The 57,671-nt window shown below is 49.7% G+C and carries 51 protein-coding genes (2 of these 51 cut by a window edge); 28 read left to right on the top strand and 23 right to left on the bottom strand.

The features are described from left to right. Window positions 1–915, bottom strand: the start of a protein-coding gene (gene ppk1 / locus A6301_RS15505) for a polyphosphate kinase 1 (RefSeq protein ID WP_107170866.1). It extends 1,158 nt beyond the left edge of the window; 915 of the gene's 2,073 nt are visible here — the first part of the coding sequence; it begins with the start codon at window positions 913–915; the stop codon falls past the left edge of the window. 340 nt (window positions 916–1,255) lie between these two features. On the opposite strand from ppk1, the gene A6301_RS15500 reads away from it, so the two are divergent. The 4 genes from A6301_RS15500 (at window position 1,256) to A6301_RS15485 (ending at window position 6,686) form a co-directional block, all read left to right on the top strand. Continuing rightward, window positions 1,256–3,424: an ABC transporter permease subunit gene (locus A6301_RS15500; protein ID WP_234258183.1), complete on the top strand. Its 2,169-nt coding sequence runs from the start codon at window positions 1,256–1,258 to the stop codon at window positions 3,422–3,424. Beyond that, window positions 3,421–5,067 (top strand): phosphate ABC transporter permease PstA, encoded by a 1,647-nt coding sequence (gene pstA / locus A6301_RS15495; protein ID WP_234258182.1) that lies wholly within the window; start codon window positions 3,421–3,423, stop codon window positions 5,065–5,067. The genes A6301_RS15500 and pstA overlap by 4 nt, the downstream gene beginning before the upstream one ends. Before the next feature lie 15 nt (window positions 5,068–5,082). After that, window positions 5,083–5,898: a phosphate ABC transporter ATP-binding protein PstB gene (gene pstB / locus A6301_RS15490; protein WP_107170863.1), complete on the top strand. Its 816-nt coding sequence runs from the start codon at window positions 5,083–5,085 to the stop codon at window positions 5,896–5,898. A gap of 224 nt (window positions 5,899–6,122) precedes the next feature. Beyond that, window positions 6,123–6,686, top strand: a complete 564-nt coding sequence (locus A6301_RS15485; RefSeq protein ID WP_234258181.1) for a YolA family protein — start codon at window positions 6,123–6,125, stop codon at window positions 6,684–6,686. 46 nt (window positions 6,687–6,732) lie between these two features. On the opposite strand, the gene A6301_RS15480 is transcribed toward A6301_RS15485, so the two are convergent. Beyond that, window positions 6,733–7,194 carry a hypothetical protein gene (locus A6301_RS15480; RefSeq protein WP_234258180.1) on the bottom strand — a complete coding sequence of 154 codons (462 nt, stop codon included), beginning with the start codon at window positions 7,192–7,194 and terminating at the stop codon, window positions 6,733–6,735. Between the two features lie 343 nt (window positions 7,195–7,537). Between A6301_RS15480 and A6301_RS15475 the strand changes: the two genes are divergently transcribed. Then, the gene (locus A6301_RS15475) at window positions 7,538–7,975 is read left to right on the top strand and encodes a helix-turn-helix domain-containing protein (RefSeq protein ID WP_234258179.1); all 438 of its coding nucleotides are present in this window, start codon (window positions 7,538–7,540) and stop codon (window positions 7,973–7,975) included. 88 nt (window positions 7,976–8,063) lie between these two features. Here the strand turns inward: A6301_RS15475 and A6301_RS15470 are convergent, their stop codons facing one another. The 6 genes from A6301_RS15470 to ppiB form a co-directional block, all read right to left on the bottom strand. Continuing rightward, complete coding sequence (locus A6301_RS15470; RefSeq protein ID WP_205543103.1) at window positions 8,064–9,431, bottom strand: L-serine ammonia-lyase; 1,368 nt, start codon at window positions 9,429–9,431, stop codon at window positions 8,064–8,066. 408 nt (window positions 9,432–9,839) lie between these two features. Further along, window positions 9,840–11,129, bottom strand: coding sequence for an HAAAP family serine/threonine permease (locus A6301_RS15465; protein ID WP_107170858.1), 1,290 nt, complete (start codon window positions 11,127–11,129; stop codon window positions 9,840–9,842). 529 nt (window positions 11,130–11,658) lie between these two features. Beyond that, window positions 11,659–12,729, bottom strand: coding sequence for a 5-(carboxyamino)imidazole ribonucleotide synthase (gene purK, locus A6301_RS15460; RefSeq protein ID WP_107170857.1), 1,071 nt, complete (start codon window positions 12,727–12,729; stop codon window positions 11,659–11,661). Then, window positions 12,726–13,235 (bottom strand): 5-(carboxyamino)imidazole ribonucleotide mutase, encoded by a 510-nt coding sequence (gene purE, locus A6301_RS15455; protein ID WP_234258178.1) that lies wholly within the window; start codon window positions 13,233–13,235, stop codon window positions 12,726–12,728. The genes purK and purE overlap by 4 nt, the downstream gene beginning before the upstream one ends. A gap of 441 nt (window positions 13,236–13,676) precedes the next feature. Next, window positions 13,677–14,399 carry a UDP-2,3-diacylglucosamine diphosphatase gene (gene lpxH, locus A6301_RS15450; protein WP_234258177.1) on the bottom strand — a complete coding sequence of 241 codons (723 nt, stop codon included), beginning with the start codon at window positions 14,397–14,399 and terminating at the stop codon, window positions 13,677–13,679. Between the two features lie 10 nt (window positions 14,400–14,409). Then, a complete protein-coding gene (gene ppiB, locus A6301_RS15445) occupies window positions 14,410–14,904 on the bottom strand; it encodes a peptidylprolyl isomerase B (RefSeq protein ID WP_005970048.1) in 495 nt (164 codons plus the stop codon). Window positions 14,905–15,325: 421 nt separating this feature from the next. Here ppiB and A6301_RS15440 point away from each other — a divergent pair, with 421 nt between their 5' ends. Together A6301_RS15440 and cysS are read left to right on the top strand one after the other, a co-directional pair. Then, on the top strand, window positions 15,326–15,757 hold the full coding sequence (locus tag A6301_RS15440) for a DoxX family protein (RefSeq protein ID WP_107170854.1): 432 nt from the start codon (window positions 15,326–15,328) through the stop codon (window positions 15,755–15,757). Between the two features lie 273 nt (window positions 15,758–16,030). Beyond that, window positions 16,031–17,416 carry a cysteine--tRNA ligase gene (cysS, locus tag A6301_RS15435; RefSeq protein ID WP_107170853.1) on the top strand — a complete coding sequence of 462 codons (1,386 nt, stop codon included), beginning with the start codon at window positions 16,031–16,033 and terminating at the stop codon, window positions 17,414–17,416. Window positions 17,417–17,509: 93 nt separating this feature from the next. On the opposite strand, the gene ybcJ is transcribed toward cysS, so the two are convergent. The 5 genes from ybcJ to murQ all read right to left on the bottom strand — a co-directional run bounded on the left by ybcJ (window position 17,510) and on the right by murQ (window position 22,862). Next, entirely contained in the window at window positions 17,510–17,722 is a 213-nt protein-coding gene (gene ybcJ / locus A6301_RS15430; protein ID WP_137740310.1) for a ribosome-associated protein YbcJ, read from the bottom strand. A 32-nt stretch (window positions 17,723–17,754) separates the two neighbouring features. Then, window positions 17,755–18,618, bottom strand: coding sequence for a bifunctional methylenetetrahydrofolate dehydrogenase/methenyltetrahydrofolate cyclohydrolase FolD (gene folD / locus A6301_RS15425; RefSeq protein ID WP_107170852.1), 864 nt, complete (start codon window positions 18,616–18,618; stop codon window positions 17,755–17,757). A gap of 106 nt (window positions 18,619–18,724) precedes the next feature. Continuing rightward, window positions 18,725–20,272 (bottom strand): sensor domain-containing diguanylate cyclase, encoded by a 1,548-nt coding sequence (locus A6301_RS15420; RefSeq protein ID WP_107170851.1) that lies wholly within the window; start codon window positions 20,270–20,272, stop codon window positions 18,725–18,727. A 227-nt stretch (window positions 20,273–20,499) separates the two neighbouring features. Beyond that, window positions 20,500–21,951 carry a PTS N-acetylmuramic acid transporter subunit IIBC gene (murP, locus tag A6301_RS15415; protein WP_107170850.1) on the bottom strand — a complete coding sequence of 484 codons (1,452 nt, stop codon included), beginning with the start codon at window positions 21,949–21,951 and terminating at the stop codon, window positions 20,500–20,502. Window positions 21,952–21,953: 2 nt separating this feature from the next. Further along, window positions 21,954–22,862, bottom strand: coding sequence for an N-acetylmuramic acid 6-phosphate etherase (gene murQ / locus A6301_RS15410; RefSeq protein WP_107170849.1), 909 nt, complete (start codon window positions 22,860–22,862; stop codon window positions 21,954–21,956). A 306-nt stretch (window positions 22,863–23,168) separates the two neighbouring features. Here murQ and A6301_RS15405 point away from each other — a divergent pair, with 306 nt between their 5' ends. The 9 genes from A6301_RS15405 (at window position 23,169) to arnF (ending at window position 33,296) form a co-directional block, all read left to right on the top strand. Beyond that, complete coding sequence (locus A6301_RS15405) at window positions 23,169–24,044, top strand: SIS domain-containing protein (protein WP_107170194.1); 876 nt, start codon at window positions 23,169–23,171, stop codon at window positions 24,042–24,044. A gap of 397 nt (window positions 24,045–24,441) precedes the next feature. Next, window positions 24,442–25,608 carry a nucleotide sugar dehydrogenase gene (locus tag A6301_RS15400; protein ID WP_107170195.1) on the top strand — a complete coding sequence of 389 codons (1,167 nt, stop codon included), beginning with the start codon at window positions 24,442–24,444 and terminating at the stop codon, window positions 25,606–25,608. 237 nt (window positions 25,609–25,845) lie between these two features. After that, entirely contained in the window at window positions 25,846–26,994 is a 1,149-nt protein-coding gene (gene arnB, locus A6301_RS15395) for a UDP-4-amino-4-deoxy-L-arabinose aminotransferase (protein WP_234258176.1), read from the top strand. Beyond that, a complete protein-coding gene (gene arnC / locus A6301_RS15390) occupies window positions 26,987–27,970 on the top strand; it encodes an undecaprenyl-phosphate 4-deoxy-4-formamido-L-arabinose transferase (RefSeq protein ID WP_107170197.1) in 984 nt (327 codons plus the stop codon). Before arnB ends, arnC begins: the two co-directional genes overlap by 8 nt. Further along, entirely contained in the window at window positions 27,967–29,988 is a 2,022-nt protein-coding gene (arnA, locus tag A6301_RS15385; RefSeq protein WP_234258175.1) for a bifunctional UDP-4-amino-4-deoxy-L-arabinose formyltransferase/UDP-glucuronic acid oxidase ArnA, read from the top strand. The genes arnC and arnA overlap by 4 nt, the downstream gene beginning before the upstream one ends. Beyond that, on the top strand, window positions 29,985–30,878 hold the full coding sequence (arnD, locus tag A6301_RS15380) for a 4-deoxy-4-formamido-L-arabinose-phosphoundecaprenol deformylase (RefSeq protein WP_215484544.1): 894 nt from the start codon (window positions 29,985–29,987) through the stop codon (window positions 30,876–30,878). The genes arnA and arnD overlap by 4 nt, the downstream gene beginning before the upstream one ends. A 17-nt stretch (window positions 30,879–30,895) precedes the next feature. Further along, window positions 30,896–32,566, top strand: a complete 1,671-nt coding sequence (arnT, locus tag A6301_RS15375) for a lipid IV(A) 4-amino-4-deoxy-L-arabinosyltransferase (RefSeq protein ID WP_215484545.1) — start codon at window positions 30,896–30,898, stop codon at window positions 32,564–32,566. Further along, window positions 32,563–32,904 carry a 4-amino-4-deoxy-L-arabinose-phosphoundecaprenol flippase subunit ArnE gene (arnE, locus tag A6301_RS15370; protein ID WP_234258174.1) on the top strand — a complete coding sequence of 114 codons (342 nt, stop codon included), beginning with the start codon at window positions 32,563–32,565 and terminating at the stop codon, window positions 32,902–32,904. The genes arnT and arnE overlap by 4 nt, the downstream gene beginning before the upstream one ends. Continuing rightward, on the top strand, window positions 32,904–33,296 hold the full coding sequence (gene arnF, locus A6301_RS15365) for a 4-amino-4-deoxy-L-arabinose-phosphoundecaprenol flippase subunit ArnF (protein ID WP_234258251.1): 393 nt from the start codon (window positions 32,904–32,906) through the stop codon (window positions 33,294–33,296). The genes arnE and arnF overlap by 1 nt, the downstream gene beginning before the upstream one ends. Window positions 33,297–33,324: 28 nt before the next feature. Here arnF and A6301_RS15360 read toward each other — a convergent pair whose 3' ends face one another. The 3 genes from A6301_RS15360 to A6301_RS15350 all read right to left on the bottom strand — a co-directional run bounded on the left by A6301_RS15360 (window position 33,325) and on the right by A6301_RS15350 (window position 37,088). Continuing rightward, window positions 33,325–34,365, bottom strand: a complete 1,041-nt coding sequence (locus tag A6301_RS15360; protein WP_107170203.1) for an ABC transporter ATP-binding protein — start codon at window positions 34,363–34,365, stop codon at window positions 33,325–33,327. Window positions 34,366–34,367: 2 nt separating this feature from the next. Continuing rightward, window positions 34,368–35,945 carry an iron ABC transporter permease gene (locus tag A6301_RS15355; RefSeq protein ID WP_234258173.1) on the bottom strand — a complete coding sequence of 526 codons (1,578 nt, stop codon included), beginning with the start codon at window positions 35,943–35,945 and terminating at the stop codon, window positions 34,368–34,370. 126 nt (window positions 35,946–36,071) lie between these two features. Further along, a complete protein-coding gene (locus A6301_RS15350; RefSeq protein ID WP_234258172.1) occupies window positions 36,072–37,088 on the bottom strand; it encodes an iron ABC transporter substrate-binding protein in 1,017 nt (338 codons plus the stop codon). Between the two features lie 485 nt (window positions 37,089–37,573). On the opposite strand from A6301_RS15350, the gene A6301_RS15345 reads away from it, so the two are divergent. Beyond that, window positions 37,574–37,897, top strand: a complete 324-nt coding sequence (locus A6301_RS15345; protein ID WP_107170205.1) for a PTS lactose/cellobiose transporter subunit IIA — start codon at window positions 37,574–37,576, stop codon at window positions 37,895–37,897. Between the two features lie 133 nt (window positions 37,898–38,030). Beyond that, the gene (locus A6301_RS15340) at window positions 38,031–38,924 is read left to right on the top strand and encodes a LysR family transcriptional regulator (protein ID WP_234258171.1); all 894 of its coding nucleotides are present in this window, start codon (window positions 38,031–38,033) and stop codon (window positions 38,922–38,924) included. A gap of 266 nt (window positions 38,925–39,190) precedes the next feature. Here the strand turns inward: A6301_RS15340 and A6301_RS15335 are convergent, their stop codons facing one another. Next, entirely contained in the window at window positions 39,191–39,391 is a 201-nt protein-coding gene (locus tag A6301_RS15335; protein ID WP_107170207.1) for a hypothetical protein, read from the bottom strand. A 344-nt stretch (window positions 39,392–39,735) separates the two neighbouring features. On the opposite strand from A6301_RS15335, the gene A6301_RS15330 reads away from it, so the two are divergent. The 4 genes from A6301_RS15330 to A6301_RS15315 all read left to right on the top strand — a co-directional run bounded on the left by A6301_RS15330 (window position 39,736) and on the right by A6301_RS15315 (window position 43,789). Then, window positions 39,736–40,872 (top strand): D-alanyl-lipoteichoic acid biosynthesis protein DltD, encoded by a 1,137-nt coding sequence (locus A6301_RS15330; RefSeq protein ID WP_234258170.1) that lies wholly within the window; start codon window positions 39,736–39,738, stop codon window positions 40,870–40,872. Between the two features lie 129 nt (window positions 40,873–41,001). Next, window positions 41,002–42,120: a membrane-bound O-acyltransferase gene (locus A6301_RS15325; RefSeq protein ID WP_234258250.1), complete on the top strand. Its 1,119-nt coding sequence runs from the start codon at window positions 41,002–41,004 to the stop codon at window positions 42,118–42,120. Further along, a complete protein-coding gene (locus A6301_RS15320) occupies window positions 42,117–43,550 on the top strand; it encodes an AMP-binding protein (protein ID WP_234258169.1) in 1,434 nt (477 codons plus the stop codon). Before A6301_RS15325 ends, A6301_RS15320 begins: the two co-directional genes overlap by 4 nt. A gap of 17 nt (window positions 43,551–43,567) precedes the next feature. Beyond that, the gene (locus A6301_RS15315) at window positions 43,568–43,789 is read left to right on the top strand and encodes an acyl carrier protein (RefSeq protein WP_005970017.1); all 222 of its coding nucleotides are present in this window, start codon (window positions 43,568–43,570) and stop codon (window positions 43,787–43,789) included. 159 nt (window positions 43,790–43,948) lie between these two features. Here the strand turns inward: A6301_RS15315 and A6301_RS15310 are convergent, their stop codons facing one another. Beyond that, window positions 43,949–45,511 (bottom strand): M20 family metallo-hydrolase, encoded by a 1,563-nt coding sequence (locus A6301_RS15310; protein WP_234258168.1) that lies wholly within the window; start codon window positions 45,509–45,511, stop codon window positions 43,949–43,951. A gap of 449 nt (window positions 45,512–45,960) precedes the next feature. Between A6301_RS15310 and A6301_RS15305 the strand changes: the two genes are divergently transcribed. Both A6301_RS15305 and A6301_RS15300 read left to right on the top strand, forming a co-directional pair. Beyond that, window positions 45,961–46,908, top strand: coding sequence for an omptin family outer membrane protease (locus A6301_RS15305; RefSeq protein ID WP_215484356.1), 948 nt, complete (start codon window positions 45,961–45,963; stop codon window positions 46,906–46,908). Window positions 46,909–47,025: 117 nt separating this feature from the next. Beyond that, entirely contained in the window at window positions 47,026–47,391 is a 366-nt protein-coding gene (locus A6301_RS15300; RefSeq protein ID WP_205543084.1) for a DUF4751 family protein, read from the top strand. A 99-nt stretch (window positions 47,392–47,490) separates the two neighbouring features. Here the strand turns inward: A6301_RS15300 and A6301_RS15295 are convergent, their stop codons facing one another. The 5 genes from A6301_RS15295 to A6301_RS15275 form a co-directional block, all read right to left on the bottom strand. Then, the gene (locus tag A6301_RS15295) at window positions 47,491–48,522 is read right to left on the bottom strand and encodes a methionine synthase (RefSeq protein WP_205543083.1); all 1,032 of its coding nucleotides are present in this window, start codon (window positions 48,520–48,522) and stop codon (window positions 47,491–47,493) included. Window positions 48,523–48,549: 27 nt separating this feature from the next. Continuing rightward, window positions 48,550–49,527, bottom strand: coding sequence for a DUF1852 domain-containing protein (locus tag A6301_RS15290; RefSeq protein WP_234258167.1), 978 nt, complete (start codon window positions 49,525–49,527; stop codon window positions 48,550–48,552). Between the two features lie 400 nt (window positions 49,528–49,927). Next, window positions 49,928–50,317 (bottom strand): helix-turn-helix domain-containing protein, encoded by a 390-nt coding sequence (locus A6301_RS15285; protein WP_205543080.1) that lies wholly within the window; start codon window positions 50,315–50,317, stop codon window positions 49,928–49,930. A 50-nt stretch (window positions 50,318–50,367) separates the two neighbouring features. Continuing rightward, window positions 50,368–53,469 (bottom strand): efflux RND transporter permease subunit, encoded by a 3,102-nt coding sequence (locus tag A6301_RS15280; RefSeq protein ID WP_234258166.1) that lies wholly within the window; start codon window positions 53,467–53,469, stop codon window positions 50,368–50,370. A gap of 29 nt (window positions 53,470–53,498) precedes the next feature. Next, window positions 53,499–54,626 (bottom strand): efflux RND transporter periplasmic adaptor subunit, encoded by a 1,128-nt coding sequence (locus tag A6301_RS15275; RefSeq protein WP_234258165.1) that lies wholly within the window; start codon window positions 54,624–54,626, stop codon window positions 53,499–53,501. A gap of 134 nt (window positions 54,627–54,760) precedes the next feature. On the opposite strand from A6301_RS15275, the gene A6301_RS15270 reads away from it, so the two are divergent. From A6301_RS15270 to A6301_RS15255, 4 genes are all read left to right on the top strand, one after another. Continuing rightward, window positions 54,761–55,456, top strand: a complete 696-nt coding sequence (locus tag A6301_RS15270) for a response regulator (RefSeq protein WP_205543394.1) — start codon at window positions 54,761–54,763, stop codon at window positions 55,454–55,456. A 4-nt stretch (window positions 55,457–55,460) separates the two neighbouring features. Beyond that, a complete protein-coding gene (locus A6301_RS15265) occupies window positions 55,461–56,510 on the top strand; it encodes an ATP-binding protein (RefSeq protein ID WP_234258164.1) in 1,050 nt (349 codons plus the stop codon). 258 nt (window positions 56,511–56,768) lie between these two features. Further along, window positions 56,769–57,167 (top strand): NUDIX domain-containing protein, encoded by a 399-nt coding sequence (locus A6301_RS15260; protein WP_234258249.1) that lies wholly within the window; start codon window positions 56,769–56,771, stop codon window positions 57,165–57,167. Window positions 57,168–57,592: 425 nt separating this feature from the next. Beyond that, a protein-coding gene (locus A6301_RS15255; RefSeq protein WP_107170215.1) for a hypothetical protein crosses the window boundary here: on the top strand, window positions 57,593–57,671 show its 5' end (the start). 224 nt of this gene lie beyond the right edge of the window; the window shows 79 of its 303 coding nt (coding positions 1–79); the start codon lies at window positions 57,593–57,595; the stop codon falls past the right edge of the window.

Raw genomic sequence — 57,671 nt, 5'->3', positions numbered from 1 at the left:
GTTCGGGAAAGAAATAAAGTCTTTGAAATTATGATAACGCCCGCCGGGGATCACTGAGTCATAGGAAGAGATACCCAGTTTCTCAAGTAACATGGCGACCATCGCGTCCGGCATGTCGCGCTGATAGACGAATCTCACCGGTTCAGCGGTCAGGCGCTGCTTCAGGCTGGAAGACATCAGCTCCAGCAGACTGGATTCCATTTCCGTCACCAAATCGTATTCCGCATCGCGCGTCATCTTCATGGAATACGCGTTCAGCGCATCATAATCAAAGAAGCCTTTGAAGATATCATCCAGACAGTAACGCAGGATGTTATCGATGAGGATCATGGTCTTACGGCGGCGTGGCGCTTCCGCTGGCAGATTGACGAAACGCGGTATTTTATCCGAAGGAATTTCCAGCAGGGCATAACTAATCTCATCGCCACGAATAATTTCGACGGCAAGATAGGTGTAGTTATCTTTCAGGAACTCCACCAGGTTGGTTTCGTCAAAGATAAGTATTGGCGTGATGTGTGGGCGTAGATATTGCCGGAAGTAGTCCCTCAGCCACTCCTGCTGATTAGGGGAAACCTGACGCTCGTTGACCAGAAAAATCTGGTTCCGCGCCATCTCCAACAGCAGTTCGTTATACAAGCTGTCAAAGAGTTGATCGGTTTTGAGTACACGCGCCTGAATTTTGCCTAAAAGATGCCGTAGATTGCCGTCCAGACCCTGTTCTTCGTTAATCAGAATGCGTCTTTTCAAATCGGCAAAACGGACTTTATAAAATTCATCAAGGTTGCTGGAGTAAATGCCAAGAAAGCGCATGCGTTCGATTAACGGATTGCTTTTATCTGCTGCTTCCTGAAGCACTCGCTCATTAAAGGATAACCAACTTAATTCTTTCTCTATATAGAGTTTGTCCTGACCCATTGTCACTCCGCTCAACTCATGTACTGAAGGTTCATCCAATATTCATACCCTTCCGCTGTGGAGATAGGGTACAACAACATTATGGCGTGTTGATGACGATACCCGTCATATTTCGAGCCGTTTGTGCGTTGGCTGCTCTCACTCACCCCAGTCACTTACTTGAGTAAGCTCCTGGGGACTCCCTCGGTTGCCGCCTTCATACAACTCGAACTATTTAGGGTATAAAATCTAATTCATAGACAGACTTACCATTGTCATATTATGGGCGTAAAGGCAACATATGCTACCCGCAATACGTTAGCAACACGACTCTGGCGGCTTCATTTTAACGGCGAGAATAATGGTCAAAACAGGCAGCACATTACAGTATCGGGATCGTCGACGAGCGTGGGTCGATCGTTTGGTACACCGCATTGTTGCGGGCAGCGGGCTGCTGGTGCTAGCGATGCTGTTGTTAATCTTCTTCTATCTACTGTATGTGGTGACGCCACTATTCCTGTCTCCTTCGGTCAACGGACAAAAAACGGTTCAACGCCACAGCGCGGAACCTTCGCTGGCATTGGGACTCAGCGATAATGGGCAAATTGGGTTTCGTATCGACGCTCAGGGATATGGTGAGTTTATTCCGTTTGCGGAAAATCAGCCTATGTCGCGTATTCAACTGGTTCCTGCCCTGAGTTTGCTGGCGCAAAGTCAGGGCGAGCGGCAGATTTATGCCTTGAGCCAACCTGATGGCCGCTTGCTTTTTGTTCAACCTGCATTGTCGCGGACGGAAAACCGTTCTCCTACCTGGATGTATCCGTTGGGTGAACAGGCGTATTCACTGGGGCTGCCCGCGCAGCCACTGCGTCATCTGGCGATAGCGGCTGTGGGCGAAAAACACGTTGTTACTGCGGCGATTGGTCAGGAAAATGCACTGATTATTGCCGATATTGATGAGAGCGGCGTGCGGCAACGGGCACAGATTACGCTGCCGGCTGGCGCGGTTAGCCAACTCCTGCTGACGCCAGACGGACAGCAAGTGTATTTGCTGCACGGGAATACATTAACGTTGTGGCAAGTGGGCGAAAATGCGCTGACGCTGCGTGAAGAACGGCAATTGCAACTGGCGGACCCCCTGCATCTGGCGCTGTTGTCCGGTGGACGTTCGTTGCTGGTGCAGGCTGCTGACGGGCGGATTAGCCAGTGGTTTGACGTCCCGAGTGAAAAGGGGGCCAGGCTGACGGAAACGCGTCAGTTTCCGCACGTTGCTGGGGAATTGGTATTGCTGGCGACAGAGGCGCAGCGACGCGTATTTGCCACATTAAATACACAGGGTGAGCTGTCACTGTTTGCCAGTAAACAGTCACATGCGCTGCTGACGCAGACATTGCCAGCACAGGCGCAGGGGATGGCATTTTCGCCGCGTGGTTCTGCCATGCTGATTGAAACGGCACAGGGGTGGCATCGCTACCAGGTTGATAATCCGTATCCCGATATTGGCTGGCGCGGGTTGTGGCAAAAGCTGTGGTATGAGAACTACCCGGAACCGGCGTATATCTGGCAATCCACGTCTGCGGATGACAGCTATCAGGCCAAATTCAGCATGATGCCGCTGATGCTGGGCACCATGAAAGCGGCGATTTACGCCATGCTGTTTGCTACGCCGCTGGCACTGTCTGCCGCGATTTACACCGCCTGCTTTATGTCGCCGACGCTGCGCCGCTGGATTAAACCCACGCTGGAGATCATGGGCGCGCTGCCGACAGTCGTCGTCGGCCTGATTGCGGCCATCTGGCTGGCACCGCATTTTGCGACGTATTTGTCCGCTATTCTGGTCATGCCGGTGTTGTGGATGCTGGCTGTGCTCGGCTGTGGTTGGTTGGTTGAGTGTCTGCCGAGACGCTGGCGTACCCGTTTCCCTGTGGGTTGGGACGCGCTATTTCTCATTCCCGCCATTTTGTTGACGTTCGTGGTTGGCTGTTGGGCCGCGCCGCATATCGAAATAGCGCTGTTGGGGCAACCGCTATACCAATGGTTGGGTGACGATTTTGCCCAACGTAATACGCTGGTGGCGGGGGTTGCTCTCGGCTTCGCCCTGATCCCGCTAATTTTTTCACTGGCGGAAGACGCTTTGTTTAGCGTACCCGCTCGCTTAAGCCAGGGTTCGTTGGCGTTGGGTGCAACGGCGTGGCAAACCTTGTGGCGTGTTGTGTTGCCGTCTGCCAGCGCGGGCATTTTTGCCGCGCTGATGCTGAGTTTTGGTCGCGCCGTGGGGGAAACCATGATTGTACTCATGGCGACGGGCAACACGCCGATTATGGATGAAGGTCTGCTTCAGGGCTTGCGCTCGCTGGCTGCGAATATTGCTATTGAAATGCCAGAAGCGGTAACGAATAGCGGTCACTATCGGGTGCTGTTTTTAACGGCACTCACGCTGTTTGTTTTCACGTTCATTGTGAATACGCTGGCTGAAACTATCCGGCAGCGTTTGCGCCAACGTTACCGTGATGAAGGAGAAAATGCGTGAAGCGCTGGTTCCGTTCGGGAAGGCCTTGGGTGTGGCTGACCGCATCGTCAATTTCCATTAGCCTGCTGGCGATGCTGGCAATTATCGTACTGTTGGCGGGGCAGGGAATGCGTTATTTGTGGCCGCAGCCCGTCTGGCTACTGACGTTACAGCCTGAACAGAGTGTGCAACGCGCGTTGATGGGGGAAATTTATGCCGAACAGACGCTTTCGCCTTCGCAGTTGCAACAGGCCAATTTAGCGTCTTCGTCTGGTAAGGAAGAAAACCGCTATTTGATCAAAATCGGCCAACGTGAAATTCATGGGCAAAGCTTTCGCACGCTGCTGTCCCGCGACATTGCTCACTTTGATAAACCTGCCGACATTCTGGTATTGAAACGAACCAATAATGGCACCGCCTACGGTTATCTGGCTGGGATGCTGGAGGGAGAACAACCGCTAGTGGCGACGGATCTCTCCGCAACCCTACGGCATCGCGTCGAGCAGGTTCAGGGATTGCTCGCGAAGACGCAGACAATCCGCATGGGCGAGATGGCAAAGATTAACCAGCAGTTTGAGACGCTACGGCTGGAAGAGAAAAAGCGACAGCAGGCAAAGACACTGGACAATCAGGCGCTAGCCCGTCTTCAGGCTGAACGTATCGAACTGCAACGCCGTTTTGATGAGCTATCGCGCCAGTTAACTGCACTTAATCTGGATATTAATCGCGATACGGTGCAGTTACGGGATGCGAACGGTAGCGTCCATCTTATCCCGCTAAAAGACATTGAGCAGGTCTGGTATCCTAATGCAATGAGCTTGTGGGAAAAAGCCCGCCATTGGGGCTATCAGGCGAAATACATGCTGATGCACTACTCGCCGGACAGTAATAGCGCGGGTCAACTTTTCCCTGCCATTTTTGGTACGGTATTAATGGTAGTGCTGATGTCCATTGTCGTGATGCCGCTGGGGGTGATCGCTGCGGTTTACCTACATGAATATGCAGGAAAAAATAGTTTAACGCGCTGGGTGCGGATTGCGGTGGTTAATCTGGCCGGTGTGCCATCAATTGTTTACGGTGTATTCGGATTAGGTTTTTTTGTTTATCTCATCGGCGGCACGTTGGATCAACTGTTCTACTCTGAAGCATTGCCGAACCCGACATTTGGTACGCCGGGGCTGCTGTGGGCGTCGCTGACGCTGGCATTGCTAACGCTGCCAGTGGTGATTGTGGCGACAGAGGAAGGGTTGTCTCGGATTCCGATGTCTGTGCGCCACGGTTCGCTGGCGCTGGGGGCAACCAAAGCCGAAACGCTGTGGCACGTTGTCTTGCCGATGGCGGTTCCCGCAATGATGACGGGGTTGATCCTCGCGGTGGCGCGTGCCGCAGGAGAAACCGCGCCGCTGATGTTGGTCGGCGTGGTGAAGTCGGTACCCGTCTTACCGGTTGATGATATTTTCCCTTATCTGCATCTTGAGCGAAAATTTATGCATCTGGGCTTTCAAATCTACGATTTGGCGTTCCAAAGCCCGGATGTGGAAGCGGCAAGGCCGCTGGTGTATATCACCGCGCTGCTGCTGGTATTGATTGTTGTCGGGTTGAATCTTGCTGCGATTGGGATTCGCCATGTTTTGCGTGAGAAATACCGTTCGTTATCACTCTGAAAGTAGGATGAAGTTATGGGATTTATGACACAAAAGGAGATGGCACCGCTGCCTGATGTTCATCAACTGAGTGATGAACAGACGACGTTAACCGTGGAACATCTGAATCTGTACTATGGCAATAAACAGGCATTGAACGATATTTCTATTCGCATCCCGAAGCATCAGGTCACGGCGCTGATTGGGCCGTCTGGCTGTGGTAAATCTACGCTTTTACGCTGCTTTAATCGCATGAACGATCTGGTGGATGACTGCCGTACCGAAGGTGATATCAGGCTGAATGGTATGCCAATTAACGACCCTCAGTTGGATGTTGCGGTGTTACGTCGCCGCATCGGTATGGTTTTTCAGCGTCCTAATCCGTTTCCCAAGTCGATCTATGAAAATGTGATTTATGGCCTGAGATTACAGGGGCTGCGCGATCGTCGCTTACTGGATGATGCCGTTGAGCGTGCGCTGCGGGCCGCGGCACTATGGCACGAGGTAAAGGATCGGCTAAGTGACAATGCGCTCACGCTATCTAGCGGACAGCAGCAGCGTTTAGTGATCGCTCGGGCGATCGCTATTGAACCAGAAGTGCTGCTGTTGGATGAGCCGACTTCTGCGCTCGATCCGATTTCGACGCTGATTGTCGAGGAGCTGATGGGAACGCTAAAACAGCACTTTACGCTGGTATTAGTGACACACAATATGCAGCAGGCGGCTCGTGTGTCGGATTACACCGCGTTTATCAATCAGGGTAAATTAATTGAGTACAACCGTACTGATGATTTATTTACCTCTCCGATACAGCGTCGCACAGAAGATTATATTACTGGGCGATTTGGTTAGATATTTATTTAAATGATATCATTGCTATGCATGTTATTTTATTATGAGTGGTGATGATATTATTAGGTTATTTAAGGTTTTTATTAAAATAAATAAATGGTTAATTATTTGTTCTTTAATATGAATATTTTTTATTTTATGGTGATTTAATTGCTGAAAAAAATAACATTTTGATTCATAGTTTACCTGCAGCAATTGGCTGCATTTAAATGGAATTACTCAGGATGAGAAAGAAAATATATATTGGATTTGCATTCAGTATGTTGGTTAGTGCTGTATTTCCGGCTTATTCTCAGGATATAGAAGAACCGGTGGCGGAAGCAATTACAGCATTTGATTCTCCGCTTCTGGAGAACCCAACATCTGCAAATGAATCCTCTTCTCAGGACTATAAACCTCTTCGTGCGCCAGCGCCTGCATTGAGTTCTGTCTATGTCTACGCCGTGGCATCAACACAGAATGGTGGAGCCTGGGAATATATTGGTCCAAATAAATCGATAACGGCTCAGGACCATGGTGGGGCACAACTGCGCATTGCGGTGCTGGAAGTCGGTTATGGGAACCATCGTTTTGCTTCGGTTGGTGGTCTAGACAAGAAATCCTATCAGATTAATGGCGTTTGTATTGTTCGTGGTAATTACAGCGAATCATGCCCCGTTGGGGCGACTTATGTAGGATGGATGGTTTATTTCAATGGCGATGGCATGCAGTCTGGCAATTTCCGCTATCAATCCACTTCTACTAATCCTCCTTTTAGAACGCTTAGCACTTCACTGAATATTCGATAACGCCATATTTTCAGCAGGCTCTCCCAAAAAGAGAGCCTATTTTTCATTATGCCGTTACGCTAATCGGCGTGTAACTGAGTTGGACTAATTTGTCTAATACCGTCTTTTGCTGCTCTGCATGTAAGTGTTCGCTGCGTGACAGTGAACCACTTATCCCGTTTTTGAGCATTTGGATAAAATTGATTTTCTGGTTGGGGTCGGCGGGAGCGACATCGTCAAGCGGAGGATGCAAAATGAGCAGTGCCGCCATACCGATTTCCAGACTTTCTTCAAATGACATATCGCCGGAGGCCGTAAGTTCTTTTGTCGCGTCAATCGCTTCCTGTGGTGTCATATTGGAAAAGTCATAACGTTTGCTTGACTGAATCGTTGAGGGAGGATTAGCAGAAACGGAATGGGGGGACTTAGACGTATTGCCAGCAAGTGAAAATGCGTTTTCCGCAGGTTCTTTACGGTTTACAGAGGGGACTGAGTAGTTAGTGATACCATTAAGGTTCGTGATGCTCATGATGAAGATTCCTTTCCTGCGAGAGTGAAATTCAATAGTAGAGCGTTGTTATGCAGCGCAATCGCGTGAATATAGAACAAAGTTTATCCTACTTAATGTATTTGTCTTCTTTTTTATTCTGTTAATTATCGACTGTTTTTTAGTTTATTGTTTGTTAGTGGTTTTGATAATTATATTATTTAATTGTTTCCATTAAATATAACCCGTATTGACGGTCAGCCTGGTGCATAGTCCCATCAAGCCATAAAAAAATTATGGCTACCGTTCATCAATTGTCCGTGCCATTTGAAAAATTGATGATAAAATGCGCGCAATTTTATGACTCTGGTAAGCGGCAGGTAAGATGAAATTCAGCACCATGAACGAAGGCGAAATTATTACCGAACTGTGCCGGAGAATAAAAGATGCCAGAATCCAGCAGCGCTTATCACAGGTTGATCTCGCTGAGCGTGCGGGGCTGGGGATTGCAACGATTAAACGGGCTGAAATGGGCGAATCCATTACGCTCAGCAGCCTGCTCTCTATTCTACGTGGGTTGAACCGTCTGCATCAGATTGACGGTGTGCTCTTCGATGCGGAAGTCGAATCTTTTCATGCGCAGATCAGCGGTGAGAAAAAACAGACGCCGCTGCGTATCAGGAAGAAAGCCGCGACGTTTCCTGCCAAAGCGCTCGCCAAACATGAAAACATCAAGAAGCCAGCTAACAGCACTGTGGACTGGTACATCGCGGCTGCTGAAAACAATATTGTCTGGTCGCAGCCGGAAAGTGATAAAAAATAAAGGGCTAATGCCAAATCATTCGCATTAACCCCCGAGTGTTGCGTTAATCTGCCAGGTATTTAACGCAACAGGAGCAGTGTTTCGCCGACTATTCGCACAGCACGACTTTAATCGCCAACCCACCGCGAGATGTTTCACGGTACTTGGCGTTCATGTCTTTGCCTGTTTCATACATGGTTTCAATCACCTTATCGAGTGATACGCGTGGCTCACTGGTACGGCGCATTGCCATTCTTGCGGCATTGATCGCCTTCACGGAGGCGATAGCGTTACGCTCAATACACGGTACCTGAACCTGACCCGCTACCGGGTCGCATGTCAGCCCCAGATTATGCTCCATGCCGATTTCTGCGGCGATGCACACCTGTTCCGGGTTGGCGCCAAGTAGCTCAGCCAGACCCGCTGCGGCCATCGAACAGGCAACGCCAACTTCTCCCTGACAGCCAACTTCAGCCCCAGAAATAGACGCGTTCATTTTGTAGAGCATGCCGATAGCCCCGGATGCCAGAAAGTAACGCAGGTAAGATTCTGGGGTGACGGGTTGAACGTAGCGATCGTAATAGGCCAGTACGGCGGGGATAATACCGCATGCGCCGTTCGTCGGTGCCGTAACGACGCGTCCGCCAGCCGCATTCTCTTCCGACACGGCCATCGCGAACATGTTAACCCAGTCCATCGCATCCATTGGATCGTTAGAGAAACGATCGTTGATGAACAATAGGCGATGCAGCGCTGATGCACGGCGGGGTACGCGCAATGGCCCAGGCAATACACCTTCGGTATTCATTCCGCGATGCATGCAGTCCTGCATGGTTTTCCACACGTCGGCAAAATAGTGCTCAAGCGCCTCCCGCCCATGCATCGCAATCTCGTTTTTCAGGACGATGGCGGATAAGGACAGGCAGTGATCGTGGCAATGTTGTAGCAGCTTCTGGGCAGAAAAGAATGGATAGGGCGCACTTTCCTCTGCCAGATTGGGTTTGCCGAAATTTTCCTGATCGACGACGAATCCGCCCCCGACTGAGTAATACGTTTTGCTATACACCAGCTCTTGCTGGTTATAGGCGCGAATGGTCATGCCGTTTTCATGCAGTGGCAGGTTTTCCGGCTGGAAGCGCAGAGAAGACTCCAGCGGGAAGCTGACCTCATACTGACCGTTGAGTATCGGTAGTCGCTGAGAGTCTTTCACCTGTTGAATAAAGGCCGGAATGCTATCGATGTTTACGCTATCTGGCAGGTTACCCGCAAGCCCCATAATGATGGCGATATCGGTGTGGTGTCCTTTTCCCGTTAGAGAGAGCGATCCGTAAATATCAACGACAATGCGTGTCACCGATGGGATAAGCGCACGATTCACCAGATCGTCGGTAAACATTTTGCCCGCTTTCATTGGGCCGACAGTATGAGAACTGGACGGGCCGATACCGATTTTGAAGATATCAAATACGCTGACCATAGCGATTTCCTTGAAAAAAAACGCCGCATACCCGTCATACTTCAAGCCACATGTGCGTTGTCAATACTCGGCTCACTTTGAGCCTCGCCCTAAAGGGTCGCCGCAAGCGGCGTTCAAATCGGCTAAGCCGATTTGTCCTTACTCACCCCAGTCACTTACTTGAGTAAGCTCCTGGGGATTGATGAACCTCATGAATGAGGTTCACCCTTCGGGTCAGTGCTTGCACTGTTCAAATCGGTCTGGGACCGATTTGTCATGCGGTCGCCGCGTTACGAGGTCCATAAATGAACCTCGCCCTAGCGGGCCAACGCTTTGTGTTGTTCAAAACGATAACGTTTTGTCCTGCAGCTCGAATTATTTAGGGTATGACTAAAAAATACCGTACTGGCGTTAAATTAGGGGGGAGGCTTACAGCAGATCGCGCAGGCTGTAAACAATGGCGGAAATAGCGATCAGTCCCATCAGGGTAACAAAGACGTTACTGATGTGGCCGCTGTACTTCTTCATCGCTGGAACTTTCTGGATGGCGTACATCGGCATCAGGAACAGCAAGCAGGCGATAATCGGACCACCCAATGTTTCGATCATACCCAAAATGCTTGGGTTCTTGGTCGCGACAATCCAGGTGGTAACCAGCATGAACAGCGCCGTGATGCGGTTCAGTTTGGTATGGGAAATGGTTTTGCCTCTGCTACGTAGGGTTTTCACGATCATGCCGTTAAAACCTTCGCCAGCGCCCAGATAGTGACCCAGAAAGGATTTAGAGATCGCGATAGTGGCAATAACCGGAGCCAGATAGCCGATGACCGGATTGTTAAAGTGGTTCGCCAGATAGGACAAAATAGAAATGTTCTGTGCTTTCGCTTCCATCAGCTCCGCCGGAGAAAGGCTCAGTACGCAGCTGAAGACAAAGAACATCACGGTCATCACCATCATGATGTGGCTATAAGACAGGATGCGTGAGCATTTTTTCTCTGCGTCATCGCCATATTCTTTACGCTTGGCAACGGCGAAAGAGGAGATGATTGGCGAGTGGTTGAAGGAGAAAACCATCACCGGAATAGCCAACCACAATGTCGCTAACAGACCGTTGCCCGTTACGCTGGAACTCAAAGAAATGTTTTCAAAAACAGAGGTATTCCAGTTCGGAATTAAATAAAGCGCCAGTAACATCAGCACGGCAACGAAAGGATAAACCAGAATACTCATTGCCTTAACGATCATCGCTTCACCGAAACGGACAATAAACATCAACCCAAGGATCAATATTAATGACAGCACGGCACGCGGTGGAGAAGGTAAGTGCAATTGGTGAGTAATAAAGCTATCTACTGTATTGGTGATGGCAACGCTATAAACTAATAAGATCGGATAAATAGCGAAAAAATAAAGTAAAGTGATTAATTTACCTGCACCAACGCCGAAATGTTCTTCAACGACTTCGGTAATATCTTCGCCACCTTTCTTGCCGGATAATACAAAGCGGCATAAGGCACGGTGAGAATAATATGTCATCGGGAAGGCAATCAGTGCCATGATAATTAACGGAATTAACCCACCAATACCAGCATTGATAGGTAAGAATAACACGCCAGCGCCGATGGCTGTGCCATAGAGGCCCAGCATCCAGACAGTGTCGCTTTTACGCCATCCTGAAGCCTGTTCTAATACCTGGCTGCTATCTTGAATGGTGCTCATATACTGATCTCTCCTCGGTGAACATATTAATACTCTGTTACAAGAGTATTGCCACATGATGTGGATTATAAAAATTACAGTATCGGCAAGTTGCCGTTACGGAGTTTAAAAAACGAACGAGACATGTTGCTAATTATGTCAGTAGGTCAATACTGTTTTGTGGCGGCATTCTATATCGTGGTGGTCAGCGAATAATATTGAGGCGATCACAGAAATGAATTGACGGGAAATATTTTAATAAATTTCCGCGTAAATTAAAATATCAATCTTGATACTTTATTTTAAATATTTTTAACGGCTCGTTATTGATACTTTATTTAATTATCGAGTGATAAAAAATGAACAATAAATAAAATAAAAAGCAGATGAAATAATAAACGCAAATTTTCTGATGTCACGCGTAATGATGGTTTTTCTCTTTTAGAGGGATGTACTGTCGATGTTGTTCCTGTTTTTGTATCCCATTGCGCGGTAGTCTACTGCGCGTTACCCGGCAGATCGCAATCCGCCGGATAACAGCCGCCGATCGTCAGGCAGTCAGTTTTTCTTCTGCCCACGCCAGCCCGCTGTGGTATTCCTCTGGTAATAGAGAAGCCAACGATTGCAGTGTGTGCTGCAATTGTGCGGTGTCTGACGACGGTAGATTGAGGTGTCCTACTTTGCGGCCAGGACGAACCTCTTTCTCATACCAGTGCAGATGCACCAGCGGCAACGCCAACCAGTCGATATTTACATCGGTTCCGATCAGATTGACCATCACCGAAGGGGTTTCGACGACCGGTACTGGCAGCGGCAGATCCAGAATGGCACGCAGGTGGAGCTCAAACTGGCTGATCGACGCACCATTTTGCGTCCAGTGTCCGCTATTGTGTACGCGTGGCGCCAGTTCGTTAATGAGCAGGCGATCGCCGACAATAAAGCATTCCATCGCCATCACGCCAACATAGCCCAGCGCATTCATAATCGCGGACAGCATCTGCTCAGCCTGCTGTTGCAGCTGCGGATCGGGCTGAGGGAAAGCCACGCTAGTGCGGAGAATGCCATCCTGATGCAGGTTATGAGTGAGCGGATAGAACACGCATTTGCCATGTGCATTACGAGCGCCAACCAGTGAGACTTCGCCAGAAAAATTAATCCCTTGCTCAACGATGCACTCGCCATAGCAATCAGCAGGCAGAGTCTGCTGTTCGCCGTCACGCAAGCGCCATTGTCCACGGCCGTCGTAACCGCCGACGCGGCGTTTAACGATAGCGAGCTCACCGAGTGAGGAGAAGACGTGTGACCATTCATCGGCGCTGGCCAGCAGCTGCCAGGGGGCGGTTGCCAGATTCAGCGAGTCCAGCAGCTGTTTTTGCGTCAGGCGATCGGCCAGGCGTGGGAAAATGTCGCGGTTCGCAAACGCCGTGTGTTCGGCCAGCTCGCGGGTGAGGGCGGTTTCCGGCCAGCGTTCGATCTCGGCAGTAATCACACTGTTATGAAACGGCACCGACTCCGGCTCTGCATCCAGCCCAACGGGATAAACGGCGATCCCTAACGGTTCGCCTGCCTGGCGGAGCATTCTGCCTAACTGACCATTGCCTAATACGCAGACCGGTTTCATGCCTCCTCCCGCGGATCGGGATGAGACAGCACATCATCAGTTTGCGCCTGACGCCAGTTGGCCAGCCGGGTGGCGATGTCGTTATCATGCAGGGCAAGAATTTGTGCGGCCAGCAGAGCGGCATTCGCTGCACCAGCCTTGCCAATTGCCAACGTGCCGACTGGGATGCCGCGCGGCATTTGGACGATGGAGTACAGGCTGTCTACACCGCTCAGCGTTGAACTTTGTACGGGTACGCCGAGCACGGGAACCAGCGTTTTCGCTGCCAGCATACCCGGCAGGTGTGCTGCGCCGCCTGCGCCAGCGATAATCACATCAAAACCATTTTTTGCCGCCTGCTCAGCGAAGCTAAACAGCTTATCTGGTGTCCGGTGTGCAGAAACGACTTCGGTATGAAAAGGAATGTTCAGCGTGGTGAGGATTTCCGCAGCAAACTGCATAGTGGCCCAGTCACTCTTTGAACCCATGACGATGGCAATTTTAGCCGGGGCAACGTTGGATGACATGCCTGTGACGCTCCTATGATTGTACGTGTTCGTGACGCGGTATACCCGTCATACTTCAAGCCGCATGTGCGTTGTCAATACTCGGCTCACTTTGAGCCTCGCCCTAAAGGGTCGCCGCAAGCGGCGTTCAAATCGGCTAAGCCGATTTGTCCTTACTCACCCCAGTTACTTACTCGTGTAAGCTCCTGCGGTTGCCTCGTTACGAGGTCCATAAATGAACCTCGCCCTAGCGGGCCAACACTTTGCGTTGTTCAAAACGATAACGTTTTGTCCTGCAACTCGAATTATTTAGGGTAACCAATATTGCGTCGGCCAGACAGAGAGGGTCTGGCGTTGAGGGCGTAGAGCATACCACGCCATTATGGCGAGGAAAACGGTTGCGTATGCGGAAATACAGGGGGAACTAGGTGAGAGGCCGTTAAGTCAATGGCAGAAAACGTATTAAAAGGGGAAGGAAATCAGTTCGATATTTTGTGGCGTGACCTTAATCATCGACCCTTCTTCATGCCAGGCGCCGAGAACAGCACGACGGCCATGAGAATCACCGAGAGAGACTTGGTGGATGGCTGGCCGGTGAGTATGCCCGTGGATCATCGTCTTCACCTGATAGTGCCGTAAGCGGCCAATCACCTGCTCAGGATTCACATCCATAATCTGCTGCGATTTCTTCTGATTCTTCTGCTGGCTGGTTGCCCGCATCTTCGCAGCGATTTTCACACGTAATGATAAAGGTAAAAGCAGGAACAGCCGCTGAATGAACGGGTTATGTACCCGGCGGCGAAATTTTTGATAGGCCAAATCGTCAGTGCACAAGGTATCGCCATGCAGAATGAGGATTTTCTGCCCGTAGAGGTCAACGATATTTTCTGTTGATAGCAGTGTCAGCCCGCTTTGTTGGGCGAAACGCTTGCCGATCAAAAAATCACGGTTACCGTGCACGAAATAACAGGGAATGCCGCGCTGATGTAATGCATACAGCTCAGCGGCGATGGTCGCATGCAGAGGTTGCGGATCATCGTCACCAATCCAGGCGTCGAACAGGTCACCGAGGATGTACAGCGCATCGGCATGAATGGCGTCCTGGCGTAAAAAACGCAGAAAACCGGCGGTAATCGCCGGTTCATGAACGCTTAAATGCAGATCGGCAATGAACAGCGTTGCCATGCAGGTCGGATTATTCGCTGACCGTTACGTGGGTAATCACCACGTCTTCCTTCGGTACGTCCTGATGCATGCCGCTGCGGCCTGTTGCCACGCCTTTGATTTTATCAACGACGTCCATACCGTCGGTCACTTCAGCGAAAACGCAGTAGCCCCAGCCATCGGCACGTTCTGAACGGAAGTTCAGGAAATCGTTATCAACGAGGTTGATAAAGAACTGGGCTGTTGCAGAGTGCGGATCGTTAGTGCGAGCCATCGCCAGCGTGCCACGCGTATTTTTCAGGCCATTGTTGGCTTCATTTTTGATTGTCGCGTTGGTTTCTTTTTGATCCATACCGGGAGCGAAACCACCGCCTTGAATCATAAAACCATTAATGACACGGTGAAAAATCGTGTTGTCATAAAAACCGCTGCGGCAGTAGTTCAGGAAGTTTTCTACGGTAACTGGCGCTTTGTCTGCAAACGTATTAATAACGATATCGCCGTGATTGGTATGAAGCGTAATCATAATAATGAACCCTAGATAGCCTTAGTGATTAAGAGTGCTGTCCACAAAAGACGGTGAACAACAAGAGCGCTGTTATAGCATAACTGGTCGATTGAGTCAGTATTTCGCTCTTGCTGCTGTTTGGCGACGATGGGTGTGATTGAAAAATCGTATAAAAATGTGTACTACTCTGATTTAGGTAATCGCTGGGAAAGGAGAACGGTGGCTAGGTGTGCATTGATGAACACATTAATCATGTAATGTGGACTTTTAAAAGCAAATAAATTGATTGAGTGGTCAACTTATGGTTAATTTATTTGAATGATATTTTTATTGCCCCAGATCAATGTTTTGCGTAATCAACGTATTCTTTTTTTTCAGCTCAGATTAATCTGAGAGTAACTCTTATTTTCCCAAATAACTCTAAAGAGATAGGTGAACTATGCTGGGTATTCTGGATGGTATCAATCGTTTATTAGACAAACCGGATTTTGGCAAGCTGTTTCTGCGCGTATCTTTCAGCGTTTTGATGCTGTTCCACGGGTGGCATAAAGTGCACGGCGGAATTGGTGCGATTGAAGGTATGCTGACCAATGCTGGGCTGCCTGCTTTCATTGGTTACGGTGTCTATGCTGGCGAAGTCATCATACCGATCCTGATGATTTTAGGGATTTTTACGCGTCCTTCCGCACTGATTTTTTCCTTCACCATGCTCGTCGCGACGTTGCTGGTTCACCCTGATGGTTTCTTCACGCTGGCAAAAACCGGTGCCTGGGGTGTTGAAGGCACGGCTGTGTTCTTCTTTGCGGGTATCGCTATTGCCTTGCTTGGTAGTGGTAAATACTCTGTGATGTCGAACCCACGCTGGCGCTGATTGTTTTTTCATCAATAACGCCAGTTGCGTGAAATGGCCCGGATCTTCCGGGCCATTTCATTTTTATCCTTTCTCTCTTATTCCCTCTTCTTATTAACCTTGCAATACAGTAGGGTTCAGGTTTCAATACGCCGTTAGGGTGTAAACCCTGAATGTATTGATGTTACTAGCGCTAACCGCGACGGTAATTGACCTATCGAGTGAACACGATTTTTCTTGTGAAGACCATTTTTTGTGAAAACCATTTTTTTATAAAAACACTGGAACGCCCTGATGCTAAAGATTTTTAATACGCTGAGTCGCCAAAAAGAGGAATTTAAACCTATCCACGCCGGGCAGGTGGGAATGTATGTGTGTGGCATCACCGTTTATGACCTGTGTCATATCGGTCACGGGCGTACTTTCGTGGCGTTTGATGTGGTGGCGCGCTATTTGCGGTATCTGGGATATTCACTGAAGTATGTGCGTAATGTCACCGATATTGACGACAAAATTATTAAGCGTGCGATCGAAAATGGGGAAACCAGCGACCAATTGACGACTCGTATGATCGCAGAAATGCATGCTGATTTTGATGCCTTGAATATTCTGCGCCCGGATGCTGAGCCGCGTGCGACGCACCATATTGCCGACATTATCGAAATGGTGGAAACGCTGATTGCCCGCCGCCATGCCTATGTCGCGAGTAATGGTGATGTGATGTTCTCTGTTGATACTGCTCCGGGCTATGGCGTGCTGTCTCGTCAGGATCTGGATCAGTTGCAGGCTGGCGCGCGCGTTGAAATTACCGAAGTGAAGCGTAACCCGATGGACTTCGTACTATGGAAAATGTCCAAGCCGGGTGAGCCTCATTGGTCTTCTCCGTGGGGAGAAGGGCGTCCTGGTTGGCATATCGAATGTTCTGCCATGAACTGCAAGCAGCTCGGCGAGCACTTTGATATTCACGGCGGCGGTTCAGATTTGATGTTTCCGCACCACGAAAACGAGATTGCACAATCCAGCTGTGCGCACGATGGTCCGTATGTGAACTACTGGATGCACTCCGGTATGGTGATGGTTGACCGCGAGAAGATGTCAAAATCACTCAACAATTTCTTCACCGTGCGCGATGTGTTGGCGTACTACGACCCGGAAACCGTGCGCTACTTCCTGATGTCAGGCCACTACCGTAGCCAACTGAACTACAGTGAAGATAACCTGAAACAGGCACGTGCGGCGTTAGAACGCCTGTATACCGCATTGCGCGGCACGGATCTCAGCGTTGAGGCGCACGGCGGTGACGAGTTTGAAGCACGCTTCCGCGAAGCGATGGACGATGATTTCAACACGCCGGAAGCTTACTCGGTGTTGTTTGATATGGCGCGCGAAGTCAATCGCCTGAAAGCGGAAGATGTGCTGGCGGCAAACCAACTGGCATCGGCGCTGCGTAAACTGTCTGGCGTGCTGGGTCTGCTGGAACAAGATCCTGAGCAGTTCCTGCAAAACGGTGCGCAGGTGGATAACGATGAAGTGAAAGAAATCGAAGCGTTAATCCAACAACGTAAAGATGCACGCGCGGCGAAAGACTGGGCGCTGGCCGATCAGGCACGCGATCGGTTAAACGAAATGGGAATTGTGCTGGAAGATGGCCCGCAGGGAACGATCTGGCGCCGTAAGTAATCCTTTCTCTCAGCCAACACACTTTCAGTCAATAAAAAGCCCGCAAGTATAAATCGCGGGCTTTTTATTTCGGCATCATCGACGGGATAAGGGTTACTCGGCGATGGTTACCTTCTCGCCATTGAACTGAACGGTTTGCCCGGCGAAGATTTTGCAGCGCTTGCGTGTTTCCGTCTGGCCGTCAACGGTCACGTCACCTGCGGCGATAGCCAGCTTGGCTGTTGCGCCACTTTCACTCCAGCCCAGCAATTTTAAGAGATCGCACAGTTCAACGTGCGGATGTTTTTCAAGATTAAAGGTTGCCATAAATTCCTGCTTATCGGTGTTTGACTCGCCCATCATTCGGCGTGGTCATGGTACTCTTCACACGCCTGTAGCGTATTTTGAATCAGTGTGGCAACGGTCATAGGGCCGACGCCGCCCGGCACAGGGCTAATGTAAGACGCTCGTTCCTGCGCCGTTTCAAATTCCACATCGCCAACCACTTTACCGCTTTCCAGACGGTTGATACCCACGTCCAGCACGATTGCGCCCGGTTTGATCCATTCGCCAGGGATGAAGCCCGGTTTGCCCACGGCGACAACCAATAGATCGGCATTCTCAACATGGTGCCGCAGATTTTTGGTAAAACGGTGCGTAACGGTGGTGGTACAGCCTGCCAGCAACAGTTCCAGACTCATCGGGCGGCCAACAATGTTGGATGCGCCAACCACAACGGCATTCAGTCCGAAGGTGTCGATATTATAACGCTCTAGCAGCGTGATGATGCCGCGTGGCGTACAAGCGCGCAGCAGTGGCGCGCGCTGGCACAGACGACCCACGTTGTAAGGATGGAAGCCATCCACATCTTTACTTGGTGCGATACGCTCAATTACTTTGGTGTTATCGATGCCTTCCGGCAGCGGGAGTTGAACCAGAATACCGTCAATCGCCTGGTCAGCGTTGAGCCGATCGATAAGCGCCAGCAGCTCTGATTCCGTGGTGGTGATGGGTAAATCATAAGAGCGGGAGATAAAGCCGACTTCTTCACATACCTTACGCTTGCTGGCGACATAGATCTGTGACGCTGGATTCTCGCCGACCAGTACAACCGCCAGACCTGGTGCGCGTTTTCCTTCAGCTAAACGCTGCGTGACTCGTGCGGCAACTTCGTCTTTGACCTGCTGCGCAATCGTTTTACCATCAATAATCTTTGCTGCCATCTGAGATGATACCCATCAATTTGAAATAGGGGGAGATGGCCGCTATTTTGTCAGAACCTGCGCGTGCTGTCAGGCATTGCGTCAACATTAATTCCAATTGCCCGCGCTATTCACTGACCTCAAACCGGTTTTTACCCCCATTTTTGGCGCGATACAGTGCGGCATCGGCAATATCGACAACGGATGCTGCGGTTGGCGGTGGGTTATCGACGCAGAATACATAGGCTCCGGCGCTAATGGTGACGATTTTTTCTGGAAATAGCGTCATGTCGTGAGGGATCTTTTCCTTTCGCACTGCATCCAGTACGCGCTGAGCGAACGTGGCGGCACCTTGCTTATCGGTGTCGGTGATAATAATAGCGAATTCTTCTCCGCCGTAGCGGGCGACTAAATCTTCTTTACGCTTAGGCATGTTGCTCAGGACGTTACCAATCTTACGCAGACACTCATCGCCAGCCACGTGCCCATAGTGGTCATTATATTTCTTGAAGGCATCGACATCGATCATGATCAGCGCCATACACTGCTGCGTGCCTGCAATCCGCAAGAGCGTTTGTTGCAGGAAAATATCAAACTGACGGCGGTTAGCTAATCCCGTCAGGCCATCGAACAGCGCCAGCGTTTGCAGGGTGTGGTTAACCGACGTGAGCTCATCACGCACGATGGTTAAATCGATCTGATTTTTTAAATTCATGCGAATCTGCCGCAGGACGATCAGGCCGAGCAGAGTGATAGTGAACAGCAGAATGAGCGTAATGACACCGTAGACCAGACGGTCGGCTTTCCACTTGTTGAGCACTAACCCAAGATCGAAGCCCGCTGCGATGACGATGGGGTAACGCTTTAATTTTGTGTAACCGTAAATTCGCTCGATGTGGTCGAGCGTCGAGACAAACGTCGCCGTTCCGCTTTCGGACTGTTTTAGATGTTCTGAAAAGAGCGGACCGTTGGACACATTGCGGTTGACGTATGAATCGTCGTAAGGCCGGCCATAGAGAATCCGACCATCGGAAAGCAGGATGGCGAGCACGTCCATATTCCCCATGGAGTAGTAGCCATAATACTGTTTGAAATAGTTCAGCGAGAGGGTGGCGAGCAGCACGCCGTTAAAGCTACCGTCTGGTTTACTGATGCGCATGGAAACGGGAATGATCAAATCCCCTGTGGAGCGGCTTTGAATCACGCTGCCGATGTGCATGTCTTTGCTGACGTTGCTTTGGTGATATTTAAAATATTCTCTGTCGGCGTTATTGGCGTTGGCGGGTTTGGTTCCCCCCGAATTCACCAGCCATTCGCCTTTCTCATCGTAGATGAAGATGCCATGCAGCTGTGGCAGAGTGGATTTTCTGCTTTTTAAAATATCGCCGAGCCTGGCTATTTGTGCAGGTGATAAGCCATCTTTGTCGATACGTTCTTGTAAATCTTGTAACAGGATATCGACTTGTAAAAACGTATCTTCAGCATGGCGCGCCAGCGACAGAGACAGATTTTTGGCGTTTCGCTCTGTGGAATCAATAAGCTGTTGGTGAGAGTTGAATACAGCCCACCCGTTTAGCGCCACTACGGTGGTGACGATGAATAGCATAAAGACAATCATCAGTTTTTGCAGCGGCATTTGGTAGTAGTTGGCTTTGCTGTGCGTGCTGACCCTCATTGTTCTTCCCATCCTTAGCCAGAAAGATGACTGATGATAAGTGTAGACGTTTCTGCCGCTTGCGCTGGGATTGATGAAATTAGCTTATGTTTTTGCAGGACATCATTTTCGTACTGCGGTTGGATAGTCTTTTTTGGGCTCTGTGCTCCGCAGCGGGCTGCGTAATAGCAACCCGTCTTTTCGATGGCAACACTGTCCCGCAAGAAGCAATAGAAAAGCTTTGGTAATCAGCTTAAATCAACATTCTTACTGCCAAACAGCCAGGTCAGGATGAAACCGGCAATATAAGAGATAATAATGCCGGCGATATAAACTAGCATGCCTGCAAATATGCCTTTTGCTGACGTCATCAGAGGAATCGCGACCAATCCAGAAGGGCCGAAGACGGTATTCAGTCCTACTGGCAAGCCCATCCAAGCCACCAGACCGACAAAGAATCCCCCTACAGCACCGCCCAGGCAGGCGGTCACAAACGGCTTCAGGCGCGGCAACGTCACGCCATAAATGAGTGGCTCCCCAATCCCCAGCAGGCCAGGGAGAATGGCTCCTTTAATCTGAGTGCGCAACAGCGAACCTTTTGGCGAACGAACAAACAACGCTAACGATGCCCCGACTTGCCCAGCACCCGCCATCGCTAGAATTGGGAATAGCGAATTAAACCCTTGTGCATCCATTAACGCGAAATACACTGGCACAAACCCCTGATGAATGCCGAAAACCACGCTAATCAGAAATAGCCCAGCCAGTATGGCGGTGCCGAACGGGTTGCCGTTAAGATGCATAAACAGCCATGACATCCCCTTAAACAACTCGCCCCCCACGGGCATAATCACCACAAAAGTAATCGCGCCCGTGATCAACAAGGTAATCGATGACGTCAGGATCATATCCAGGTTATCCGGTATCACCCGACGCACTTGCCGTTCAATCCATGCCCCTAACATGCAGGCCAGCAACACACCAATAATGTTACCGCGCGGATCGATAACCATGCCAAAGAAGTCACCCATCCCAGCGTAATAGCCAACAGTGCCTTCTGGAACGTAGCGTAAAATAAACAGCGACGCGATAATCGCGCCATTCACGCCAGTCCCCCCAAAGGCTTTCTGAGTGTTATGACCAATCAGAATGCTCAGGAAGGTAAACAAACCGATGCTGAATACTTTCATGTAAGCGATCAGGCTTTTCAGCCAAGCGGCTTGAGTCACGCCATCAACGACCAGCGTTTGTTGCAGTAGCGTTGCAATCCCTAGCAATAGCCCTGCTGCAATAAAACCAGGGATCAATGGGGTAAAAATAGTGGCGAACTTGGTCAAGAAATTATGTATCGCACTATTTTGTTTGGCTTTCATCTGTTGCTTGTTCTGGCTAGTCAAGGACTGCAAATCTGCTTGCTCGTTGCTGCCCGGCTGTTGCCGAGGTTGCTCACTCAACAGCGCATTCATCATTTCGCTGGCTGTCTGGGCTTTACCTGGGCCGAGGATGATCTGCAATTGATCGTCACCGTTAACTACCCCTAACACACCCGGTATTTTCTTCAGGCTATCGAGCTGTATTTGCTCGCGGTCACGCAACGTCAGGCGCAGACGGGTCATACAGTTACCGCAGATAATGATATTTTCACTACCGCCGGTGAGCTGTAAAATCTGCTCTATCATAGAAACGGTTATTTTCGCCATGGTTATACCTGTATCCCCTGTAAGGCTTTACGAATAAAGCCGTTGTTCTTGCTTAACGCTGCGGTAGCCTGCTGCGCTGTGAGGCCGCCTAGGATCATGACAATCGCGGTTTTACAGTGGCGCTGGCATTCATTGAGTACGCTTTCAGCTTCTTCTGGGCTGCATTCTGTGGCTTCTACCACAATGTTGACTTGGCGTTGCACCAGCTTGGCGTTGGTGGCTTCAACATCCACCATCAGATTGCTATAGACCTTGCCGCTGCGGATCATTGCACTCGTGGTGATCATGTTAAGGATCAGTTTTTGCGCCGTTCCTGCTTTCATGCGTGATGAACCCGTGACGACTTCAGGGCCAACTACGGGCTCAATGGCAATATCTGCGGCCTTGCTCATTTCACTGTTCTGATTACACGAGATAGCGGCAACCGTTGCCCCGACATGGCGTGCGTAAGCCATTGCGCCTAATACATAAGGTGTGCGGCCACTTGCGGCGATCCCCACCAAGACGTCACGCGAGTTGAACTCGATATTACGCAGATCCTGTTTCCCCATTTCAGGGTTGTCTTCTGCGTTCTCAACCGCCTGTAGAATCGCCGTATGTCCACCAGCAATCAGGCCGATAACCTGTTCTCGCGGTGTCCCGTAGGTGGGGGGGCACTCGCTTGCATCCAGAATTCCCAGACGTCCAGAAGTGCCAGCACCGCAATAAATCAACCTGCCCCCGTTGGCAAAAGCCTCAGTGACCAAATCCACTACTTTGGCAACGTCTGGCAGCGTGGCTTCCACCGCTAAGGAGACTTTTTTATCCTCCGCGTTGATCACCGCAAGCATTTCCAGTGTTGACAGCGTATCAATCTGAGAGCTGGCCGGATTGCGGCTTTCGGTCATCATCTGGCTTAAATTAATCTTCATTCGGGCTTCCAGGTCATTGGGTTTTCGGCAATGTTAAGGAATTATTTATTCATGGAGTGTGATTTTTATCACGGCAAATCTATTCTTGTTTTTGGTTTGATGAGGAATAAATACCGAATAAAAAAAGTGAATTGAAAAATATTTTCAATATTTTCATATAAATAAGTTGATGGAATGAAAGGTGTTACTACTGGAATAATCTATACCCGAAATAATTCGAGTTTCAGGACAAAGCGTTAGCGTTTTGAACAACGCACATGCCACTTGAAGTATGACGGTGTGTTACAAGTAACGGAGATATTTTTCATGTCAGTGTTAAATGAGATCGCTTGGCTGCTACCTGAGTTAGCTGAAAGACAGCAAAAAATTGCGCAATACATTCTGGATAATCCAGAGGCTATTCTGAGCATGTCCTCTTCCCGCTTTGCCGAAAACGCTGGGGTGAGTCAATCTGCTGTCATCAAGTTTAGCCAGAAGATCGGTATGAAGGGCTTTCCTGCGCTTAAGATTGTCATCAGTGAAGAACTGGGCAGAAACAACCAATTTAAAACTTACCCGCATAAGGCGTTGCATAACGCGATCTCGTCTGAAGATTCGCTGATGGTGATGGCGCAAAAACTGGCACATGAAAAAACGGCCGCGATCATTGATACCACCAAAAAAATAAATTTCCCAATATTTCAGAAAGTTGTCGATATTATTAATAACGCCCAACGGGTGCAGATTGTCGGCATTTGGGGGTCTGGATTAACAGCAAAAGACCTGAGCTACAAACTGCAAAAGATAGGTATTCTTTGCTTAGCAGAAGCAGACCTTCATGTTCAACTCACCACCGCGCAGGCTCTGACGCCGAAGGATGTACAGATCGTGTTGTCGTTCAGCGGCAAGCGCAAAGAAATGCGCATAGCCAGTACCATGGCAAAAGCGCAGGGGGCGACGGTCATCGCCATTACAGGTAACAAGGAAACCCCTCTGGCCAAACTTGCCGATTATGTGCTGGAAAGTATTTCTGATGAAAATGAATGGCGCAGCTCTTCGATATCATCACGGACGGCGCAAAACACCCTGACAGATTTGATTTTCCTGGCGCTATTGCAGAGACGAAAAGAAATAGCCAAACCACTGGTACTTAACGCCAGTATGACCATAAATAATCTGGACGAAACGTTGTTGAATAAATAGTTTTGAGGTAGAGCAAAGTGGTTTTCCTCCCTTTCAGGCAATACACATAAGGTTTGTCTGAAAAGGAGGGAAATGTTTCGATGCGGTTTTTTGCTCAAAGTTCAATTTATTCAATAATACCTAAAATTATTTTAAAACGTGACAGCGTGTAAAAATTTTTATTTATCATTAAATGCACTATGTTTAATTGGCGTTTAACTGAATTTGCTAATGATGAATGATACTTTGCTCCTGCTTTTTGACGTGTGAAGATTTTTTCTTAAGTGATGTCGTTGTTAATCGTGTGGATTTAACAGGAAATAAATTGAAAACAAACGTAATTGTGCAGATGAGTAAATAACAAAGATACTGCGATAACGTATGATTTTTTAGCGAATGCTGAGATGAAGAGCCTTGCATGAAAATAGCCATTAGTGGAACGGGATATGTGGGTTTATCGAATGGATTATTATTAGCACAACGGCATCAGGTTGTAGCGCTGGATATTGTGGCTGAAAAAGTGGCGCTGCTAAATCAACGAAAATCGCCGATTAATGACGCTGAAATTGCGCGTTTTTTACAACATGAAACGCTGAATTTCTCGGCTACGCTGGATAAACATGAAGCGTATACCGATGCGCAGTTCGTGATTATCGCTACGCCGACGGATTACGATCCACAAACCAACTATTTCAATACCTCATCGGTAGAGGCGGTCATTCGCGACGTACTGGCGATTAATCCGCAGGCGATTATGGTGATTAAATCGACGGTGCCTGTTGGCTTTACGGAGAAAATCAGTCAACAGTTGGATACGGATAATGTCATTTTTTCGCCTGAGTTTTTACGTGAAGGAAAGGCGCTGCATGACAATCTTTACCCGTCACGGATTGTGGTGGGGGAACGGTCAGAAAGGGCAAGGTTCTTCGCTAACCTATTGATAGAGTGTGCATTAAAAAAAGATATTCGCGTGCTGTTTACCGACCCGACAGAGGCCGAAGCGATAAAATTATTTGCGAATACCTTCCTGGCAATGCGGGTGGCCTACTTCAATGAGTTGGACAGCTATGCCGAATCGTTGGGGTTGAACACCCGGCAGATTATTGAAGGGGTATGCCTCGATCCCCGTATTGGTGATTACTACAATAACCCCTCTTTTGGCTACGGCGGTTACTGTTTACCGAAAGATACCCGGCAGCTTCTGGCTAATTATCGTACTGTGCCGAATAATCTGATCAAGGCTATCGTGGACGCTAACCATACGCGGAAAGACTTCATTGCCGACACGATTATCCGCCGCCACCCTAAAACCGTTGGCGTCTATCGCCTTATCATGAAAGCGGGGTCGGACAATTTTCGCTTTTCCTCCATTCAGGGCATTATGAAAAGGATAAAAGCGAAAGGAATCAATGTTGTGATTTATGAACCGGGTATTGATGATGACGATTTTCTCGATGTTCCTATCATTCATCAACTCGATAGTTTTAAACAGCAGTGTGACGTTATTATTACCAATCGTTACGCCGATGAATTAAAAGATGTGATGGAGAAAGTCTATACGCGAGATTTATTCGGGGAGGATTGATTTTTTGTCATAGATCAATAAATCGATACGATCGTGACTCGGATATTAGCGGAAAGTTCATTTATACATTGTAATTAATTATATCTCTTTGAGTGCGGGATGTGTTTGCGCTATGTCGTGTGGCGTCGTTTATCTGTGATTTTATGACTGTCGTAATAAATTAAGGTTGGCTTAAGGCTTCATTATTTAGACTGCTTAATAATGATTTGTCGCCATTATTTATTTTGGGAATATGTTATGACGGATTTTTTGCCTTTTTCCCGCCCGACTATGGGCGAAGAGGAAATTGCTGCCGTGGCAGACGTATTACGTTCTGGCTGGATAACCACGGGGCCGAAATGCCAGCAATTAGAGCTGGCGTTTTGCCAGCAAATCGGGTGTCGACAGGCGATTGCGGTTAGCTCTGCGACGGGGGGAATGCACGTTACGCTGATGGCGCTCGGTATCGGCCCCGGTGATGAGGTGATTACACCGTCTCAGACCTGGGTTTCGACCGTCAATATGATCACGCTATTGGGGGCAGAGCCGGTGATGGTGGACGTGGATCGGCACACGCTGATGGTGCGACCGCAGGACATTGAAGCCGCTATCACGCCAAAAACTAAAGCGATTATTCCCGTGCATTACGCCGGTGCACCTGCCGATCTGGATGCGCTGCGTGCTTTGAGTGAACGTTACGGTATTCCGCTGATTGAGGATGCGGCGCACGCCGTCGGTACGCAATATCGCGGTGAATGGATCGGCGCGCGCGGAACGGCCATTTTTTCGTTTCACGCGATTAAAAATATCACCTGTGCGGAAGGTGGTATGGTGGTAACGGATGACGACGTACTCGCCGAGCGTATACGCAGCCTAAAGTTTCACGGGTTGGGAGTAGATGCGTTTGACCGGCAATTACAGGGGCGCAAGCCGCAGGCTGAAGTGGTGACGCCGGGGTTTAAATACAACCTAGCGGATATCAATGCGGCCATTGCACTCATTCAACTGGATAAACTCTCGGCGTTCAACGCTCGCCGTCAGCAACTTGCCGTGCGTTATCTCACTCAACTGTACTCCCTGCCGCTCCAGCCGCTGGCGGTTCCTGATTATCCCCATCTGCACGCCTGGCACCTGTTTATGGTGCGCGTAGACGAAACGCAGTGCGGCATATCACGCGATGATCTGATGGCGGCGCTGCAAACGCACGGTATTGGCACCGGACTGCATTTCAGAGCGGTGCATACGCAGAAATATTACCGTGAGCGCTACCCTCATTTGCACCTACCGGAAACGGAGTGGAATTCGGCGTCGCTGATGACGCTACCGCTGTTCCCCGACATGCTGGATAGCGATGTCGATCGCGTCGTCGCGGCGCTAACCTCGATTCTGGAGTCTGTTCGTGATTGATGACATCAACAATGTTTCTGTTGTGATCCCCGTTTATAACGAAGAAGAGAGTCTGCCGGTGCTGATTGATCGCACGCTGGCGGCCTGTCGGCAGATCGGTAAACCCTGGGAAATTATTCTGGTTGATGACGGCAGCAGCGACCGCTCGGCAGAACTGCTGACCGAGGCGGCGAGCGACCCGGAAAAGCACATCATCGCCGTGCTGTTGAACCGCAACTACGGTCAGCACTCGGCCATCATGGCGGGTTTCCAGCAAGCGGTGGGCGATGTGGTGATTACGCTGGATGCTGATTTACAAAATCCACCGGAGGAAATCCCGCGGCTGGTGGAGTATGCCGCGCAAGGCTATGACGTAGTCGGCACTGTGCGAGCTAACCGGCAGGATTCGCTATTCCGCAAACTGGCCTCGAAAACCATCAACATGATGATCCGGCGTTCGACCGGGAAATCGATGGCGGATTACGGCTGTATGCTGCGTGCGTATCGTCGCCACATTGTCAGCGCGATGCTGCGCTGTCATGAACGCAGCACCTTTATTCCTATTCTTGCTAATACATTCGCTCGCAAAACTATCGAGATCGACGTGTTGCACGCCGAGCGGGAGTTCGGCACGTCCAAATACAGCTTTCTCAAGCTAATTAATCTGATGTACGACCTGCTGACCTGCCTGACGACAACGCCGCTGCGCATACTCAGCCTGATTGGCAGCGTCGTTGCGCTGTCGGGGTTTCTGCTGGCGCTGCTGTTGATTGGCCTGCGTCTGTTTTTCGGCGCGGAGTGGGCGGCTGAGGGCGTGTTCACGCTGTTTGCCGTGCTGTTCATGTTTATCGGCGCGCAGTTCGTCGGGATGGGGCTACTGGGGGAATACATTGGTCGTATCTATACCGATGTGCGTGCTCGGCCACGCTATTTTGTGCAAAAGACGGTGAGTGCGGCAACGCCACTGACTACCAGTTTACGGGATGAAGAAGAATGAAAGCGATCGTATTTGCCTACCATGATATCGGCTGTGTCGGTCTTGAAGCATTGAGGCTAGCAGGCTACGAAATTCAGGCGGTGTTCACGCACAGCGATGCACCGGGTGAGAACCACTTCTACGCCTCAGTGGCGAAAGCGGCTGCCGAGATGGACGTGCCGGTGTTTGCGCCGGAAGACGTTAACCATCCACTCTGGGTGAACCGCATTCGAGAGCTGGCACCGGATGTTATTTTTTCCTTCTATTACCGCACACTATTAAGCGATGACATTCTTCAGTTACCCTCGTTTGGCGCATTCAATCTGCACGGTTCACTGCTGCCGCGCTACCGTGGGCGAGCACCGGTCAACTGGGTGCTGGTGAACGGCGAAACGCAGACGGGCGTGACGCTGCACAAGATGGTTTCCCGCGCGGATGCGGGCGACATCGTTGCCCAGTCCGTGGTGGCGATTGACGATGAAGACACCGCGCTGACGCTACATGGCAAATGCCGTACCGCCGCTGCCGCTTTACTGGCGCAGCAGTTACCGCTGATTCGCTCGCGTGAGGTTACGCTGACGCCGCAGGATGACAGTCAGGCTAGCTATTTCGGTCGCCGTACGGCGGCAGATGGCCTGATCGACTGGCAAAAAAGCGCGGGTGAGATCAACAACCTGATCCGCGCCGTGACGGAACCCTATCCGGGGGCGTTTACGTTTCTCGGCGAGCGCAAGGTAATTATCTGGCGCGCCCGTGTGGTTAAAAACAAGAGTGTGGACGTGAATTATCCACATGGCGGCGATGCGGGCTCAATTATTTCGACCTCGCCGCTGGTGGTGTCCTGCGGGGAAGACGCGCTTGAGATCGTCAGTGGACAGAGCGAGTCCGGGCTGTATATGTCGGGCAGCCGACTGGCGGCGGAAATGGGCATGGTGCCACAGGCGCGGCTGGGCAACCTCGCTAGCCGGGTGCAACGACGCCGTACGCGTGTGTTGATCCTCGGTGTGAACGGTTTTATCGGCAACCATCTGACCGAGCGGCTGCTGCGCGACGATCGCTATGAAATTTACGGACTGGATATCAGTTCGGATGCCATCGCCCGTTTTCTTGACGATCCGCGTTTCCATTTTGTGGAAGGCGATATCAGCATCCATAACGAATGGATCGAATACCACATCAAGAAGTGTGATGTCATTCTGCCGCTGGTGGCGATTGCCACGCCTATCGAATACACCCGTAACCCGCTGCGCGTATTCGAGCTGGATTTCGAAGAGAACCTGAAAATTGTGCGCGACTGCGTACGTTACAACAAACGCATCGTTTTCCCGTCCACCTCAGAAGTGTACGGCATGTGTGATGACAAAGAGTTTGATGAAGACACTTCACGCTTGATTGTTGGGCCGATCAACAAGCAGCGCTGGATTTACTCCGTCTCCAAGCAACTGTTGGATCGGGTGATTTGGGCATACGGCGCGAAAAGCGGCCTGCGCTTCACGCTGTTCCGTCCGTTTAACTGGATGGGGCCGCGTCTGGACACGCTGGATGCCGCGCGGATCGGCAGTTCGCGCGCCATTACTCAATTGATCCTCAATCTGGTGGAAGGATCGCCGATCAAGCTGGTGGACGGCGGGGCGCAGAAGCGCTGCTTTACCGACATTCATGACGGTATTGAAGCGCTGTTCCGCATTATTGAAAACCGTAACGGCCAGTGTGACGGACAGATTATCAACATCGGCAATCCGCACAATGAAGCCAGTATCCGCGAGCTAGGCGACATGCTGCTGACCAGCTTTAATGCTCACCCGTTACGTGACCGCTTCCCGCCGTTCGCTGGGTTTATTGACGTGGAGAGCAGTAGCTATTACGGCAAAGGCTATCAGGATGTGGCACACCGCACGCCGAGCATTCGCAATGCCAAACGCCTGCTGGAATGGGAACCGTCGGTGAGGATGGAGCAGACCGTTGCGGAAACGCTGGACTATTTTCTGCGTACCGTTGATGTCTCGCACACCGCTGATTCCACGGATGCGCAGGGATGACGCGCGTTGGCCTGCGAATTGATGTCGATACCTGGCGTGGTACGCGGGACGGCGTGCCCGCGCTGCTGAAGGTGCTGGCTGAGTTTGATATTCAGGCGAGTTTCTTTTTTAGCGTCGGGCCGGACAACATGGGGCGACACCTGTGGCGTCTGCTGCGTCCACGCTTTCTATGGAAGATGCTGCGCTCCAACGCGGCCTCGCTCTACGGCTGGGATATTTTACTGGCTGGCACGGCGTGGCCGGGGCGTCCTATCGGCGCACGGTTTGGCGCGTTAATCCGCCAGACGCACGACGCCGGGCATGAGGTAGGGCTACATGCCTGGGATCATCACGGCTGGCAGGCGAATGTCGCTCGTTGGTCGGATGCGCAACTGGCCGCGCAGTTCCGTGAAGGCATAGATGCGCTAACGCAGATTCTGCCATCACCGGTGCATTGTTCTGCGGTGGCGGGCTGGCGGGCTGATTCGCGCGTTGTAGAGATGAAACAGCGCTGGAATCTGAACTATAACAGCGACTGCCGCGGCACCCGACCTTTCCGACCGCGCCTGAAAAATGGTGAGCTCGGCACGACGCAGATCCCCGTCACGCTGCCGACCTACGATGAGGTCATCGGCGAGCGTGTGAGTGACGGTGAGTTCAACGGTTTTATTCTTGATGCAATCGAGCAGGATCGTGGCGTGCCGGTGTATACCATCCACGCGGAGGTTGAAGGGGGGGCGAAGCTGGCGCTGTTCCGTCAGCTACTGCTTCGCGCCCGTCAGCAGCACATCGAATTTTGTCCGCTTTCCTCGTTACTGCCTGACGACTTGGCTACGCTGCCCGTCGGACGGATTGAGCGCGCGCCGTTTCCCGGACGGGAAGGGTGGCTTGGCGTACAAACGGAAGAATAAATACAGCGGGAAATCGTATGGAAAAAGGCATGTTCAAGCTGAAAAGTACCGTGATAATGGTGTTGTTTGCTTTGCTCTATCTGTTGCCGCTTAATGGCCGTTGGCTGTGGTCGCCAGATGAAACACGTTATGCCGAAATCAGTCGTGAGATGCTTCAGCGCGGCGATTGGATTGTGCCGCATTTGTTGGGTATCCGCTATTTCGAGAAACCTGTCGCGGGCTATTGGCTGAATAACATGAGCCAATGGTTATTAGGCCATACCAATTTTGCCGTGCGTTTTGCCTCGGTTTTTTCTACCGCGCTGAGTGCACTGCTGGTGTTTTGGCTGGCGATGATGCTGTGGAAAAGCCGGCGCACCGCGCTGTTGGCGGCGACGATCTACCTTACATCACTGCTGGTGTATGGCATCGGTACTTACAGCGTGCTCGATCCGATGGTGACGCTGTGGATGACGGCGGCGCTGTTCAGCCATGCGCTGATTTTGCGGGCAAAACTGACGCGTGAACGGCTGTTGGCCTGGGGATTGATGGGGCTAGCCTGCGGTATGGGATTCATGACCAAAGGCTTTCTGGCGCTGGCGCTGCCGGTGATCAGCGTGCTGCCCGTGGCGCTGGCGCAAAAGCGAATCAAGGAACTGCTGTTGTTCGGGCCGCTTGCGATTGTCGTCGCGGTATTGCTGAGTGCACCATGGGCGCTGGCGGTGCACGAACGCGAGGCCGATTACTGGCATTACTTTTTTTGGATCGAACATATCCAGCGTTTTGCTGAAGACGATGCGCAACATAAGGCACCGTTCTGGTATTACCTGCCGGTTCTGATTATCGGGACATTCCCTTGGCTGGCGCTGCTGCCGGGTGCGTTACGCAGCGGTTGGATTGAACGGAAAGTGAATCCAGAACGGTTCTTCTTGCTGTGCTGGATGGTAATGCCGCTACTGTTTTTCAGCATCGCCAAAGGCAAACTGTTGACCTACATTCTGCCGTGTTTCGCACCGCTGGCGCTGCTGATGGCGGCGTGGGTTTCCGGGCTGGCACCAGCGGTACGTGAACGTCTATTACGTATCAATAGTTGGCTCAATATTGCTTTTGGCGGTGTGCTGGGGCTTGCGGTTGCCGCACTTGGACTTGGCATCGCCGTACCGCATTTCTATCAACCGGGAGAAGGGCTGACCATCATATCGGGTGTGGTCTGCTTTATTGGCTGGATCGCCTTTGCGGTTGTCAGTTTGAGAAAACAGAGGGCTTGGGGCTATCTGGTAGCGGGTTGTCCGCTCTTTCTGGCGCTGCTCGTTGGCGGAAGCATTCCAGCGAGCGTAGTGGATTCCAAGAACCCCCAAACCTTCATTCGTAGCCACCAGCCGTTGCTGGAAAACAGCCGCTATGTGTTGAGCGACGAAGTCGGATTGGCCGCCGGACTGGCGTGGGAACTGAAGCGCAGCGATATCACTTTATTCAAAGCGCGTGGCGAACTGAGCTATGGACTGGGCTATGCGGATGCCGCTGACCGCTTTGTCGATGAGGACGCTTTTCCAGCCTGGCTTGCCGATAAGCGGCGTCGCGGAGATGTCGCGCTGGTGCTGAAGGTCGATAGAGATTCCGATGAGGAATACCGTAATCTGCCAATGCCCAGTCAGTTGAGAAAATCTCACCGCTACGTGCTGCTGTTTTATAAGCAGGTAACGCCATGAGTTATCTATTGGTTGCCATCGTCTGTCTGCTGACGAGCTTAGGGCAGTTGTGCCAGAAACAGGCGGCGGAATGCTGGCGGCGTTTGCCCACCGAACGGCGTAAACGGATAACGCTGGGGTGGCTAATGTTGGCGGTTTTGTTGCTGGGTGTCGGGCTGCTGCTGTGGCTTTTGGTGTTGCAGCATCTCCCGCTCGGCGTGGCGTACCCGTTGCTGAGCATCAATTTTATTCTGGTTACGCTACTGGCGCGCTATGGATTTGGCGAACGTGTGGATAGGCATCACTGGTGGGGCATCGCACTGATTGTCACCGGTATCTATTTGATGCAGGGGGGATGATGACGAAAAAAGGCTATGTCTGGGCGCTTGTCAGCATTGTGTTAGCCAGTACCGCGCAGGTATTAATGAAAAGTGGCATGCTGGCGCTGCCGAGCATCTCCATGACACATTTTCCCTCACTCAGCGCGTTGATGGCGGGCTGGCCTGCTGTCGCGGTGCTGGTCGGGATTATCTGCTATGGCCTGTCGATGGTGTGCTGGTTCATGGTGCTACGCTATTTGCCGCTCAGCCGCGCTTACCCGCTGATTAGCCTGAGCTATGCGGTAGTTTACCTGGCTGCGGTTTTTCTGCCGTGGCTGAATGAACCGATGAGCCTGCGTAAAAATCTCGGCGTTCTGATTATTATGCTGGGCGTCTGGCTGGTGACGCGTAACGCGCAGGCGGAGCGATAAACCGCCTGAGCGCGCGGGTAGTGCGGGATTATTGACTGAAGACGTGAGCAGTACCCGTGACGCTCAGGCTAACCTGTTGGCCGACAGTGAAAGCAGCGTGACTGACGGTTTTCAGTTCAATGACATCGGCTTCTGCGTTGTGGATGCATAGCGTCAGCGTAGAGACGAAGCCGGAAAACTCGACGTTGCGGATGGTGGCGCGAATGTGTGCCGTGCTCGTTGTCTCGGTATCCTGAATCATTATCTGCTCCGGCCTGAGCATAATTCTTGCCCGACCATTTGCCGTCGGGCGCTCCACGGCGATGCGTCCCAGCAGGCAATCAGCCTGATTGTCGTCAATTTGAGCTTCGAGAATCAGTGTTTCACCGAGGAAGGTGGCGATATCCTCACTGTTGGGTCGGTGGTAGAGCGTCCACGGCGAGCCTGATTGCGACAGCTGACCGTCGCGCATCACGACGACCCGATCGGCAAAAGACAGCGCTTCCCCCTGATCGTGGGTCACCAGAATCGACGCCACGTTAGCCTGCTGCAAGACGTCCATTACCGCTTTACGGGTGGCGGCACGCAGGCCAGTGTCCAGTGCGGAAAACGGTTCATCCAGCAGCATCAACGCAGGGCGCTGCGCTAGCGCGCGAGCCAGTGCGACACGTTGCTGCTGTCCGCCGGAAATTTCATGCGGCGAGTGCTTCTGTAAATGTGCGGGAAGGGAAACCAGTGCCATCAGCTCATCCACGCGTTTTTGTTTTTCTGCCCTCGTGCCTTTGAGCCCAAAGGCGATGTTGTCTGCGATGCAGAGATGCGGAAACAGTGCGCCGTCCTGCGGGACATAGCCGATTCCGCGCTGATGGGCGGGGACGGAAAGCCCGTTATCGCAGAGCGTTTGGCCGTTTAGCGTAATGACGCCGGTATCTGGTTTTTCGAACCCGGCGATCAGGCGCAGCAGGGTGGTTTTCCCTGAACCGGACGGGCCGACAATCGCCGTGCGGCGGCTGTTTTCTAACGTTAAACGGATGTCAGACAGCACAGTGCGCCCGTTGAAGCTTTTACTGACGCGATGAAGTTCCAACATGATTACAGTCCCGCCATTTTTTGTGATTGCGTGTAGAGAAACCAGGTCCACGGTAGCGACAGCAGGACCAGAATAAGCGCATAGGGTGCCGCAGCGGGATAGTCGATCTCACTGGTTAGCGCCCAAAATCCGGTCGCCAGCGTGCGCGTGCCGTTAGGTGCCAGCAGCAGAGTGGCGGTTAGCTCATTGACGATCGCCAGAAACACGAGTGTTGCCCCCGTCGCGACGCCGGGCGCAGCCAGCCGGATGGTCACGGTCATTAACGTCTGCAAAGGGGATCGACCCAGGCTGGCAGCCACCTGTTCCAACTCTACGGGTGCCTGTGCGATACCCGCGCGTAGATTAACCAGCGCCCGTGGCATGAACATCAGCAGATAAGCTAACAGCACGGTAAACTCGGTCTGATAGAGCGGCCTGATGATGTGAATCGTGGTGGTCACCAGCGCCAGCGCGACGACGATGCCCGGCAAAGAACTGGTGATGTAATTGCACCCTTCCAAAAACCGATACAGGCGATTGGGGTGGCGAATGGTCAGCCAGGCCATTGGGATCGCTGCCAGCGTCGTCAGTGTGGCACCGCTCAGCGCCAGCGTCATGGTCTGCCTAAAGGCATCAAACAGCTCGCGGCGTTGCCACACGTCCCAACCGCCAAAACCTAGCCAGCGGAATAGCGTAATAAAAGGTACGCCGAGCGTCAGCAGTACCAGCGTTGCCAGTAACAGCAGCGCCAACGTGAGAGAAAGTGGTGACAAGCGTGTCGGTGTGACGACCTGTGGCGCGCCGGAGCCAACATGCGCATAGCGTGTGACGCCGCGTACGCGGGCATCCGCGCACAGCAGAAACAGGCACAGTAGCGCCAGTACGCCAGCCAGCATATTGGCCGCCGGGCCATTAAACGTTGACTGAAACTGATCGAAAATTGCGGTGGTAAAGGTATCGAAACGGATCATCGCGAACAGGCCGTACTCTGCCAGCAGATGCAGGGCAATCAGCAGTAGTCCACCGCCGATAGCTAGCGTTAACTGCGGTAACACCACGCGAAAAAATACGGTAATGGGCGGCACGCCCAGGGTGGCTGCTACATCTTCCAGTGCGGGGTTAAGACGCCGCAGCGCCGCGGCGCAGGGTAAATAAAGAAACGGTAAGTAGGCGACGACGGATAAAAATACGCCAGCCGGTAAGCCATGCAGACTGGGAACGGTGCTGATCCAAGCGTAGCTTTGTACAAACGCGGGGATCGCCAGCGGTGCGGTGAGCAACAGCGACCACAGGCGTCGGGCGGGCAGAGTAGTACGTTCCGTCAGCCAGGCCAACAGTACGCCGAGAACGGTACAAATCGGCAGCGTCAGGACAACCAGCAGCACCGTATTTGTCAGAAGTTCGCCTACGCGTGGGCGGAATAACAGGGCACGAGCCGTTTCCCAACCGGTATCAATACTGACGCCAATCACAAAGCCCAGCGGGACAAAGCCCAACAGGGATAACACCAACGCGACGATCGTAAGCAACGCGACAGGTTTGCGTAATGGCGGGGAGGATTCGGGAAACGTGGTAGTTTTGCTGTAGCTAACGTTTGTCATACTGCCTGTAGCTGCCTCGTCAGGACGATATTCTTAGACGATAAAATCGCGTTGAGCGACCATTTTTGTGATGATTCGTCAGGGCGAAAATTCCCTGACGAAGGCGCTATCATTACAATCTATTCGCTACAACAGGCCGGCCTGTGTCATCAGATCCACGACTTTCTTGCTGTTGAGCTTGGCGGCATCAACTTTCGGTGCGTCCAGATCTTTCAGCGGAACCAGTTTGTCGTTTGAGAGCGCATTGACGCCAACCGCATATTCAAAGGCGTCGTTGGTGCGCAAGATTTCCTGACCGGATTTGCCCGTGATCCATTTGATAAAGGCCTGAGCATCTTTCGCGTGTTTGCTGGATGCCAGTACTCCGCCACCGGAAATACTGACGAACGCGCCCGGATCTTTATGCTTGAAGTAGTACAACTTAGTATTGTTACTGTTTTCGCCGGTTTTAGCCTGATCGACAAAACGGTAATAGTGATAGATCACACCGCTATCAATCTGACCTGCATTCACCGCTTTCATGACAGTGCTGTTGCCCTTGTAGGCAGTGAAGTTCTCCTTCATGCCTTTCAGCCACTCTTGCGTGGCTTTTTCGCCTTTCAGCTCGAGATACGCGCTGACGATGGCCTGAAAATCCGCACCTGATGGCGACGCTGCCCAGCGACCTTTCCATTCTGGCTTCGCTAGATCGGCTAAAGATTTCGGCAACTGCGCGTCGGTAAATTTGGTTGGATTATAGACAAATACGGTGGAGCGCGCGGCAATACCAATCCAGCGTCCGTGGGACGGGCGATAGTCAGGCGCCACCTGCGCAAGGGTCGCTTTATCCAACGGAGCAAAGAGATCGGAATTATCGACCAGCACCATTGACGGTGAGTTTTCGGTCAGAAATACATCGGCAGGGGACGATTTCCCTTCCTGTACCAGTTGGTTGCCCAATTCGGTGTCGCTGCCATTACGCAGCGTTACCTTGATGCCGGTTTCTTTCGTGAAACCGTCAACCCAGGATTTCACGAGGTTTTCATGCTGGGCATTGTAAATCACAATCCCTTCATCGTTTTCTGCTGCATTTGCCGATGCGCTGAGAGTCAGGCCGGAAGCTAATAAAACGGCAGAACTCAGTAATCCAAAACCAAGCTTCATAGTATTTACCCTTATCAATACCCGTTATGTTTGAATATTGCTGGCCGACATTGACTCCCTCGTATCGCATTATTTTAGTGACACAGGCAGGGATGTCGCGGCAGTCGAAAATGGATTCTACATATCGATAATAATAATGATAGTTATTATTATTTCGCTTTCTTAAGGTTAAATTAAGGTTTCAATGGATGGGATATTTCGGTCATCACTTTATTTCAGCACGTGTCGCGGTGTGAAAAAGGATAAAACGACCTCGTAAAAACAGGTTGGCGTTGCTGTGAAATTTATTTCATCGAATATGAGATATAACATCATGATTTACAGAAACAAATCTTGATTCATCGTCTATATTTACTATGCAGGCTGTGAGTAGCGATACAACAAATGCACCGTATCTCTTCGGTGTCACGTGCGCTTGTCTGCAATTTGGGGCTAATTGACCGACAAAAAAGTGACACAGCAACTGATATTCGGGGGATGGGATAATGGATGTAGAAACGCGGATGATTGAGCTTATTGTTAAATCTGGCGAAACACGTTCCTGCGCAATGGAAGCACTGAGATCCGCCCGCCGAGGCGAGTGGGAACACGTCGATGAACTATTAAAAATGGCGGCGGTAGCGCTGAACCGAGCGCAGTTGATCCAGACTGGATTTATTGGCCACCAGAGTAAGGAAAAAGCCAATCTTGAACTCATCGTGGTGCATGCACAGGATCACCTGATGAATGCGATGTTGTGCCGTGAACTGGCTGAAGAGATTATTGAACTGAGAAAAGAGGTCTCAGGCGTTAATATGCACATGCGCTAGTCACATCACGAAGCTAACGGAAAAGCCACTCAGTTTCACGCTGAGTGGCTTTGCTGTTTTTGGGGCGGAACAATATCATTCATGAACTTGTATAATGGATACCGATTGATAACACCACTATTCGGACACGCTGATGTTAAAAGAAAACGTTAATGACCTCATTTCGTTCCTTGTGGTGGCAAGAGAACGCAGTTTTACCAAAGCGGCGGCAAAGCTCGGGCTTTCCCAGTCGGCGCTGAGCCATTCGATTCGCGGCCTTGAAGAACGGCTTGGCGTACGGTTACTGACTCGTACCACGCGCAGCGTCGCGCCGACGGAAGCGGGGGAGAAACTGGCGCATAGCCTTGGCCCGCGTTTCGCGGATATCGAAAGTGAACTGGTTGCGCTGGGTGATATGCGCGAGCGGCCTGCGGGGAATATCCGTATCACGGCGGGAGAGCACGCGGTTGATTCGATATTATGGCCAGTGTTAAAGCCATTTTTAGCGAACTATCCCGATATTCACGTCGACATCACGGTGGATGATGCCTTAACGGATAGTGCTTTTGGTCGCTTTGATGCGGATATTCGTCTGGGTGAGCAGGTGGCAAAAGACATGATCGCTGTGCGTATTACACCGGAAATGAGCATGGCGGTGGTCGGTTCCCCGAACTATTTCGCGCGTCACCCAGCACCCATAACGCCACAAGATTTACAGCAGCATCGCTGTATTAACATGCGTCTGCCGACGATGGGTGCCATCTACGCGTGGGAGTTTGAAAAAAATGGTCGGGAAATCAAGGTGCGCGTTGAGGGCCAACTAACGATGAATAGCCTGCGCCAGCGAATTGATGCCGCCCAAATCGGGCTCGGCCTAGCCTATGTGCCGGAAGATTCAGTGCGTGAGGATATTGCCAGCGGTCGTCTGATTCAGGTGCTGACGGAATGGTGCCCGCCTTTCCCAGGCTACTATCTGTATTATCCCAGCCGCAAACAGCATACCACCGCCTTTTCACTGTTTGTGGAAGCGCTGCGCTACCCGCGTTAGTAACGCAGAGCTAACCTCTTGATTAAGCCGCGTTGGCAGTATGCCGTTAGCGATCTCATTCATGAATCGCAGTGTGCGCTATAACCGAGTAGGAAATAAAATGTGCACTGATAATTATGAGACGTCTTATACATTCTACTGTGATTGGGAACACGCGGGGAATTGAAACGAGTAGCGATCATTTTCAATGATGAACGCTATTTCTTTGCTTTATTGATTAGGGCGTTTTTTATTAATTATCGACACGATAAAAACACCCTATTATTTTAACGCCTTGACTGCTCACACTGATTTTTTAATCTCATCATTTCTGCTGGTGGCAAAGGTGCTGTCATCATAGAACGGTACTTCATACATTCCGGCGTTTCATCCGTGGGGAATTTTTTCCCATTGGATGAACAGGCGATAACTAACAGCGTCACTGAGGCAATCAATAGCTGATGGATAGTGGGCTGATAATTTTTCATAAACACTCCTTTAACTTTTTTGTCGGTCAGCGCTCAAAGATGTTTGCACTCCATCATCCCTGACATCACGTTCAAACTGGGTGCGGTGAGCTCCTGCCAGCGAAGCTTTACTACCCCATATTCGGGCTGCGTAAGTAAGAAGAGATGTCTGAGAATCCTTCCCTTACTTGGTCGCCAACCTGATTATTGTGACGGACATAAACACTGTACATACCGTTACACAGCAACGCTCATCATCGAAGATAAGCCTGGTATATAATCCAAAAATACAGGGATCGATGTACTGTGAAGATAAAAATTCACAAATTTCAAACAATAAATATCATGTAGTCTTACTTTATATAATGAAAATAAAAAATACTCTCTGTCTACATATCCTGATGGCTACTCTCGCTATCCTGTTTCTTAGCGCTCACCCGCTAGCGACTAGCGTTGATCCGGCGTTAACATTTCAACCGCTGATTAACACCATGGAAGGAACGCAGAAAGAACAAAAGGAAAAAATAGCGACTATTTCTCATGCTTTACAGGGAAATGGGATTTTCTTTCTTGGTGCATCCGAAGTCTCTACTTCTGAAGACGAACATTACGCAGTCTATAACTATTTTAATAACCAACTGCATCGCCCCGTTGTGGCCTATGGCGATAGTTATATCGATAGCGTCACGCATTTTTTACTGCTTTCGCGTTTTAAAAATGATCTTAACGCGAACAGTAAAGTTGTTTTGCTGCTGGCACCCGATAGTTTTTATTCGGACGGTATTCCACCGGCAATTTTTGCCAACAATTTTCCGGCATCTATTTTCAATCCGTTGATGAAGGACGACCAGACGCGTTCCTTTCTGGTCAATTACTTACAACATATCGATAAAGAAGAGATAAGCCATCTGACTTTCGGCCAAATGAAAATCTATGGCTGGGACCCGCAAATTATCTGGCAGGAAGTGAGTTATCAATTTGCTAATTTCTGCGAGCTGATAAAAAGCGACTGGTTAGCGATGCTACGTATTGCCCCTCAGCCCGCGCAACCGTGGCCGAATCCACCAGCCTCCCATGTGGTTCCTGACTGGGATCGCGAACTGGCTCAGGCTCATGAGCTGAATAAGTCTCGTCAGCAAAGTGCAGATACGCTGTGGATGGATAAGTCTGTTTTTGCAGACGATCAAACGCGAGAAGAGTGGGATGACGCGCCGATTGTTCCTGCGCAAATGGAGGCGTTATCAGCGACGATCAAACTGCTAAAAGCGCGTAATGTGCAGTTTGTCGTCATTGTTGATCCGATCAATCCGTGGGCAATTAAGAATTCCGAAAAATTCCAGCCAGTCGATAGTCAGATTAGATCGATGTTGGAAGAAAATCAGGTTCGCTATTTTGATATGTATGCGCAGCCTTATCAGAATGGCTGGAATTGGGATCGCCTGCACCCAACCGAGCCAGCATGGGTCGCGATGGATCAATTTATTGCTGAGAGTTTTAAATGATGAAAACCGCCATTCGCCTTTTTTTCCTTTATCTCTTTCTGGCAGTAACCATTGTCGCGTGGACCTCTGTTGATGAAAGCATGAGTTTAAAAGTGCATTTTGAATATCAAAAATTCTGAAGGATGAATGATGTACAGCTCCGGAATGTTTTTTTTCCTTCTGTTTTCATCAGCATTATTGTTTGCGCTGGTTAACCGCGCGTTCAGTTATCGGCTGACGTATTTATCCGCCTTTTCCGTCTTGGCGGTGCTGGGCTGGGGATATATTTTCCAGGGGGATTACTTTGTTCCCGTGGCGGTTTTCATGAGTTTTTATATTCTCGTCACCTTAAAAGAAAAAGGCTGGCTAAAAACCTGGCAGGCGGTCAGCCTGACGTTGCTCCCGCTGTTTTTAGTGAAATTACACCTTAACAATCACTGGGGCATGATTGGTCTGTCTTTTATGACCTTCCGCGCCATTGATGTTCTGCTTTATCGCAGCAAAAAAGACGGCCAGAATTTCCTGCATTACTTCTGCTATCTGTTTATGCCATTCATTATTCTGGCCGGTCCAATGTATCGCTGGCGGACATGGCTTACTGATATTAATAAACCGGTTTTTATTATTACCCGTGAGCAGTTTTTAGTGGCTATGGAGCAAATATTTACCGGTATTATTCAGAAGTTCTTATTCGCCATGCTGATCAATAATCTGGTGATTGAGTCGTGGAGTCATCGTCCGTTTACAGTAAGCGTTGGCGTGGTGATGTCGTTGGCCTACAGCGCCTATCTCTATTTTGATTTTGCCGGCTACAGCAATATGGCTATTGGGGCGGGGCGCTTATTTGGCCTGAATATCCCAGCGAACTTCAATATGCCCATTTTGGCGAAAAACCCGCAGGATTTCTGGCGGCGCTTCCATATCAGCCTGTCTGAATGGCTGAGGGATGTGGTCTTTATGCCGATTTATATGAATCTGATGAAGCTCGATTTTTTCCGACAGAACAAAACGCTGGCGCAGAATATCGGCATTTTCTGCACCCTGTTTTGCATGGGGGCATGGAACGGGCTTGAACGACACTATGTTATTAGCGGCGCGCTGTTTGGTGCCATTTCCGTTGTTCATAACATGTTGCAGTGGTCTGCCAAACGTAGTCCGGCTTTGAATAATTGTCTACATCATCCGGTTATTGTGTTCATCGGTCGAATTCTGACGCTGACAAGCGCTGCGGCCTCCCTCTACATCTTTAGCGGAATGTCTCCTCTATGAACCTTCACTCAGAACTTCAGGAACTACAAGATTTCCTGCGTGCGGCATTACTCGAGCCCGCTAACCCAACTCAGTTGGCGATTAGCGGCAGCGATGAAGCGATGACCTGGCAACAGCTTTCCGTCGCTGTCACTGACTGGTCGCATCACTATCAGCAATGCCGGCGGCCCGCAGGTTCGCCTGTTGTGTTATATGGGCATCAGCAGGCGGAATTCGCCGTGGCGATCTATAGCTGCCTGCTGCATAACATTCCGTATATCCCGGTGGACTGCATCTATCCGCAGGAGCGGCTCAAGGAGATTTGCCACCTGGCGAACGCCCCTTACTACTACGATGTCGCGACCAGGCAGTTTATTGCGACGGGTGAGGCTGGTCAGGCACTGGTTGAGCAAGATCTCGCCTATATCATGTTCACTTCCGGCAGCACTGGGAAGCCGAAAGGGGTGCAGATCGGGCGTGAAAGCCTGTGGCACTTCATGAAGTGGGTGCGTGAGGACTTCTCGCTACCAGACGTACCGGTGCTGATGAACCATGCGGTGTTCAGCTTCGATCTCTCCTTGATTCCGCTGCTGGCGAACCTGGCAACCGGAGGGCACATCGTTCTGAATGCGAAAGAGGATATTGCCGCCGAAAACTGGCTCGATCGCCTGAAAGACAACGGCGTTTCCGTCTGGGTTTCAACGCCATCTTTCGCCTACCAGAAGCTGCTTTCCCCCCAGTTCAACAGTGAATATCTACCTGAACTTAACGTCTTTGTATTTATTGGCGAAGTGCTCAATAAAGCGTTGGTAAAACAATTACGTCGCCGTTTTCCGCACGCCAAAATCCTCAACTCTTATGGCCCAACGGAAGCGACTGTCGCTACCACCGTTATCGAAATCACTGATGACATTCTGCACAGCGACAACGATCTGCTACCTGTCGGCGCGATGATGCCGGACTCCAGAATGGAAATTACCGCTGAAGGTGAGTTGATTATCTGGGGCAAAAACGTGATGCGTGGCTACCTCGGGCTCGCGCAGGAGAACGCTGAGAAATTGTTGTATCGGGAAAGTGAAGCATTTCGAGGCTATAGAACCGGCGACCTGGGCTATGAGAACGGGTTGTTGTACTGTCAGGGTCGTAATGACAGCCAGATCAAACTCAATGGTTACCGTATTGAAATCAACGAAATTGAAAACCGCCTGCTGGCGATATCCGACATCAGCGAAGCGGTTGTCCTGCCGTTGATGAAATCGGGCGGTGGCGTGCTGCGTATTGCAGCATTCTGCGTGACGAACTTAGCACCAGAAGCGATTAAAACCTCGCTCTCTAAGGTGATTCCACCCTATATGGTGCCTTCCCAAATCATTATAAAAGATGCGTTGCCGCTGAATCCTAACGGCAAAATCGATCGTAAACTGCTGGATACTCATGCCCGCACGATTTAATTTTCTCAGGAAAAATCATGGAACAAGAAATACTTGCGCTGTTTGAAAAGATCTTATCCCGTAAAGTGGGCTTTAACGATGAACTGATTGAGTCTGATATTCTCGACTCAATTCTGGCGGTCGATCTGGTGCTGGAAGTGCAGGACGTTTACGGCTGCGTGATCCCACCAACCGAAGTTGCTACCGTTCTGAAGACCCCAGCAGAATTGGCTCGCTACATTGAAGAGAACCGCGGCTAAGCTCGACGTGGTGACGGTTTTTAAAGCCCCTGGATATGTATTCAGGGGCTTTTTTACAAAAGCTGTTGGCGTCAGCATTGCGTTTGTGGCGGCCTTAGCCTGGAACAGTTTGAAAACCAGAATATCGTTTAGGACTGTGTCCACTTTACGTGGGTAAGATCACTTCAAAATAAATAAACGCTGCAACTCGCGCCGATTACGCGCCCCCGTTTTACGGTATAGATTTTTCAAGTGAGTTCGAATCGTATTAACACTCAAATTGAGTTGTTCACCTATATTCTCATTATTCATGCCAAGCCCTACCAACATCGCGACCGACTGTTCCGCCGGCGTAATATTTTTTGCGCCTTCACAAGGGAGCGATTGAGACGGCGTCACCTTGGATGATTTTAGCGGCGATGTGTATAACATTCGAACAAAAATGCGGGTTTGTTCTAACTGTGCTTTAAGGCTGATGCTTTCATTTATCTGGTTCTTGCTGGATTGTTGAATACCCCACACTGCGACGGGCAACCCCAGAGAACGGATCACCGACACCATTGTTACACCACCAACCCCGACCAGACGTGGTGTAACACCTAACTCTTTCTCGATGGCATCTGAAAGAATGCGAATTACTGGCGAATGCCCAGAGGTAATGGGGGCGTCTGGCGTGATCTCCACATAGGAAAAGGTAAACAAAACTCTTTCCTGTTTTTCAATAAGGCGGGCTAACTGCTGGAGATCCTCCATCACCAGCTCAAGCCCACAATTTGGCATCAGGCGAATATCGAGATAAAACACAAAATTGGCAGGAACGTGGTTTAGCCCCGTACAATTCGTTTCGGAATGCGTTGGGGTTATCGTTGATGTGGGAGGGAAGAAAAACGGGTCAGGACAAGCATGGCGACGACGTACATGCTTCAAACGAGAAATAAAACGAGCCGCTGCCTCAAAACAATTTGGCCCTTCACTAAAGCCGGCATGATATTCCCGACCTTTGACATCAATGCGTACCCAAGCGTTACGTTTTTCGCCAATTTCGATGATGCTGCCGTTCTCGTTGCCATAATCGGGCACCACAATTAGATCGTCAGCGCGAAATAACTGTGGAGTCTTATTCAAAATATGGCCGATGCCTTTCGTATAGTCAGTAATACCTGCGCTGGTAAAAATAATCCCAATCCCCATTGGCGGCGTTATCTTCAGTTGCTTGACCGCATCCAATAATAATAAAGCGGAAACAATTCCCTGATTGTTATCTTCGACGCCTCTGCCATACAGTCGATCGCCATCGATGCGCAATATAAACGGATCGCTCACCCAGTGCTCGAGTGGCCCAGGTGCAGCAATATCCATATGCGTCACTATCCACAGTGTGTGCTTGCATCCAGGTGGAAGAAAATGCGCCACCAAATTGGGCCTTAACTTATTGTTTGCCTGAACGTCTAATGCATCCATACGCTGCACGCGGCACAGGCCATTATGATATAGCCACTCCTCTATCCAACGTGCCTTTATTTCCTCTCCCTCACCGCCGTGTTCAGGATTAACTGCTGGGCGACGAACCAATTCCCGATGGAGATTTATCGCTTCGCCTTCTCGCTGTGTAATAAAACTTAACAATTTATTCATAATAAAAGACCAAATGGCTAACGTGATGGTGGGAATGCTAATAATTATTTTTCCTGTGTCGCGGTATTTACCGTGATCTTTATCATGCTGTAAATATAAAAAAAACACTCTCACCCCCTTTTTGCATAAAAAATGCGTTAATGGGGGGGGAGGCTATTCATGGGTAAATAAAATATTGATGTAAAACAAGTTGTTATTTGTTTTTATTCAGGGGTGAACAGAGGAGGTAACCTCCTGATTTTTACTATAAGACTACGGTTAAATACCGGTTAATACCGTGATCTCCTCCCCGATTTTAATCGAGGGGGGTGAACGATGAATCAGAGAAAGGGTGATGGAAAAGGATTCAAATTCGCATAATCTAAATAGTACATAAACATTATTTGTGTAAACGCAGGGAAATAACGTCGCACGATACCTCTACTCGTCTATTCCTCTGTTCTCAGTTATATCGATACGACGATGTGATGTTTCATTATTTGTAAAAATAAAAGCAATTCCATTATAAAAATAATCAGTATGAAAAAGAAACACAAACATAATTAAGGGAATTAAAAATGAAAACACCGCTTATTCTTATTATCCTAACGAGCGGACTCGTTATACCTGGGATCTCGATGGCAGAAGTGACACTTGTAGATCAGGCCAATAACCACCTATTAACGGGTAGCGTGGCATTAGGATTTTTAGCAGGGGAATCAAAAGAATTTATCTATCATCCTACCTATGGAGGAAAAAAAGCCAGTGAACTCGACTGGAAAATAGATAGTGCAGTCATCCTGAAAGGCGATCTCAGCTACGATCTTTTTTCTCATTTGACGGCGGGAATTCGAGGCTGGACGACGCTTACGTCAGGAAATGGAACGTTGGATGATTATGACTGGGTTAATGATAATCAAGCTGGCTGGTCTCATTGGAGCCACCACAAAAAGACCGACTTGAATTATGCGAACGAAATTGATCTGAATCTTATCGGCTGGATGATAAAAACGCCGGATTACAAACTTGGGGCCACCTTAGGCTATCAAAAAACCAGGTTTAGCTGGTCAGGGTATGGCGGCTACTTTGACTATGACGATGAGCAAGGGGGACGCGATATCTTCACTATCCCCGACAGCGAGAAAATCTTTGGATATCAACAAAGTTATAGCATGCCTTACATCGGGCTAGTTGGGGCCTGGAGGTATAAAGATCTCGAAGTCGGGGGTATTTTTAAATTCAGCAACCTGGTTCAGGCGAAGAGTAACGACAACCATTATGCCCGGGATCTTACTGTTCGGACTAAGGGAAGAAACTCACTGCATTTTTCGGCGGTGTTAAATGCAGGCTACTACATTCTGCCCCAAACGAAACTCTATGCCGAAGCCGCTTATATCCGAAATGAAGAATCAAAGAGTGGCATGGAATGGCGAGTCGCCGACAGCACGACACATTACGATGGTGACTGGAGTGGGATGGATAATAAATATTATACGTTGTCATTAGGCATACAGCATACGTTTTAAATATCGGTAAATTATTCTATTGCTTTTTTTATATATGGAAGTGTTTTTAGCTATTAATTAAATAATAAATTGTTTAGCAATAACATACATGACCAATAATCTTGAGAGGAAATTATCATGAGTAAATATAAGAACCCTGTTTTTATCAATCAGTCGTTAGCGAACCCAGCGATTAAAACAGCAAGTAAATTTATCTCCTATAAAACCTGGAACGACCCTAGCGTTTGGTTTGCAGAAGTCATTGATAATGGCAATGCGTTTTTTCATTGGCATCAAGGCCAAAAAGCTGAAGGTCATAAAGATACTATCATCAATTATCACACGGGTGATGGCACGCAATGGCAGGCAACGATTAAAGATTATGTATTCTTCCACGCCCCTCACGGGGAGGTAGCAAAAGGACATTCAGACAATAAAATTGTTTATATCAGTGCGGACGATCAACCCTATGAAGCTACTTTTGCTGAATGGTTTGATGAATAGCCGCGATTGATAGCAACAATGCGGAAAACTGATCCACCTGCATAGTGCAGGTGGATTTTTTATACCGTTTAGGGTTTATCCCGCAGTTGCGAGAAAGCGTTATTTAGCCGAGAGTTCTCTTCGGACGATTTCTGCGCCTGCACTTAACGCATTGAGCTTGCCTGTCGCTACCCGACGAGATAAAGGAGCCATACCACAGTTGGTTGAAGGGTAGAGCTTGTCGGCATCGACAAACTGAAGTGCTTTGCGTAGCGTATTGGCGACGTCTTCAGGTGTCTCGACGGCATTGGTTGCCACGTCAATGGCTCCAACCATCACTTTTTTACCGCGAATCAGTTCAAGCAGGTCCATGGGAACATGCGAGTTGTGGCATTCCAGCGAGATGATATCGATATTGGACGTTTGCAGTTTAGGAAACGCTTCTTCATATTGCCGCCACTCTGATCCCAGCGTCTTTTTCCAATCGGTATTGGCTTTGATGCCATATCCGTAGCAAATGTGTACCGCCGTCTCACATTTCAGCCCTTCAATCGCCCTTTCTAACGCGGCGATACCCCAATCATTCACCTCTTCAAAAAAGACATTAAAGGCTGGCTCATCGAACTGAATAATATCCACACCCGCGGCTTCTAATTCTTTAGCTTCCTGATTGAGAATTTTGGCGAATTCCCAAGCCAGTTTTTCGCGGCTTTTATAGTGGTTATCATACAGCGTATCGATCATCGTCATCGGCCCTGGCAGAGCCCATTTAATCGGTTGCTTGGTGAGCTGACGTAAGAATTTGGCATCTTCAACAAAAACGGGTTTTTGACGCGCCACCGCACCGACAACAGTCGGTACGCTCGCATCATAGCGATTACGAATTTTAACGACTTCACGTTTCTCAAAATCCACGCCGCTAAGGTGCTCAATGAACGTTGTGACAAAGTGTTGGCGCGTTTGCTCACCATCGCTGACAATATCAATACCTGCGCGCAGTTGATCAAACAGCGATAAACTCAGGGCGTCTTTTTTCCCGTCAATTAACTCTTCGTTTTGTAATTTCCAGGGGGACCACAGTTTCTCTGGCTCTGCGAGCCAGGACGGTTTGGGCAAACTGCCCGCAGTTGAAGTCGGTAGCAATCTTTTCATAGCAGGTGACCTTATCGTTTTAGTGAATCAAAGCGCGTAGTGAGCAGACCATTGTTCAAGAATATTCTTGTATGGTTTGATGAATTGCTCTTCAGTAAACTTCCCTTGCTCAATCGCCAACTGACTACGTTCTACCCGATCATAAACAATTTTTGTTAATGAATGATCCTGATGATTCAGATTGGGTTGATAAGTATGCCCTGCTGCCGAGTTAGCATTGTAAATCTCAGGTCGATAAATCTTTTGGAAAGTCTCCATCGTGCTGATGGTACTGATAAGCTCAAGATTCGTGTAATCGCTCAGTAAATCACCAGAGAAATAGAAAGCTAAAGGTGCGACACTATTTTCAGGCATAAAGTAGCGAGCCTGTAATCCCATTTTTTCGAAATAATGATCGGTCAAGGAAGACTCATTTTGCTGATATTCGATGCCCAGCACAGGATGCTGATTCCCCGTCCGATGATAGGTGTTTTTACTTGAAACGCTCAAGCATATAACGGGTTTTTTATTAAAGTTATTTTTGTAATAAATTGAATTTGTGAAACATTTAAATAATTTACCATGCAACTCGCCAAAATTATCTGGCGTGCTAAATCCGGGGTGACTCTTATTATGTTCTGGCAGTAATACGCTAAAATCATAATCTCGCACGTAAGAAGAAAAGTTATTCCCTACAATGCCTTCAATGCGTTCGTTTGTTTTTTTATCGACAATATTGGTTTTCAATATCTCAATTGCCGGGAAGGTGTCGCCATTGCCTTCAATATCAATCTCGACGGAAATGATTTCAAGTTCGACAGAGTAACGATCGCTTTTGGGGTTATCCCAATGCGCCAGAGAATTGAAACGATTGTCAATCATCACTAACGTGTTGCGTAAGTTCTCCTGGCGCTTCTCTCCTCTGGCCAGGTTAGCAAAGTTGGTCGTGATGCGCGTATTTTCTGAAGGGTTATAATTTTCATCGAAACAAATGCTTTTAATGGTAAATGTGAAATCTTTGTTCATTGTGTTCTTGCATCCTAAATTTTGATATGAAAACTGAATTAATTTGTTGATTTTAATGGCTTTGATTGTTTCTTATTCAGTTATCTTCATGTTGTCGATAAGTTAATATTGCATATTTTATGCCAGAGTCATTGGGCGAGTGAAAGAGAGTTAATTTCATCAAATATGAATTATATTCATGATCAGGTGTGCGGTTAGGATCGACGTTAGTGCAGAAGCCCTGTTTTACAGGATTCACCGCTGGCATCCATGGGGTTAGGAGCGGCTAACTGAACCGATTGCCGATAGTGTGATCAACAATGCGTCCTAGCCGATAGGATGAACACCACGGTGCGACAATGACAATTAAGAGGAGGAAGGTAATCACAGGCCTTCAATGTTATTCTTCGGCTGTTTTGCTTCACTCGCAACGCCGATGCAGTACCCGTTCAAGCAAGTTCATCTTTTGCTCGTCAGGCAGCCGCTTAATCTCCCCTGGAGTTAAGCCCGTATAGTTTTTTATCGCACGGGTAAAGGTTTGTTGGGATTCATAACCGCTCTGAAGAGCCGTAATAATAACCGGTTCATTCCCTTTAATTAACTCAAGCACAGCCTTGCCAAGTTTGACATCTTTTATATATTTTCCCAGTGTAATACCTGTCCGCTGTTTAAAAACTCTCTGCATATACCAGAGAGAAAACCCTGCGCGTTCCGCAACAATAGCGGTTGTGACGGGTTTGTCGTGTTGTTGCACTATCCAACGGATCAGTTCATCAATAATGCCCTGATGGTAAGTATAGACTGATGCCATGTGTCCCCCATCAATGAGGGCGCATCATACGATACGCCCTTCACTAAAAATTAAGCCTTATTGCGGGTAAATTTCTCGACCACTTTCATGACTGAGAAGTAAAAGACAGGGACGAAGAATATTGCCAGTATCGTTCCGCTGACCATACCACCAAATACGCCCGTACCGATGGCATGCTGTGTTTCTGCGCTGGCTCCGCTGGCAATCATCAGGGGCACTACGCCTAGGGTAAACGCCAGAGAAGTCATTAGAATAGGCCGCAGACGCATCCGCGCCGCTTCAATCGTAGACTCAAGCAAACCTTTGCCGCTCTCATGCAGTTGTTTGGCAAACTCTACGATGAGGATCGCGTTCTTGGCCGACAGGCCAATGATGGTAATCATCCCGACCTTAAAGAAGACATCGTTCGACATATCTCTCATCATGACAGCCAGCACTGCGCCTAACAGGCCCAACGGCACAACCATCAGTACGGACAGTGGAACGGCCCAGCTTTCATAAAGCGCCGCCAGCACCAGGAATACGACCAGCATTGACAGAATCATCAGCATCGGTGCTTCGGAAGCAGACTGCTGCTCTTGCAATGACAGACCCGTCCATTCAACGGCAAATCCTTCCGGTAATTGTTCTGCCAGTCGCTCCATCTCTTTTATGGCGTCCCCGCTTGAATAGCCTGCCGTTGCACTACCGGTAATCTTAATGGCCTGATAGCCTTTATAACGCACCAATTGCAGCGGTGAATTTTCCCATTTAGCCTGGACAAACTCGGAAAGCGGAACCATTCCACCACTGCCATTACGTACATACAGCTTGAGAATGTCCTCTGGCTGCATACGGTACGGGGCATCTGCCTGAATGATGACTTGCTGCATACGGTCAGCGTTAGGGAAATCATTGACATACAAAGACCCTACGGCCCCGGATAACGTCTGGCTGATTTCATCAAATGGCACACCTAATGCGAAGGCTTTCTGACGGTCGATTTGCAGGTTAATCACTTGGCCGTCAGGCAAACCGTCAACGTAGACACCCTGAACGACCTTGCTGCTCGCTGCCAGTTCCAGGAGCTGATTTTTAGCCTCTTTGAGTGCGGCATACCCTTTACCCGCTCGGTCTTCAAGACGCATGGCAAAGCCGGAAGAATTTCCGAGTTCGTCAATCGCAGGGGGCATCAGGCTGTAGATTTCAGCTTCAGGGTGGCCATATAAAGCCTCTAACACATGGCCGGATTCGGACGCTGCGGTCGCACCATTACGCTCACCCCAGTCTTTTAGCGTGGTAAATGCCATCGCGGAGTTAGGCCCCGAACCGGAGAAACTGAATCCCATGATGGACAGATTGGTTTCGATGCCTTCTCTGCCCAGCACGGTATCTTCAAACGTTTTCACCACGCCTAAGGTTCGCTCCGCCGTGGCATCCGAAGGCAGCTGAATTGAGGTTAGGAAATACCCCTGATCTTCTTCTGGCAGGAAGGAAGAGGGCACGCTTCTCATCGATAAGAACAGGACGAGGCACAGCACCACATAGACAGCCAGCGACCTTCCTGCTCGCTTCAGCATTCGGGCAACGCCATTTTCGTAACGGTCGGTCATCGCCGAGAATTTGCGGTTGAACCAGCCGAAAAAGCCGCGCTTCTCATGGGCATTTTTATCTATCGGTTTCAGTAGCGTGGCGCACAGCGCGGGTGTCAGGCTAAGCGCAAGGAAAGCGGAAATCAGTATCGAAACCGCCATCGACAGAGTGAATTGCCGGTATATGGCTCCGACCGATCCCGTTGCCATCGCCATGGGAATAAACACGGCGCTGAGCACCAGCGTGATGCCGATAACTGCCCCGGTTATCTCTTTCATCGCTTTCTGCGTCGCTTCTTTCGGCCCTAATCCTTCTTCAGCCATGATGCGTTCAACGTTTTCCACGACCACGATGGCATCATCCACGATGATCCCTATCGCCAGAACCATGCCGAACATGGTCAACACGTTAATGGAAAAGCCCGACATCAACATGACCGTGAAAGTACCCAGCAACGCGATGGGCGCAACAATGGCGGGGATAAAGGTGTACCTGACATTCTGTAAGAACATATACATCACCAGAAACACCAGCACCATTGCCTCAATGAACGTGTGTACGACTTTCTCAATCGAAATTTTTACGAACGGAGTGGTATCAAACGGAATGGTGTATTGCATGCCTGAGGGCATCGCTTTACTCAGGTCGTCAAGACGCAGCTTAATTTGATCCGCTGTTCTGACCGCATTCGCTCCCGGAGCAAGCTGAATCGCCGCACCGGTGGAAATCTGTCCATTTTCTCGGGTTGAAAAGGTATAACTTTGCGGCCCAAGCTCCAGACGAGCAACATCGGAAAGTACCACCCGCGAACCGTCCCGGTTCGACCTCAGTGTGATATTGCCAAATTCTTCAGGCGAACTGAGCTGGCCTTTCACCAGTAAAGGATAGGTGACCTGCTGGCCTGGCACTGCGGGAGAATCCCCCGTGCGGCCGGGGGATATCTGAGCATTCTCTGCGGTTATTGCCCGACTGATATCGTTCAGCGTCAGGCTATATTGATTGAGCCTGACCGGATCGATCCACACACGCATCGCTTTTTCCGATCCAAACAATTGGACTCGGCCAACGCCTTCAATCCGGCGTAATTCTTCAATCATATTACGGGAGAAATAATCGCTTAAATCGCTGTCCGACATCTGTCCGTGCTTCGAGGAAAGCCCGATAATCATCAGGAAGCCTGAGGACGATGCTTCAACATTGAGGCCATTCTGTCGTACCACCTGAGGCAGTCTGGGCTCGACGATTTTAATACGGTTCTGCACGTCAACCTGAGCCAGGTCGGGATCGGTTCCGGGTTTAAAGGTGACGGTAATGGTTGCCTGTCCGCTGGTGTCACTGGACGATTCAAAATAGAGCAGGTTTTTAACCGAAGACAGCTCACGCTCGATTAAAGACACGACGTTATTGTTCATCGTCTCAGGCGTAGAGCCCGGATACGTGGCGTAGATATTGACGCTGGGTGGAGCCACCGAGGGGTAGCGAGCAATAGGCAGTTTTGGGATGGCGATCATCCCGAACAGCACAATAAACACGGCAATAACCCAGGCAAAAACAGGGCGATTAATAAAAAACTGAGGCATAGGAAATCCTGAATAATAGTAGGGTGAGGTTACGGGTGTGTACCTTGTGCCAGTTGCAGAGACATTCCCTCCTGTAACCTGCCCATGCCTTTGACAACTAACTGGTCACCAGCCTTAAGGCCATTTGTGATTGAGAACTTAGCGCCAACGGCTTCTCCCAGCTCAACCTCGACAGATTTCGCTTTACCTTCATCGTTGAGCCAGACATGCGTTTTATTGCCTTCGCGCACCACGGCTTCACGCGGAACCATCAGGCCGTCCTTATCCAACAGGCGTGAGATTTTTGCCTGAACATACATACCTGGCAAAAGCGTTCTATCCGGGTTATTAACCAGCAGACGCATCACAACGTCCCCTGTACCCGCATCAACGCTGACGCCAGTAAACAGAATTTGTGCTTTGTTGCTATAGGGTGTCCCATCTGCGGAGATAATGGCGGCGGATGCTGCATTTTCACCGCTGACTCCTGTGCCTGCGGCGGCACGCAGCGCGTTCATTTGCGCGGCAGGCTGTCGAACATCAACGTACACTTTGTCAATCTGTTGGACCGTTGCGAGAGGCTGACTGTCACTGGCGCTGACCAGTGCGCCTTCAGTAATAAAGTTTTGATCAACCCGCCCACCGATGGGGGATTTCACCGTTGAATAGGAGAGATCCAGCTGTCTGCGTTCGAGAATGGCACGCGCTTCCGAGACAGCCGCTTTTGCCTGCTCAGCAGTGGAAAGTGCCTCCTCATAATCCTGGTCGCTGACTGCGCCTGAATGCCTTACCTTCGCAAGGCGGCTAGCTTTAGCTTGCAACTGTCGGTAACTGGCCTGCGCTTTTTGCAATGAGGCTGCTGCACTGTTTACGTCAGCTTTAAACGGCGCAGGGTCGATCTGAAATAATGCCTGCCCCGGCGTTAATTCACTTCCCGGATTAAACTTCATTTCAGTGACGATGCCGCTTACCTGAGGACGAATCTGTGCAATACGAAAAGCGGCCACCCGGCCCGGAAAGGTTTGCTCATGAGACACCGGTTCTGCGGTGAGTGTCTCCACGTTCACGATGGCCGGCATCTCTTCGGTTTGTGTGGCGGTTTCGGAACCTGAATCACAGGCTGATAAAAGCCATAAGAGGGATAACACACTTATTTTCGTTGTTCTGCTAAGCATCATTCTCGTCATTTCCTGATATTTAAAATAGATATCGCATGCTAGAATGATTATATAATTCATATGTTTACGTTAAGTGTAGACTATGTGGAGATGGTGTGGAGAGCGATAAAGATGAGCGGATATCTGGAGCAAAAATGAAAAATATCAAAATCCTGTTGGCAGAAGATGAAAACGAAATTGCAGAAATTCTAACCGCTTATCTGGTGAAAGAAGGTTTTACTGTGGTCAGAGCGAAGGATGGTCTTGAAGCGATTTCGCTTTTTTTTGCCGAATCTCCCTCATTTGTGATCCTTGATATCCGAATGCCGCATGCTGATGGCTGGCAGGTACTGAGTGAAATCAGGCGGGATAATGATGTGCCGATCATGATGCTAACGGCGCTGGATGCTGATATCGATAAGATTCAGGCTCTGCGGACGGGGGCCGACGATTACATTGTTAAACCTTTCAACCCGGCCGAGGTAATCGCAAGGATTCACGTTATTTTAAGACGCATGTCTTTTCATCGCACAGATAAAAACCCGCTCTCGTTTAGTACTCGTCATATCGATCTGAACGTCAATCATCATACGGTCATGATTAAAAATACCCAGACTGACATTGGCAGTCAGCTAACGTCGACAGAGTTCAAAATTCTTCTCCACCTTATTCGCTATCCGAAACGGGTATTTTCACGTCAGGAAATTCTGGAATATTGCCTGCCTGAAGGCGAAGCCAGTGAGCGAACCGTCGACAGCCATATCAGCAAGCTGAGAAAGAAAATTGAACAGGCGGGGTTATCATCTGTACCTGAGAGCATCCGTGGCTTTGGCTATCGACTTGGAGACTAAGAGGGTGAAAACCGGCATTCGTTATCAGCTCTTCATCCTGACGTCTAAAGTGGCGCTCAGTACGCTCATCCTGCTGTCCGTGGTTTACAGCATCTACCTCACCATTTTTACCGATGGGCGCGATGAATATAGCTGGATACCGACTACGCATGACTGGGTTCTGACGTTGATTTCTGGTTTGTTATCTTCTGTGGTCGCGTTGGGTTTTGCCTGGTCCTTTGCGCGAAAAGTCATTATTCCGTTGAATGCTGTGGCCGAAAGCGCCCGCAAGATTGCGGAAGGCCAGCTTAGCGAAAGAGCAACGCATAGCGTTCGGGAAATCAGGGAGACGGCATTACTGGTTGATGATTTCAATGCGATGGCGGATAAATTAGAAGTGATGTCCAGTGAAATGAAAAAATGGAATGCCGCCATCGCCCACGAATTGAGGACACCCGTTACCGTTTTACAAGGCAGAATCCAGGGCATTCTGGATGGCGTATTTGAGAAAGACGATCGGCAATTTTTGCTGTTACTCAACCAGACTGAAGGTTTATCGAGGCTTATCGATGATTTAAGAGTGTTAAGCCTTTCCGATAGCGGTCAGCTCTACCTTTATCGTGAAACCGTGCAGATGGATCAGTTGATCGTAACCAGTGTCGAACTCTTTCGTGATGAACTTGAGAGGAAGAGCCTGACGCCCGCTATCGACGCTGAGCAAATGACCGGTTTTGTGGACAAAATTCGTATCAGTCAGGTTTTATCCGCGCTGCTGAGTAATGCCATTAAATACGCTATTCCCGGTAAAATTCTCATTACCTGCCATTTGGTGAAGGGCGACATTCGTATAACGGTGGAAGATGAAGGGCCGGGAATTCCGCCACAGGATATTGCGGCAATATTCGACGCTTTTTATCGCGCTGATAATGTGCGCTCAGCGAGAACAGATGGATCAGGGCTGGGGCTGGCCGTAGTGAGTTCTATCGCAAGGGCACATGGCGGCCGGGTAAGTTGCGGGTACAGTGCCTTGGGGGGAAGTTGTATTGAGATCGTGCTTCCTGCTGAAATTAACTGAACTGTATTTTCTTTCGTATGGTTGTTGGCAGTGGCAAATGCGATGGCCGTTTTCGCTTTAGCCGACCTGTCCACTTTTTACTTAGGAACGGACGCTTCTGGTGCGTGTTGTGTGAATCTTAGAAGTTACATAACACACGTAATTGCTTATCATAGCGTCCTTGTTGAGTTCATGGTCGCCTGTTGTTTAGTGAGATGTTGAACATAAACATTTAAGGCGAAATATAAACCGCATACGGAGGGAAAGGTATTGAGCACAATAGGTACAATTAACATTGCAGCGGCGATTATCACCGATAGTAAAGGACGTTGCCTGTTAGTGAGGAAACGTGGCACTCACTACTTTATGCAGCCTGGAGGAAAACCTGAAGCTGGAGAGCGACCAGAAGCGGCTTTGGTGCGTGAGCTTAAAGAGGAGCTCAATTTCATTGCTTCACTTGATGAGCTTGTATCGGTCGGTAGTTTTACGGATATCGCTGCTAATGAGCCTGGGCATATTGTATGTGCCGACATCTTTCGCATATCGACAGATCGAACTTATTTTGAACCCGCCGCAGAAATTGAGGAAGTGATCTGGTTTGAGCCGAGCCAGCATAATCATATTAAACTTGCCCCTCTGACTGAAAATCATCTGATTCCTCTGCTGATCGGGGTTTAGTTTTGTGGGACGGGTTGAAAGCCTGTCCAGAGTCGTAATTTGCCAATACGGCAGATTTTTTGATCGCCGACTGGCGATCTTTTTAGCCACTTTCCGTTAGGGCAAAATCAAATCTGATAGTCCGTTCTGAATCTCGATAGGCTTGTACCAACAAATCAGTTCCGCACGAAGTTGACCAGTATGCATGGCAGCGGTAACGCCATAAGTTTACGCTGCCAGATGCGCACAGTACCCTTAATCACGGCGAGATTCTTTTCTGGATTTACCGATTTATCCGCACGATAGATCTGCTCCATCAGCCTCTCTCACTTCCTGCGCTTTGCCTCGCGAAAGTCGTATTTAGCTGGAATTAATGTTTGCGGCAGACGAAGATACATGGCGGATAATGATTGTTAATACACTAATACTATAGAAGGGATGCAGCCGTGCTGAAAAAGCTGGTAACTGGGCAACTAAGTTTGCCGATGACGTTCTGGGGATGGGGTTTTTGTGGCGGCTTATTTC

The organism is Pectobacterium sp. IFB5596, from assembly GCF_021432585.1.
Taxonomy (GTDB): domain Bacteria; phylum Pseudomonadota; class Gammaproteobacteria; order Enterobacterales; family Enterobacteriaceae; genus Pectobacterium; species Pectobacterium punjabense.
Note: the sequence above shows the minus strand (reverse complement) of the source record. Positions and strands in the feature narration are given on the sequence as shown.

Coding starts and splice junctions, on each gene's coding strand:
- purE (WP_234258178.1), bottom strand. CDS start 13,235: ATGTCATCCAACGTTGCCCCGGCTAAAATTGCCATCGTCATGGGTTCA.
- A6301_RS15320 (WP_234258169.1), top strand. CDS start 42,117: ATGAACCTTCACTCAGAACTTCAGGAACTACAAGATTTCCTGCGTGCG.
- A6301_RS15485 (WP_234258181.1), top strand. CDS start 6,123: ATGAGAAAGAAAATATATATTGGATTTGCATTCAGTATGTTGGTTAGT.
- A6301_RS15290 (WP_234258167.1), bottom strand. CDS start 49,527: ATGAACAAAGATTTCACATTTACCATTAAAAGCATTTGTTTCGATGAA.
- A6301_RS15405 (WP_107170194.1), top strand. CDS start 23,169: ATGTCAGTGTTAAATGAGATCGCTTGGCTGCTACCTGAGTTAGCTGAA.
- arnD (WP_215484544.1), top strand. CDS start 29,985: ATGACGCGCGTTGGCCTGCGAATTGATGTCGATACCTGGCGTGGTACG.
- folD (WP_107170852.1), bottom strand. CDS start 18,618: ATGGCAGCAAAGATTATTGATGGTAAAACGATTGCGCAGCAGGTCAAA.
- ybcJ (WP_137740310.1), bottom strand. CDS start 17,722: ATGGCAACCTTTAATCTTGAAAAACATCCGCACGTTGAACTGTGCGAT.
- arnF (WP_234258251.1), top strand. CDS start 32,904: ATGACGAAAAAAGGCTATGTCTGGGCGCTTGTCAGCATTGTGTTAGCC.
- lpxH (WP_234258177.1), bottom strand. CDS start 14,399: ATGGCAACGCTGTTCATTGCCGATCTGCATTTAAGCGTTCATGAACCG.
- murP (WP_107170850.1), bottom strand. CDS start 21,951: ATGGCGAAAATAACCGTTTCTATGATAGAGCAGATTTTACAGCTCACC.
- A6301_RS15500 (WP_234258183.1), top strand. CDS start 1,256: ATGGTCAAAACAGGCAGCACATTACAGTATCGGGATCGTCGACGAGCG.
- A6301_RS15465 (WP_107170858.1), bottom strand. CDS start 11,129: ATGAGCACCATTCAAGATAGCAGCCAGGTATTAGAACAGGCTTCAGGA.
- A6301_RS15360 (WP_107170203.1), bottom strand. CDS start 34,365: ATGTTGGAACTTCATCGCGTCAGTAAAAGCTTCAACGGGCGCACTGTG.
- A6301_RS15340 (WP_234258171.1), top strand. CDS start 38,031: ATGTTAAAAGAAAACGTTAATGACCTCATTTCGTTCCTTGTGGTGGCA.
- A6301_RS15350 (WP_234258172.1), bottom strand. CDS start 37,088: ATGAAGCTTGGTTTTGGATTACTGAGTTCTGCCGTTTTATTAGCTTCC.
- A6301_RS15330 (WP_234258170.1), top strand. CDS start 39,736: ATGAAAATAAAAAATACTCTCTGTCTACATATCCTGATGGCTACTCTC.
- A6301_RS15440 (WP_107170854.1), top strand. CDS start 15,326: ATGCTGGGTATTCTGGATGGTATCAATCGTTTATTAGACAAACCGGAT.
- A6301_RS15470 (WP_205543103.1), bottom strand. CDS start 9,431: ATGGTCAGCGTATTTGATATCTTCAAAATCGGTATCGGCCCGTCCAGT.
- A6301_RS15475 (WP_234258179.1), top strand. CDS start 7,538: ATGAAATTCAGCACCATGAACGAAGGCGAAATTATTACCGAACTGTGC.
- ppiB (WP_005970048.1), bottom strand. CDS start 14,904: ATGATTACGCTTCATACCAATCACGGCGATATCGTTATTAATACGTTT.
- A6301_RS15305 (WP_215484356.1), top strand. CDS start 45,961: ATGAAAACACCGCTTATTCTTATTATCCTAACGAGCGGACTCGTTATA.
- murQ (WP_107170849.1), bottom strand. CDS start 22,862: ATGAAGATTAATTTAAGCCAGATGATGACCGAAAGCCGCAATCCGGCC.
- arnB (WP_234258176.1), top strand. CDS start 25,846: ATGACGGATTTTTTGCCTTTTTCCCGCCCGACTATGGGCGAAGAGGAA.
- arnE (WP_234258174.1), top strand. CDS start 32,563: ATGAGTTATCTATTGGTTGCCATCGTCTGTCTGCTGACGAGCTTAGGG.
- A6301_RS15285 (WP_205543080.1), bottom strand. CDS start 50,317: ATGGCATCAGTCTATACTTACCATCAGGGCATTATTGATGAACTGATC.
- A6301_RS15280 (WP_234258166.1), bottom strand. CDS start 53,469: ATGCCTCAGTTTTTTATTAATCGCCCTGTTTTTGCCTGGGTTATTGCC.
- A6301_RS15420 (WP_107170851.1), bottom strand. CDS start 20,272: ATGAGGGTCAGCACGCACAGCAAAGCCAACTACTACCAAATGCCGCTG.
- A6301_RS15335 (WP_107170207.1), bottom strand. CDS start 39,391: ATGAAAAATTATCAGCCCACTATCCATCAGCTATTGATTGCCTCAGTG.
- A6301_RS15480 (WP_234258180.1), bottom strand. CDS start 7,194: ATGAGCATCACGAACCTTAATGGTATCACTAACTACTCAGTCCCCTCT.
- purK (WP_107170857.1), bottom strand. CDS start 12,729: ATGAAACCGGTCTGCGTATTAGGCAATGGTCAGTTAGGCAGAATGCTC.
- A6301_RS15355 (WP_234258173.1), bottom strand. CDS start 35,945: ATGACAAACGTTAGCTACAGCAAAACTACCACGTTTCCCGAATCCTCC.
- cysS (WP_107170853.1), top strand. CDS start 16,031: ATGCTAAAGATTTTTAATACGCTGAGTCGCCAAAAAGAGGAATTTAAA.
- arnA (WP_234258175.1), top strand. CDS start 27,967: ATGAAAGCGATCGTATTTGCCTACCATGATATCGGCTGTGTCGGTCTT.
- A6301_RS15295 (WP_205543083.1), bottom strand. CDS start 48,522: ATGAAAAGATTGCTACCGACTTCAACTGCGGGCAGTTTGCCCAAACCG.
- A6301_RS15300 (WP_205543084.1), top strand. CDS start 47,026: ATGAGTAAATATAAGAACCCTGTTTTTATCAATCAGTCGTTAGCGAAC.
- A6301_RS15315 (WP_005970017.1), top strand. CDS start 43,568: ATGGAACAAGAAATACTTGCGCTGTTTGAAAAGATCTTATCCCGTAAA.
- arnT (WP_215484545.1), top strand. CDS start 30,896: ATGGAAAAAGGCATGTTCAAGCTGAAAAGTACCGTGATAATGGTGTTG.
- pstB (WP_107170863.1), top strand. CDS start 5,083: ATGGGATTTATGACACAAAAGGAGATGGCACCGCTGCCTGATGTTCAT.
- A6301_RS15275 (WP_234258165.1), bottom strand. CDS start 54,626: ATGATGCTTAGCAGAACAACGAAAATAAGTGTGTTATCCCTCTTATGG.
- A6301_RS15345 (WP_107170205.1), top strand. CDS start 37,574: ATGGATGTAGAAACGCGGATGATTGAGCTTATTGTTAAATCTGGCGAA.
- A6301_RS15325 (WP_234258250.1), top strand. CDS start 41,002: ATGTACAGCTCCGGAATGTTTTTTTTCCTTCTGTTTTCATCAGCATTA.
- A6301_RS15270 (WP_205543394.1), top strand. CDS start 54,761: ATGAAAAATATCAAAATCCTGTTGGCAGAAGATGAAAACGAAATTGCA.
- A6301_RS15400 (WP_107170195.1), top strand. CDS start 24,442: ATGAAAATAGCCATTAGTGGAACGGGATATGTGGGTTTATCGAATGGA.